This window comes from Erwinia sp. SLM-02, from assembly GCF_037450285.1.
GTDB lineage: Bacteria > Pseudomonadota > Gammaproteobacteria > Enterobacterales > Enterobacteriaceae > Erwinia.
Window position 1 is genome coordinate 1 of the sequence record NZ_JAQISN010000007.1, and the last position, 57,671, is coordinate 57,671.

A 57,671-nucleotide genomic window follows, 5' to 3' on the forward strand; every position below is an offset into this window, starting at 1 on the left:
GGCGAAACACCTGAAATCAGACGTTTTCTGATATCAGTACAGAATCGGTGGAGCGGTAGTTCAGTTGGTTAGAATACCTGCCTGTCACGCAGGGGGTCGCGGGTTCGAGCCCCGTCCGTTCCGCCACCCTTTTAGGGGCGTAGTTCAATTGGTAGAGCACCGGTCTCCAAAACCGGGTGTTGGGAGTTCGAGTCTCTCCGCCCCTGCCAGATAGAGAAAAATCCTTTGCTTCGGCAAAGGATTTTTTTTTGCCTGAAATTCAGAAAATCCCTCCTGTAGTGACAATAAATGCCTGATCGATCCGGGATTTTCGTAAAGATTATCGATTATAAAGAGCCGCAAGCGGCTCTTCTGCTGTTTTTATCCGCTTCATTTGGTCAACTGTTGACCGGGTGTTTGATGAGTTGGCGAATGTGTGATTCCTGATCGCTACTCTGCAACCAGACGGCGTAAAGAGGCCTGATGACGAGAGCCGTATCCTGCACGGGAAGAAGTTCGCCATATTCCGCGTCCCAGAAGTCTGGCAAAAATGCGCACGCTCCGGTCGTATGCAGCAGCTGACGAGTTAAGTGTGCTGAAGTTGTAGTCAGCACCGGTATGTCATCGGCACCGGCCAGATAGTTTTCATGTTGATGAAAATCCGCACCCCATTCCAGCTTAATGTAGTCATATTTCTCCTTTTTCTCTGATTTTCGCGATCGGAAGAGCGTCAGTGAAATATGACCGATTTGATGGCTTGTCAACTCATCCATTTTGGGCGCTTCGGTGGTGATCAGCAGGTCAAGCTGGCGCTCATGCAGCTGCTTAACCAACAGATGGCGTTGAGCAACGCGAGCCTCAAGATGCAGGCTCTCATGTTGTTCATAGAGCGTTTGCAGCCAGGGGGTCAGGTATGCCTCCCAGAGCGAAGCGCTTGCCCCAATCGACAGCTCATGATGTTGTTGGGTGTGCGATACCTCCTTTTTAGCCATCTGCCAGGTGTTCATCAGGCTCTCGGCGTAGGGCAGTAAACGCTCCCCTGCTGAGGTTAGTCTGATATTGTTGCGATGTCGGGTAAACAGGTTCACTCCCAGCTGATTTTCAAGCTGTCGGATGCGAAAACTGACCGCGGACTGTGTCAGATAAAGTGCTTCTGCAGCACGTCCAAAGTGGCGAGTTCTGCTCACTTCAAGAAAGGTTTTTAGTAATTCCGTATCCACAGCGATCTCCTGAAAAACATTTGTCGTTATGATTTAAATGTTTTGTTTTACACTCTGTCAAGCCTATCTAATACTCCGCGCCATAAATAGCTCGGCCTTAAAAGAGTTAGGAGCGTGTAAAATGGCGGAAAGCTTCGCAACAACCAGTCGTTTTTTTGATAACAAACACTATCCCCGCGGGTTTTCCCGGCACGGAGATTTCACCATTAAAGAAGCCCAACTTCTTGAGCGTCATGGTTATGCTTTTAACGAGCTGGATCTGGCAAAGCGTGAGCCGACGACGGAAGAAGAGCGTCTGTTTATTGAGGTGTGCCGCGGCGTGCGCGAACCGCAAACCGAGGCAGAAAGAGTCTGGTCTAAGTACATGACCCGTATTCAACGTCCCAAGCGTTTTCATACCCTTTCAGGCGGTAAACCGCAAATGGAAGGCGTTGAAGACTATTCGGATAGTGACGATTAAGATGAAGGGGCTTCGGCCCCTTTTTCATGCCGGCTACTCCAGGCTTTTCTGCAGATGAATCAGCAAGCGATCCATTCCCCGATAACTCACCGCTTCAAGTAAATGTTCCCGGTTAATTTCGCGTTTCTCCGCCAGATCGGCAATGGTTCGTGCAACCTTCAGAATACGTTGCCAGGCTCTTATCGATAACCCCAGCTGATTGAGTACCTGCTCCAGCCATTCGGCATCTTCACTCTGTAATGCGCAGTAGTCTTTGATCTCGTGATGACTCATCAGAGCGTTGACTTTCCCCACGCGCTTCAGCTGACGAGCCCGAGCGTTGATGACGCGTTGCCGCACCGTGCTACTGGATTCACTGTCGCTCCTCTGCGCGCTTAATGTTCCTGTCGGCAGCAGTGGGACTTCCAGTGAAAGATCAAAACGGTCAAGGAAGGGGCCGGACAAGCGGCTCAGATAGCGCAGCGTCTGCTGCGGAGAGCTGCGATTGTGGGGGCCGTTATAGTATCCCGTCGGGCTGGGGTTCATCGCCGCGACCAGCTGGAATCGGGCCGGATAGGTCACTTTCGCTCTGGCTCGTGATATACCGATCTCGCCGGACTCCAGCGGCTCACGCAGCGCGTCCAGCGCGCGGCGTTCAAACTCCGGCAGCTCATCAAGAAACAGCACGCCGTTATGTGCCAGTGATATCTCACCGGGTTTTGGCAACGCGCCGCCGCCCACCAGGGCAAATAGCGACGCGCTGTGATGGGGAGAGCGGAACGGCCGCTGACGCCAGTGGGAACGCATATCATCGCTCCTGACGAGGCTGGCGATACAGGCACTCTCCAGCGCCTCTCGATCGTTTAACGGCGGCATAAGGCTGTTCAGACGCGTTGCCAGCATGGTCTTACCGGTACCGGGTGGGCCGATAAGCAGCAGGTTGTGCCCGCCGGCAGCAGCGATCTCCAGCGCGCGCTTGGCCTGCTGCTGACCGATAACTTCCTGCAGGTCCCCTTCAGCAGGCGGCAGGTCATCATGCTGTACTGATGCATGCTCCAGCTGAGCTCCGCCGTGTAAAAAGGCGCAGACTTCCAGTAAATCGCGTGCGAGTAAATTGTCACCCTGCTGTATCAAACCCACCTCGGTCAGATTCTCCATTGGGAGGATCAGCTGCCTGCCGGCTTCCTGAGCTGCCAGTGCGGCCGGGATAACCGCCTGTACGCCGCGTAGAGCGCCTGTCAGGGCCAGTTCCCCCAGGAACTCATATTGCGTCAGTTTCTCTGCAGGTATTTGTTCTGAGGCCGCGAGAATGGCGATCGCAATAGGAAGATCGAATCTTCCCCCTTCTTTGGGTAAATCGGCCGGGGCCAGGTTAACGGTAATGCGCTTCGCCGGGAATGAAAATCCACAGTTAATAATGGCGCTGCGCACCCGGTCTCTGGCCTCTTTGACGGCCGTTTCAGGTAAACCCACCATGGAAAGTGCGGGGAGCCCGCTACTCAAATGGACTTCAACACAAACCTGCGGTGCCTGAATGCCAATCGCCGCGCGAGTGTAAGCAACAGATAGCGACATGGAGCCTCCTTTTGGTGCCACTGTGCGCAACAATTGCCAACCTGGCGACCAGCAGAAGGGATTGCTGTGAGGTGAATCGGGAGCTATTTAGTCCGGGTGCAGGGTCTTTCATCCCGCTGCGAGCCGGCGTGTGAATTCCACTATGTGGGATTAAAGCCATCGCGCCGGGTGACTATTGAAAAAAACTCAACATCCTGTTATCCACTGAATAACAAAAGTTTTTTCTTTAATTGCGTACGAGGTCATAAAATAAAATGATGAAAAAAGTTGAACAGGCCGGCGCAACTGTGATAACTGTATAGACATTAATTCGAACAAGTGAATTTAAAGAATCCAAATGAAAGCCCTTCTACGAGTCATTAGCCTAGTCGTCATTAGCGTCGTCGTGATTATTATCACGCCGTGCGGGGCTACGCTCGGAGAAAGAAAGGCTTAAAAATCAAGTCTGAATTCGAAAGAACCCCCGCACCGAAAGGTCCGGGGGTTTTTTTTTGGCAAGACATAACGTGTGAGGAACATAAGATGAACAGTAGCATAAAATGCTGTTGTTCCCAGCAAGAGGCGGGGGAATAACTATGAATGGTGCACAGTGGGTGGTTCAAGCTTTGCGTGCACAGGGAGTCGAGACAGTATTCGGCTATCCTGGTGGAGCAATTATGCCGGTCTATGACGCGCTCTATGACGGCGGTGTCGAACACCTACTGTGCCGCCACGAGCAGGGTGCAGCCATGGCCGCTATCGGCTTTGCCCGTGCAACTGGAAAAGTCGGCGTGTGCATCGCCACTTCTGGCCCCGGCGCGACCAACCTGATTACCGGTCTTGCCGACGCGCTGCTGGATTCGGTCCCCATTGTTGCCATCACCGGTCAGGTCTCTTCTGCGGTCATGGGCACCGACGCCTTCCAGGAGATCGACGTTCTCGGCCTCTCGCTGGCCTGTACCAAGCACAGTTTCCTGGTGGAATCGCTCGATGAGCTGCCGAGCGTGATGGCTGAAGCCTTTGCCATCGCCAAATCGGGCCGTCCTGGTCCCGTTCTGGTTGATATTCCTAAGGACATCCAGCTGGCCAGCGGCGATCTGACTGCCCATCTGCTGCCGGTTGAGCAGGAACAGGATCATCCTCACGCTGAACTTCAGCAGGCCCGTCATTTGCTGGCACAGTCGCAAAAGCCGATTTTATACGTGGGTGGCGGTGTGGGTATGGCCGATGCAGTGCATGCGCTGCGCGCCTTCGCTAATGAAACCGGAATCCCCACCGTTGCGACGTTAAAAGGTCTGGGAACGCCGGATATGGAAGATGAATGCTATCTCGGCATGCTGGGTATGCACGGCACCAAAGCCGCGAACCTCGCCGTTCAGCAGTGCGATCTGCTGATTGCCGTCGGTGCCCGCTTTGACGACCGGGTGACCGGCAAGCTGGACACCTTCGCGCCGCACGCCAGCGTTATTCATATGGATATCGACCCGGCGGAGCTGAATAAGCTGCGCCGTGCGCACGTTGCCCTGCAGGGCGATCTGAACAAGCTGCTGCCGGATCTTTATCAGCCGGTTGAGATCGCCGCCTGGCGCGAAGAGATCAAGGCGCTGAAAGCCGATCACGGCTGGCGTTACGATCACCCGGGCGAAGCTATTTTTGCTCCGCTGTTCCTGAAGCAGCTGTCGGACCGCAAATCGGCGAGCAGCGTAGTCACCACCGATGTCGGCCAGCACCAGATGTGGGCGGCGCAGCATATGAGTTTTACCCGCCCGGAGAATTTCATCACCTCCAGCGGCCTGGGCACGATGGGCTTTGGCCTGCCGGCGGCCGTGGGCGCACAGGTCGCCCGCCCGAATGATACCGTGATCTGCGTATCCGGTGACGGGTCATTCATGATGAATGTACAGGAGCTGGGCACCATCAAGCGCAAACAGCTGCCGGTGAAAATCGTGCTGCTGGATAACCAGCGCCTGGGCATGGTGCGTCAGTGGCAGCAGTTGTTCTTTGAAGAGCGTTATAGCGAAACCAATCTCTCAGATAACCCGGACTTTCTCACACTGGCCAGCGCTTTCAATATTCCCGGCCAGCGCATTACCCGTAAAGATCAGGTCGACGCCGCATTAGACGCTTTGCTGCACAGTGAAGGGCCATACATGCTCCACGTCGCGATTGACGAGCATGAGAACGTCTGGCCTCTGGTACCACCCGGTGCCAGCAACGAAAATATGATGGAGAAAACCTCATGATGCAGCATCAATTGTCTATCGAAGCGCGTTTTCGCCCGGAAATACTGGAGCGCATTTTACGTGTTATCCGCCACCGTGGTTTTCAGGTGTGCACGATGAATATGGCTTCGCTGGCGAATACCGACAATATTAATATTGAATTGACCGTTGCCAGCCAGCGCTCTGTCGATTTACTGTCAACGCAGTTAAGTAAACTGATGGACGTTGCATGCGTTCAGGTTCAACAACAGACAACACAACAAATCCGCGCTTAAGCGGGCAAGGAAATAAGAATGACGAAGAAAGCTGACTTTATCTGGTTTAATGGCGAGATGGTGAAGTGGGAAGAGGCGAAGGTGAGCGTCATGTCCCATGCACTGCATTACGGTACCTCCGTATTTGAAGGCGTCCGTTGCTATGACTCGCACAAAGGACCAGTAGTCTTCCGCCATCGTGAACACATGCAGCGCCTGCGCGATTCTGCCAAAATTTACCGTTTCCCGGTCAGCCAGAGCGTTGACGAGCTGATGGAAGCGTGCCGCGAAACCCTGCGCAAGAATAACCTGAAAAGCGCGTATATTCGTCCGCTGGTCTTTGTAGGCGACGTGGGTCTGGGCGTGAACCCGCCAGATGGCTACAGCACTGATGTGATCATCGCCGCGTTCCCGTGGGGTGCTTACCTGGGTGCTGAAGCACTGGAGCAGGGCATCGATGCCATGGTTTCTTCCTGGAATCGTGTTGCACCAAACACCCTGCCAACCGCCGCGAAAGCCGGTGGTAACTATCTGTCTTCCCTGCTGGTCGGCAGCGAAGCACGCCGCCATGGCTATCAGGAAGGTATCGCACTGGACACTCAGGGCTACATTTCTGAAGGTGCCGGCGAGAACCTGTTTGAAGTGAAAGACGGTATTCTGTTCACCCCTCCGTTCACGTCTTCGGCCCTGCCGGGTATTACCCGTGACGCGATTATCAAACTGGCGCAGGATCTGGGTATTGAAGTTCGTGAGCAGGTACTCTCTCGCGAATCGCTGTACCTGGCGGATGAAGTGTTCATGTCCGGTACTGCGGCAGAAATTACACCGGTTCGTAGCGTCGATGGCATCCAGGTGGGTGCAGGTAAACGCGGTCCGGTCACTGAGCGTATCCAGTCTGCATTCTTCGGTCTGTTCACTGGCGAAACTGAAGATAAATGGGGTTGGCTGGATCCGGTTAACTCATAAGAACTGTGCATTTTCTCGGGCGTCAGTTGACGCCCGCGTACCATCGATTTCTGGAGTAATAGAGCATGCCTAAGTACCGTTCCGCTACCACCACTCATGGGCGCAATATGGCGGGTGCCCGTGCCCTGTGGCGCGCCACAGGAATGACCGATGATGACTTCGGTAAGCCGATTATTGCGGTCGTGAACTCCTTTACGCAGTTCGTGCCGGGCCACGTTCACCTGCGCGATCTGGGTAAACTGGTCGCTGAGCAGATCGAAGCGTCTGGCGGCGTGGCGAAAGAGTTTAATACCATCGCCGTTGATGATGGTATCGCCATGGGCCATGGCGGCATGCTCTATTCTCTGCCGTCACGTGAACTGATCGCCGACTCGGTCGAATACATGGTTAACGCACACTGTGCCGATGCCATGGTCTGTATCTCGAACTGCGACAAAATCACCCCGGGAATGCTGATGGCCTCGCTGCGCCTGAACATTCCGGTGATCTTCGTTTCCGGCGGTCCGATGGAAGCCGGTAAAACCAAGCTGTCAGATAAAATCATCAAGCTGGACCTCGTTGATGCCATGATTCAGGGTGCAAACCCTAATGTCAGCGATGCAGAGAGCGACCAGATTGAACGTTCTGCCTGTCCAACCTGCGGTTCCTGCTCCGGTATGTTTACCGCTAACTCAATGAACTGCCTGACCGAAGCGCTGGGTCTGTCCCAGCCGGGTAACGGCTCGCTGCTGGCGACGCACGCAGACCGTAAAGAGCTTTTCCTGAACGCCGGTCGCCGCATTGTTGCCCTGACCAAACGTTACTACGAGCAGGATGACGAAACGGCATTGCCGCGCAGCATCGCCAGTAGGGCGGCGTTTGAAAACGCCATTACGCTGGATATCGCCATGGGCGGTTCAACCAACACCGTTCTGCACCTGCTGGCTGCCGCACAGGAAGGCGAAATCGATTTCGATATTTCTGACATCGACCGTTTGTCCCGCCTGGTGCCGCATTTGTGTAAGGTAGCGCCAAGCACGCAGAAATATCACATGGAAGACGTCCACCGTGCCGGTGGCGTACTCGGTATTCTGGGCGAGCTGGATCGCGCTGGTCTGTTGGATAACAGCGTGCGTAACATCCTCGGTCTGAGCCTGCGTGAAACGCTGGACCAGTACGACATCATGCTGACCAAAGACGAAGCGGTGAAGAAAATGTTCCGCGCTGGCCCGGCAGGTATCCGTACCACGCAGGCATTCTCGCAGGACTGCCGTTGGGATACGCTGGATGACGATCGTCAGGAAGGCTGTATCCGTTCACGCGAATTCGCCTTCAGTCAGGATGGGGGTCTGGCCGTACTGTACGGCAACCTGGCAGAAAACGGCTGTATCGTTAAAACGGCGGGCGTAGATGAAGGCAGCCTGGTGTTCAGCGGCCCGGCGAAAGTGTATGAAAGCCAGGATGATGCGGTTGCCGCGATCCTCGGTAGCAAAGTGGTTGCCGGCGATGTTGTGGTGATTCGCTACGAAGGGCCAAAAGGCGGCCCGGGCATGCAGGAAATGCTGTATCCGACGACCTATCTGAAATCGATGGGGCTGGGTAAAGCGTGTGCGCTGATCACCGATGGCCGTTTCTCCGGCGGTACTTCCGGTCTGTCGATTGGTCACGCGTCTCCGGAAGCGGCCAGCGGCGGCATGATGGCGCTGGTAAAAGACGGCGATATCATCAATATCGATATTCCGCAGCGCAGCATCGTACTGGCCGTGCCGGATAATGAACTGGCTGCACGTCGCCTGGAAGAAGAAGCCCGCGGTGATGAGGCTTATACGCCACACGGCCGTGAGCGTCAGGTTTCCTTTGCTCTGCGCGCCTACGCCACTCTGGCAACCAGCGCCGACAAAGGTGCCGTCCGCGATAAGAGCAAGCTGGGAGGCTAAAGATATGGCTGAGTCTCAACCGCTACCCGCACAGCCCTGTGGTGCGGAGTATCTGCGCGCGGTGCTTCGCGCGCCGGTGTATGAAGTCGCACAGGTAACGCCGCTGCAGAAAATGGAGAAAATCTCCTCGCGCCTCGGCAATACTATTCTGGTTAAGCGTGAAGATCGCCAGCCGGTTCACAGCTTTAAGCTTCGCGGTGCCTACGCAATGATTGCCGGGCTAACCGAAGAGCAAAAGGCGCGGGGCGTTGTCACTGCGTCTGCGGGAAATCATGCTCAGGGCGTGGCGCTATCCGCGACCAAACTGGGTATTAAATCCCTGATTGTTATGCCGGTTGCCACGGCGGACATCAAGGTAGACGCGGTGCGGGCATTTGGCGGTGAGGCTTACCTGTACGGTGCTAACTTTGATGAAGCGAAAGCCAAGGCGATAGAGCTGTCGGAACAGCAGGGCTATACCTTTGTTCCGCCATTCGATCACCCGATGGTGATCGCCGGGCAGGGTACGCTGGCGATGGAGCTGCTGCAGCAGGATGCGCATCTCGATCGCGTCTTTGTACCGGTGGGCGGTGGCGGTCTGGCCGCCGGCGTCGCGGTGCTGATTAAGCAGCTGATGCCGCAGATTAAGGTTATCGCTGTGGAATCGACCGACTCGGCCTGCCTCAAAGCGGCGCTGGATGCCGGACAGCCGGTCGATCTGCCTCGCGTTGGGCTGTTTGCTGAAGGCGTGGCGGTGAAGCGGATTGGCAGTGAAACCTTCCGTCTGTGTCAGGAATACATCGACGACATCGTGACCGTAGACAGCGATGCTATCTGCGCGGCGATGAAGGATCTGTTTGACGATGTGCGTGCGGTGGCCGAACCTTCCGGTGCACTGGCGCTGGCCGGGATGAAAAAATACATCCAGCAGCACCAGATCAAAGGTGAACGCCTGGCGCATGTGCTTTCAGGGGCGAACGTAAACTTTCACGGTTTGCGATACGTCTCAGAGCGCTGCGAGTTGGGCGAGCAGCGTGAGGCGCTGCTGGCCGTTACCATTCCGGAACAGCAGGGTAGCTTCCTGCGTTTCTGCCAGCTGCTTGGCGGCCGTTCCGTCACGGAGTTTAACTATCGCTATGCCAACGCCGATGACGCCTGTATTTTTGTCGGCGTCCGGCTGACCCGCGGGCTTGAGGAACGCCAGGAGATTCTGGAGCTTCTTACCGAGGGTGGCTACAAGGTGGTCGATCTGTCCGATGACGAGATGGCGAAACTGCACGTGCGCTATATGGTCGGTGGTCGTCCATCCAAGCCGCTGCGCGAAAGGCTGTTCAGCTTCGAATTCCCGGAAGCGCCGGGGGCGCTGCTGCGCTTCCTGCAAACGCTGGGAACGCACTGGAATATCTCGCTGTTCCACTACCGCAGCCACGGTACCGATTTTGGTCGCGTGCTGGCCGCCTTTGAACTGAGCGACAATGAACCACAGTTCGAAGAGCATCTGGCGGCGCTGGGCTATGATTTCCACGATGAAACCAGCAACCCGGCGTTCCGCTTCTTCCTTGCCGGTTAAAGCAGATTCCAGAACGCATCAATAAGCGGCTCGGTGAGCCGCTTTTTTTGTACGCAAACACCCAGTTCGAACGGCGCAACCATCTCCACGTCTTCCAGTTCCAGAATACGGTTACGAATCGGTTCCGGGCTGTTCTCCAGCACCACATCCGGCAGCAGCGCGATACCACAGCCCAGCGCCACCATCGAAACAATCGCTTCATGCCCGGATACCGTGGCGTATATTTGCGGGTTGGCAATACGGCGATGGCGAAACCACAGGTCGATACGGCGGCGCGATGGCCCCTGCGCGGGCAGAATAAATGGGATCTGCGCCCAGTCCGGCTCTGCCAGGGTTGCCTGGTTACGTACCGGGCAGGGCAGTGCGGGCGCAATCAATACCAGCGGGATCAGCCCCAGCGGCATAAAGCCAATGCTGGCGGGCAGCGTCTCCGGGCGGCCGGCGATGGCGATATCCACTTCGTTTGACTGCACTTTCTCCACCGCATCGGCGGCATCGCCGGTGGTCAGCTTGATTTCGACCAGCGGATGCTCCGCGCGAAAGCGGTCGAGAATGGGCGGCAGGTGGCTGTAAGCGGCGGTCACCGAACAGAACAGCCGCAGCTCACCGCTCAGCGATGGGCCATTCTGCCCGATGGCGTGGCGCATCTGCTGATACTGCAACAGCGTCTGTTGAGCGAACTGGCGCAGGCGCTCACCGGCATCGGTCAGGGTGACGGTGCGGTTATCGCGCAGGAACAGCGCCTGGCCCAGGTCCTCTTCCAGCCGCTGGATCTGCCGGGAGAGCGTGGAGGGGCTGACGTGCATGGCGCGCGCACTGCGTCCGAAATGGCGGCTCTCTGCCAGATGAAGGAATAATTTCAGGTCGCGCAAATCCATGGAATCGGGCCTCGTTTTTACGTTGCAGAACATGCAATGTCACGTTGTTAATATATCAATTTCAGCAATAGATTTCCTGTCATATGATAGGGTCTATTCAGGGCGGAGAAATCGACAGCCCGGACAACAAATAAAACGCGAACACAACCTCAGGAGTGCCCATGTCTAACTATTTCAACACTTTGAACCTGCGCAACCAGTTAGCGCAATTAGGTAAATGCCGCTTCATGGCGCGCGAAGAATTTGCTGATGAAGCAAGCTACCTGAAAGGTAAAAAAGTCGTCATCGTTGGCTGTGGTGCCCAGGGTCTGAACCAGGGTCTGAACATGCGCGATTCTGGCCTGAATATCTCTTATGCTCTGCGTGCAGAAGCGATCGCTGAGAAACGCGCTTCATGGCGTAAAGCGACCGAAAACGGTTTCCAGGTTGGCACTTACGAAGATCTGATCCCACAGGCGGACCTGGTCGTTAACCTGACTCCGGACAAGCAGCACTCTTCAGTTGTTCAGGCCGTTCAGCCGCTGATGAAAGACGGCGCTGCGCTGGGCTACTCTCACGGTTTCAACATCGTTGAAGTGGGTGAGCAGATCCGTAAAGACATCACCGTAGTGATGGTAGCGCCGAAGTGCCCGGGTACGGAAGTGCGTGAAGAATACAAGCGTGGCTTCGGTGTTCCAACGCTGATCGCGGTTCACCCGGAAAACGATCCGAAAGGCGAAGGCATGGCGATTGCTAAAGCCTGGGCAGCAGCAACCGGCGGTCACCGTGCGGGCGTGCTGGAATCCTCTTTCGTCGCGGAAGTGAAATCTGACCTGATGGGCGAGCAGACTATCCTGTGCGGTATGCTGCAGGCCGGTTCTCTGCTGTGCTTCGACAAGCTGGTGGCGGAAGGTACTGATGCGACTTACGCAGAAAAACTGATTCAGTTCGGCTGGGAAACCATCACCGAAGCCCTGAAGCAGGGCGGTATCACGCTGATGATGGATCGCCTGTCTAACCCGGCTAAACTGCGTGCCTATGCGCTGTCCGAGCAGCTGAAAACCATTATGGCTCCGCTGTTCCAGAAGCACATGGATGACATCATCTCCGGTGAATTCTCTTCCGGTATGATGGCTGACTGGGCTAACGACGACAAAAACCTGCTGGGCTGGCGTGAAGAGACCGGTAAAACCGCATTCGAAACCGCAGCACAGTTCGAAGGCAAAATTGCCGAGCAGACCTACTTCGACGAAGGCGTGGTCATGGTAGCTATGGTTAAAGCGGGCGTTGAGCTGGCGTTTGAAACCATGCTGGATGCCGGCATCATCGAAGAGTCAGCCTACTACGAATCACTGCACGAGCTGCCGCTGATTGCGAACACCATCGCACGTAAGCGTCTGTACGAAATGAACGTGGTTATCTCTGATACCGCAGAATACGGTAACTACCTGTTCTCCTACGCGGCAGTACCGCTGCTGAAAGAGTTCATGACCACGCTGCAGGCCGGCGATCTGGGTAAAGCGGCAAGCACGTCTACTACCGTTGATAACGCGCAGCTGCGCGACGTTAACGAAGCGATTCGCCAGCACCCAATCGAATCCGTGGGCCGCACCCTGCGTGGCTACATGACCGATATGAAACGTATCGCAGTAGCAGGCTAATGTTCTCTGCGGATTAATCCTCCGCCAGAGCGAAAAATGGCACCCTCGGGTGCCATTTTTTTATTTGCGGTACAGTACTTTAATGATGTGGTAGCCGAACTGAGTATGCAGCGGGCCCTGCGGCTCGATCAGCGGGCAGGAGAACACCACTTTATCGAATGCCGGTACCATCGCACCCTGTTTAAACTCGCCCAGATGCCCGCCTTTTTTCCCTGAAGGGCAGGTAGAGTGTTTCTTCGCCAGCTTTTCAAAATCACCACCCTGTTTCAGCTGTTCCAGCAGATCCAGTGCCAGTTTCTCTTCTTTAACCAGAATGTGCAGTGCTGCTGCCATCTTCGCCATGTTGCTCTCCATAATCATCAGTTGTCAGCCCAGTGGGCCGGATGGCGCTTACTATACCTGCTCGCTCTTCCCGGCGCGACAGGGGTATTTAATGCCATATCGGCCAGGTGGTTGAATGATGATCTCGTCATCGTGTTCAGTGCGTGTTTTCTGACTGCTCTACAGGCAGGCTTTCTTTGGGTATACTTCCTGCCTGTTTTACTAGTGGAATAATCAAGCTATGCGTCTGAATCCTGGTCAGCAACACGCCGTCGAATTTGTTACCGGACCCTGTCTGGTACTGGCTGGAGCCGGGTCGGGTAAGACGCGTGTTATCACCAATAAAATTGCACATCTGATCCGCGAATGTGGCTATCAGGCACGGCACATAGCCGCCGTGACCTTTACCAATAAAGCCTCGCGCGAGATGAAAGAGCGCGTGGCGCAGACGCTGGGGCGCAAAGAAGCGCGCGGTCTGATGATCTCAACCTTCCACACCCTCGGCCTGGAAATCATCAAGCGTGAATATGCCGCGCTGGGGATGAAATCTAATTTCTCGCTGTTTGACGATCAGGACCAGCTGGCGCTGTTGAAGGATTTGACCGAGGAGTGGCTGGAAAATGATAAAAACCTGCTCCAGCTGCTGACTTCGACGATCTCAAACTGGAAAAACGATCTGCTGGATCCGCCTCGCGCCGCCGCAGGTGCGCAGTCCGAGCGCGACAAGCTCTTTGCCCACTGCTACGCGCTGTATGACAAGCATCTGAAGTCCTGCAACGTGCTGGATTTCGACGATCTGATCCTGCTGCCCACGCTGCTGTTCCAGCGTAACCTGGAAGTGCGCGAACGCTGGCAGCAGCGCATCCGTTATCTGCTGGTGGATGAATATCAGGACACCAATACCAGCCAGTACGAGCTGGTTAAGCTGCTGGTAGGCAGCCGTGCGCGCTTTACCGTGGTAGGGGATGATGACCAGTCTATCTACTCCTGGCGCGGGGCGCGGCCACAGAATCTGGTGCTGCTGAAAGAGGATTTCCCGGCGTTGCAGGTGATCAAGCTCGAACAGAATTACCGTTCGTCTGAACGCATCCTGAAAGCGGCGAATATCCTGATTGCCAACAATCCGCACGTCTTCGAAAAGCGTCTTTTCTCCGAGCTGGGCTATGGAGCGGAGCTCAAGGTGGTGATGGCCAACCATGAAGAGCACGAGGCCGAGCGGGTGGCGGGCGAGCTGATTGCACACCACTTTATCAATAAGACCCAGTACAAAGATTACGCCATTCTTTATCGCGGCAATCACCAGTCGCGGGTGTTTGAAAAAATGCTGATGCAGAACCGCATTCCGTATCGGATATCCGGCGGTACCTCGTTCTTCTCGCGCCCGGAGATCAAAGACCTGCTGGCCTATCTGCGGGTGTTGACCAATGCCGATGACGACAGCGCCTTTATGCGCATCGTGAATACGCCCCGGCGCGAAATCGGATCGGCCACGCTGCAAAAGCTGGGTGAATGGGCGATGCAGCGCAACAAAAGCCTGTTTACCGCCAGCTTTGACATGGGGCTGAGCCAGACGCTGACCGGCCGCGGGCTTGAGTCACTGCAGCGTTTCACCCACTGGCTGCAGGAGATCGCCCGACTGGCGGAGCGGGAGCCGGTCGCGGCCGTGCGCGACCTGATCCACGGCATCGACTATGAAAGCTGGCTGTTTGAAACCTCAGCCAGTCCGAAAGCGGCCGAAATGCGCATGAAAAACGTCAATACGCTGTTTCAGTGGATGACGGAAATGCTGGAAGGCAGCGATATTGATGAACCGATGACGCTGACTCAGGTGGTCACCCGCTTTACCCTGCGCGATATGATGGAGCGCGGCGAAAGCGAAGAAGAAGCCGATCAGGTCCAGCTGATGACGCTGCATGCGTCCAAAGGCCTTGAGTTCCCCTATGTCTTCCTCGTGGGTATGGAAGAGGGGCTGTTGCCCCATCAGAGCAGCATTGATGAAAACAACGTCGAGGAAGAGCGCCGCCTGGCCTATGTTGGCATCACTCGCGCGCAGAAAGAACTGACCTTCACCCTGTGTCGTGAGCGGCGTCAGTACGGCGAGCTGATTCGCCCGGAACCCAGCCGTTTTCTGCTGGAGCTGCCGCAGGATGATTTGCAATGGGAGCGAGAGCGCAAGGTGGTTACCGCGGAAGAGCGGATGCAAACCGGCCAAAGTCGGGTAGCCGGTCTGCGGGCGATGCTGGATAAAGCAAAAAAATAATACGCGATATCAGACGACGGTCAGATTCCAGTGAACGTAGCTTTGCCAGTGAACTTCCTGCTCCAGCAGCTCGGCGCGCAGCGGGTGCGCGCGTAGCCAGCCGGCGGGCAGCGTCAGATTCAGCGTATCATCATCGGCCTGTAAACGGACCGCAGGCAGCGTATTATCGCGACGACGACTGGAGAAGATAATCGCCAGGCGAAGCAGGCGGCACAAGCGCTCAGCAACGCGCGGCGGTACGGCATTTTGCTGGCTTAACAGCGCCAGATCGATGCCGTTGACCTGGTTCTGCAGCAGAGTGGCCAGCAGTTTTTTCTGCGCGGGCGTAAAGCCGGGCAGATCGAGATGGCGCACCAGATAGGCCGAATGCTGTGGAGCCTGGCGGAAGTCGACGCTCAGGCCAATTTCATGGATTAAACAGGCACTTTCCAGCAGGTCGCGGCTCAGGTCGTCCAGCTTCCAGCCGTGGCTGACCTGGCGGGTGAAACTTTCTGCCAGCTGGCGCACCCGTTCCGCCTGCTCCACATCGATAGCGAAGCGGCGCTGAATATTGTGCAGGGTACGCTTGCGGATATCGCGATCGACCGGCAGATGCAGCATGCCGTACACCAGGCCTTCGCGCAGTGCGCCGCCGGCCAGCGTCATGCTGCTGATATTCAGCTCGGTGAAAATGGCAATCAGGATAGACAGCCCGCTCGGGAATACCAGAGCACGCTCCAGCGTCAGGCCTTCGATTTCCAGCTCTTCCAGCTTTCCGCACTGAATGGCACGCTGTTTAAGCTGCTGCAGCTTGTTCAGGGTGATGCGTTCATCCATTCCCTGCGCCATCATGATTTCCTGCAGCGCCTGCACGGTGCCGGAAGCGCCCACGCACACCTGCCAGCCGTGTTCACGCAGAACGCCCGCTATCGGGCGGATCATTTCACGGGCAGCTTCTTCGGCCTGAGCGAAATTCTCTTTTCCCAGATGGCGATCGGTAAAATAACGCTCCAGCCAGGTGACGCAGCCCATCGACAGGCTGAACAGCGAGGTCGTCTGCGAACCTTTGCCGGTGACCAGTTCCGTACTGCCGCCGCCAATATCAACGACCAGGCGTTTATCGGAACCGCCAGTCGTATGGGCGACGCCCTGATAAATCAGCCGGGCTTCCTCCTCACCGCTGATCACATTGATCGGGCAGTTGAGGATTTTCCTGGCCTTAACCAGAAAGCTGTCGGCGTTGACGGCGATACGCAGCGTGGCGGTGGCCACGACGCGAATTTGCTCGGGGGGAATATCCTGCAGCTGTTCTGAAAACAGCCGCAGACACTGCCAGCCACGCTCCATGGCTTCTTCCGAGAGATGGCTGCTGCCGTCAAGACCGGCAGCCAGACGCACTTTACGCTTGATGCGGGCAATGGTCTGGATACTGCCAGCCACCTCGCGCACCACCAACATATGAAAACTGTTCGATCCCAGATCGATTGCTGCATAGAGTGATGACGCGCTGAGCATAGAGACGTTAACCTGAGCGTTTGCGGTTAGGGTTTCGCGGTGCGCTACCACGGCGATTGTTATTACCCCCACGGCGCAGATTGTTGCCTGTGCGGTTACGGGTTAAGCGTTTTGGCGGCGGCAGTTCATTCATCAGCGCATCGCTGTTATAGCGGCTGACCGGAATGCTGTGACCAATATACTCTTCAATCGCCGGCAGGTTCAGCGCGTACTCTTCACAGGCCAGGCTGATTGAGTGCCCGTTAGCGCCGGCGCGGCCGGTACGTCCGATGCGGTGAACGTAATCTTCGCGATCGTCAGGCAGATCGTAGTTAAACACGTGCGTGACCGCAGGAATGTGTAAACCACGGGCGGCCACGTCGGTCGCCACCAGGATATCCACATCACCTTTGGTGAAATCGTCCAGAATGCGCAGGCGTTTTTTCTGCGCTACGTCACCAGTCAGCAGACCGACGCGATGACCATCGGCGGCCAGATGGCCCCAGATATCTTCGCAGCGATGCTTGGTATTGGCGAAAATGATTGCCCGGTCAGGCCACTCTTCTTCCAGCAGCGTTTGCAGCAAACGCATTTTTTCTTCATTGGAAGGGTAGAACAGCTCTTCTTTAATACGGTGCCCGGTTTTCTGCTCAGGTTCGACTTCAACGTACTCGGCGTTGTTCATGTTTTCGAAGGCCAGCTCGCGTACGCGGAACGACAGCGTTGCGGAGAACAGCATGTTCAGGCGCTGGTTAGCGGCAGGCATGCGGCGGAACAGCCAGCGGATATCTTTAATAAAGCCGAGGTCGAACATGCGATCGGCTTCGTCGAGAACGACAACCTGAATAGCACCTAAATTAACGTGATTTTGTTTCGCGTAATCGATTAAACGGCCCGTGGTGCCAATCAGAATATCGACACCGTTTTCCAGCACTTTCAGCTGCTTATCATAACCATCGCCACCGTAGGCAAGGCCAAGTTTCAGCCCGGTAACCTGCGCCAGCGGTTCCGCATCCGCGTGGATCTGAACGGCCAGTTCACGCGTCGGAGCCAGAATCAGCGCGCGCGGTTGGTTAACCTGGCGGCCTTCCGGAGCAGGGTGAGAAAGAAGATGATGAAACGTTGACGTTAAAAACGCCATCGTTTTGCCCGTACCGGTTTGCGCCTGACCTGCTACATCACGCCCGGAGAGCGTAAAAGGTAATGCCAGCGCCTGAATAGGCGTGCAATTATGAAACCCTTTATTATCAAGAGCTTCAATGACCTGAGGATGCAGGGCGAAGTCGGAAAACTTCTTTTCGGTTAAGTGTGTTTTGCTCATAGTGTGGTAGAATATCAGCTAAGTATTGCTTTACGAAAGCATATCCGTTGAAATAAAAGCAGTGAAATTGTTAACCCGATGCTGCTTAACGCTACATCATCAAGATTAAGATAATCCCCCTGGAGTAAACATGAGCGCTCAAATTGTTCACCTGTCCGATGATAGCTTCGAAACTGATGTCCTGAAAGCTGATGGTTTAACGCTGGTAGACTTCTGGGCAGAATGGTGTGGCCCTTGCAAGATGATTGCCCCGATCCTGAACGAAGTTGCCGAAGAGTATGAAGGCAAACTGACTATTGCCAAGCTCAACATTGATGAGCACCCGGCTACCGCGCCCAAATACGGCATCCGCGGTATCCCAACGCTGCTGCTGTTTAAAGGCGGCGAAGTCATTGCGACCAAAGTCGGCGCACTGTCTAAAGGTCAGCTCAAAGAGTTCCTGAACGCGAACCTGGGCTAATCATGCTTTGCCGGCGGCTTGCGGTTTGGAATTTTTCTCAGACCGCTAGACGACCGGCATTAAGCGTGCTAAGTTAAATCCACTGCACGACGAACTTACCTTGTAGTTTGCACCTTATAGAATGACTCCTTGTTGAACACTGTATTCATCAGAATCTTACAGCCATTCAGCAATCTGACGGTTAGTATCTATTGATTTTCCGGTTTCTTGTCCTCACCGTCCCTTCGTTTCAGATCTGCGTTTTCCTGCACGTGATCATCGAGCGGACTTCGGAATCAAGAGCCAATTAAACAGGCATGGATCTTTCGCCATACCATTTACGACAAACAATTCAAGTTTTACCCCGAGTTTAAGAACCCACCATTATGAATCTTACCGAATTAAAAAATACGCCGGTTTCAGACCTGATTACCCTCGGCGAAAATATGGGGCTGGAAAACCTGGCGCGCTTGCGCAAACAGGACATCATTTTCGCCATCCTCAAGCAGCATGCTAAAAGTGGCGAAGACATCTTCGGCGATGGCGTACTCGAGATACTCCAGGACGGATTTGGTTTCCTCCGCTCCGGAGACAGTTCCTACCTCGCAGGCCCCGATGATATCTACGTTTCCCCCAGCCAAATCCGCCGCTTCAACCTCCGCACTGGTGACTCCATCTCTGGCAAGATCCGTCCGCCAAAAGAGGGTGAGCGTTACTTTGCGCTGCTGAAAGTTAACGAAGTTAACTACGACAAACCGGAAAATGCGCGTAGCAAAATCCTGTTTGAAAACTTAACCCCGCTGCATGCGAATTCTCGTCTGCGTATGGAGCGTGGTAACGGGTCGACTGAAGACCTTACCGCACGCGTGCTGGATCTGGCATCACCGATTGGCCGTGGCCAGCGTGGCCTGATCGTGGCACCGCCGAAAGCCGGTAAAACCATGCTGCTGCAGAATATCGCGCAGAGCATCGCCTACAACCATCCTGACTGCGTGCTGATGGTGCTGCTGATTGACGAACGTCCGGAAGAAGTGACCGAGATGCAGCGTCTGGTTAAAGGTGAAGTGATTGCTTCTACCTTTGACGAACCGGCATCACGCCACGTTCAGGTTGCTGAGATGGTGATCGAGAAGGCCAAGCGCCTGGTTGAGCATAAAAAGGATGTGATCATCCTGCTGGACTCGATCACTCGTCTGGCGCGTGCCTACAACACCGTTGTTCCTGCCTCTGGTAAGGTACTGACCGGTGGTGTTGATGCTAACGCCCTGCATCGTCCAAAGCGTTTCTTCGGTGCTGCACGTAACGTTGAAGAGGGCGGAAGCCTGACCATCATCGCTACCGCGCTGGTCGATACCGGTTCTAAAATGGATGAAGTTATCTACGAAGAATTCAAAGGTACCGGCAACATGGAGCTGCATCTCGCGCGTAAAATCGCCGAGAAGCGCGTCTTCCCTGCGATCGACTATAATCGTTCAGGTACGCGTAAAGAAGAGCTGCTTACCACATCCGAAGAGCTGCAGAAAATGTGGATCCTGCGCAAAATCATTCACCCAATGGGCGAAATCGACGCAATGGAATTCCTCATTAACAAACTGGCGATGACCAAAACCAACGACGAATTCTTCGACATGATGAAACGTTCGTAATGGTTTGATGATGCTTTGAAAGCGGCGCGTCACTAAAGCGTTGCCGTTTTCGCTGTCTTCGCCAAAAAACAAACTCGGGTAACGCCACGCTTAGTCGTGGCGTTTTTTGTTTTTGACCTATACGCTAGCCGGTTAAAGGAGAACTAAACCTGGTGTATGGTGCAGGACTGCAATGAGACGTCGTTAATCTTGCTCGTCCTGATCGATAAAATCAGAATTACACGGATGATTATGGCACTATTTTTGCTTATAACATTACGCAATTCTTCGCAGAGAGCTGATTAATGTGAATTTACTCAATATGAGTACTGAGCTTGCACTAACTTTTTTATTTTCGCTGGCATTTCTATTTGTTGCCCGTAAGGCAGCCAAAAAAATCGGTCTGGTTGACAGGCCCAACTACCGTAAGCGCCATCAGGGTGTGATCCCGCTGGTGGGCGGCATATCCGTCTTTGCCGGCAGCTGCTTCGCTTTTGCCATTTCTGATTACTATATTCCCCATTTCCTGCTTTATCTGGGGTGCGCAGGCAGCCTGGTGCTGGTTGGCGCCCTGGATGACCGCTTTGATATCAGCGTGAAGCTTCGCGCCGTGGTTCAGGCTGGCGTCGCCGTGGTGATGATGGTGAAGGCCAAACTGTATCTGTTCAGCCTGGGCCATATTTTTGGCCCCTGGGAGCTGGTCGTTGGCCCGTTTGGCTACGTGCTCACGCTGTTTGCCGTCTGGGCCGCGATTAACGCCTTTAATATGGTTGACGGTATTGATGGTCTGCTGGGCGGCCTTTCCTGCGTTTCTTTTATGGCGATGGGCATCATTCTGCTGTTCGACGGCCAGACCAGCCTGGCGATGTGGTGTTTCACGATGATCGCCGCCATTGTTCCCTATATCCTGCTTAATCTCGGTATGTGCGGTGGTCGTTACAAAGTCTTTATGGGCGATGCGGGCAGCACCCTGATCGGCTTCACGATTATCTGGATCCTGCTGGCGGCAACTCAGGGGGATAGCCATCCAATTACGCCGGTTACCGCGCTGTGGTTAATCGCTATTCCTTTGATGGATATGGTCGCTATTATGTATCGCCGTCTCAGCAAAGGGATGAGTCCTTTTTCGGCAGATCGTCAGCATATTCATCATCTTATCATGCGTGCCGGCTTTACCTCGCGGCAGGCTTTTATGCTGATAACGCTGGCGGCCGCGCTGCTGGCGGCGATCGGTGTTTTAGGGGAATATCTGAGCTTTACCCCGGAATGGGTCATGCTGATCCTGTTTTTGCTGGCTTTTATGCTTTACGGCTACTGTATAAAGCGCGCCTGGCGCGTAGCGAGGATGATCAAACGTTTGAAGCGTCGCCTGCGTAATAACAATAACGACAGCTAAACTTTTTAACTGATTGAATAGATGCCCTGACAATAAGGAAATGATGTATGACCCATCCTGTTGCTGCCGATAACGAGCTGGATATCCGCGGTCTTTGCTGCGCGCTATGGCGCGGTAAATTCTGGATTATTGGCGGAGGTGTGCTGTTTGCTCTGCTGGCCTGGATTTACACGCTGCTGGTCACGCCGAAATGGAGCACCACGGCGATCACCGATCGACCCACGGTTAACATGCTGTCCGGTTTCTACTCCCAGCAGCAGTTCCTGAATAACCTGGATCAGCGTGCTGGTAATCTCAGCCTGAACGCGCCACAGCCCACGGTGATGGATGAAGCCTACCAGGAATTTATCATGCAGCTTTCCGCCTGGGATACCCGGCGCGACTTCTGGCTGCAGTCCGATTACTACAAGCAGCGCCAAACCGGCAGCGCGCGGGAAAATGCGGCGCTGCTGGATGAATTGATTGCCAACATCCAGTTCCAGCCTGCAGACGCGGCGAAGAACATCAATGACACCGTTAAGCTGATAGCCGAAACCTCCGGGGATGCGAATACACTTCTCCGCCAGTACGTGGCTTTTGCCAATGCGCGTGCTACGACCCATCTTAATGAAGAGGTGACCGGAGCCTGGGCAGCACGCAGTATCCAGCTGAAAGCGCAGATCAAGCGGCAGGAAGCCGTTGCCACCGCCATTTATGACCGTGAGATCCACAGCGTCGAGCAGGCGCTGAAGATTGCCCAGCAGCAGGGCTTTGAACAGACTAAAACCGATACGCCTTCCGAACAGCTCCCGGATTCCGAGCTGTTCCTGCTGGGGCGGCCAATGCTGCAGGCGCGGCTGGAAAATCTTCGCGCCAGCGGCCCTTCTTACGATGTTGAGTACGATCAGAACCGTGCCATGCTGGCCACGCTTAACGTCGGTCCCACGCTGGTGAAATCATTCCAGACCTGGCGCTATCTGCGCACGCCGGAAGAGCCGGTCACCCGCGACAGCCCGCGTCGTCTGTTATTGATGATTATGTGGGGGGCGGTAGGTGCCCTGACCGGCGCCGGGACCGCGCTGATACGCCGGCCTCGCAAGGGTCATGTTGTTAATCAACGGACCAATTGAGAGCGTGACGGTGAAAGTATTAACGGTTTTTGGCACGCGCCCTGAGGCGATAAAAATGGCCCCGCTGGTCCATGCGCTGGCGCAGGACGGTGAAATCGAGTCACGCCTGTGCGTCACCGCCCAGCATCGGGAGATGCTGGATCAGGTGCTGCATCTGTTCTCACTGGTGCCGGATTACGATCTGAATATCATGCGTCCGGGGCAGGGGCTGACCGAAATCACCAGCCGCATCCTCGAAGGGCTGAAAACGGTGTTTGCCGACTTTACTCCCGACGTGGTGCTGGTTCATGGCGATACCACCACCACGCTGGCCGCCAGCCTGGCGGCGTTTTATCACCGTATCCCCGTCGGGCATATTGAAGCCGGCCTACGTACCGGGGATCTTTACTCCCCCTGGCCTGAAGAAGCCAACCGCACGCTGACCGGGCACCTCGCCAGCTACCACTTTGCGCCAACGGAACGTTCCCGGCAGAACCTGATGCGTGAAAACCTGCCTGACTCGCGGATTTTTGTTACCGGCAATACGGTAATTGATGCGCTGTTTTGGGTACGGGACCGCGTGCTGAGTGATGACAGCCTGCGCACCAGTCTGGCGGCCCGCTATCCGTTCCTGGATGCCGATAAGAAGCTGCTGCTGGTGACTGGGCACCGGCGGGAAAGCTTTGGCGGCGGTTTTGAGCGCATTTGTAACGCACTGGCGGAAATCGCCCGCCTGCATCCGCAGCTGCAGATTGTCTACCCGGTCCACCTCAATCCGAACGTCAGTGAGCCGGTGAATCGCATCCTGAGAGGTATCGACAACATCATTCTGATCGAGCCGCAGGAGTACCTGCCGTTTGTCTGGCTGATGGACAGAGCATGGCTGATCCTGACCGATTCCGGTGGCATTCAGGAAGAGGCGCCGTCGCTGGGTAAACCGGTGCTGGTGATGCGTGATGCTACCGAACGTCCTGAAGCGATTGAAGCGGGTACGGTGAGGCTGGTGGGGACCGACGGTGCCAGAATAGTCAGTGAAGTGACCCGCCTGCTGACCGATGAGGCCGCCTGGCAAACGATGAGTCACGCACATAATCCTTACGGCGACGGACTCGCCTGCCAGCGCATTGTGCAGGCACTAAAAAATAACCGGATGACATTATGAATTTCAACACCATTTCAGTTATCGGCCTGGGATATATTGGCCTGCCGACCGCCGCAGCTTTTGCCTCACGCCAGAAGCAGGTTATTGGCATCGACGTGAATGCCCACGCGGTGGACACCATCAATCGCGGTGAGATCCATATCGTTGAACCCGATCTCGATCGGGTGGTAAAAGCCGCCGTTGAGGGCGGATTTTTACGTGCCGCCACCCGGCCCGAACCCGCTGATGCCTTTCTGATCGCCGTTCCTACGCCGTTTGAAGGGGACCATCAGCCCGATATGTCCTATGTGCGCGCCGCTGCGGTCTCGGTTGCGCCGGTATTGAAGAAAGGCGACCTGGTGATCCTGGAGTCCACATCGCCGGTGGGTGCCACGGAGCAGATGGCCGAGTGGCTGGCCAGTGAACGCCCCGATCTGACCTTCCCGCAGCAGGCGGGCGACGCGTCGGATATCCACGTTGCCTACTGTCCGGAACGCGTGCTGCCGGGACAGGTCATGGTTGAGCTGTTTAAAAACGATCGGGCGATCGGCGGCATGACCGCCACCAGTTCGCAGCGGGCCTGCGACCTCTACAACCTGTTTCTTGAAGGCGAGTGCGTGGTCACCAACGCCCGCACCGCTGAAATGTGTAAATTAACCGAGAACAGCTTCCGCGACGTTAACATTGCCTTTGCCAACGAGCTCTCGCTGATCTGCGCCGAGCAGAAGATTAATGTCTGGGAGTTAATCCGCCTGGCTAACCGCCATCCGCGGGTGAATATCCTGCAGCCCGGGCCGGGCGTTGGCGGCCACTGTATCGCCGTCGACCCGTGGTTTATCGTCGCGCAAAACCCGCAGCAGTCGCGTTTAATCCGCACCGCTCGCGAAGTGAACGACGCCAAACCCCACTGGGTGCTGGAGCAGGTGAAGCAGCAGGTGGCGGAGTGCCTGATGGTGAGTAATAAGCGCGCCAGCGAACTCAAGGTTGCCTGCTTTGGCCTGGCGTTCAAACCGGACATCGACGATCTGCGGGAAAGTCCGGCCATGCAGGTCACCCGGCTGATTGCCGACTGGCATCAGGGCAGCACGCTGGTGGTGGAGCCGCACGTACAGCAGCTACCGGAAAAGCTGCGGGACAAAGTCACACTGCTGGCGCTGGACGATGCGCTCCTTCAGGCGGATGTCCTGGTGATGCTGGTCGATCACCGCCAGTTCAAAGCCATTCAACCGGAAGCCGTGCAGCAGCGTTTTATCGTGGATACCAAAGGCGTGTGGCGATGATTAATGCGCCCGCTTTTCCTGCCCGTGGAGCTACGCATGTTTGCCACGCTTAAGCCCCTGGTCTGGGAAAATGAATTTTTCGGCCAGCGGACCGCCCTGCTGGAACTGCAGGGCGACACGCCGCTGGATATCGCCGCGCTGGATGACTGGCCGCTGGTGCAGGTGAAAGTGCTGGCACAGCAAAGTACCGAGCTGGATGCGCTCAGCGCGCTGGGCTTCAGCATGGTGGAAGGCGAGGCAGACTGCGTGCTGGGGATCACCTCTGCCGAGCGCCCGGCCGGTATTCGCATCGCCCGTACCGGGCATATACCCGCCCTGCGCGCGGCGGCGAGTGAAGCCTTTATCTGGAGCCGGTTTCGCGCGCCCTGGTTTGCTGCCGGCGACAGCGGGCGTTTCTACGCGCAGTGGATTGAGAATGCCGTGTGCGGCACCTTCGACCACCAGTGCCTGCTGGCGGTGGATGAACAGGGTGAAATGCAGGGCTTTGTCTCCCTGCGGGAGCTGGAAGACGGTACGGCACGCATCGGGCTGCTGGCCGTGCTGCCCGCTTCCCAGGGGCTGGGTATTGGCCAGCGGCTGATGGATGCGGCAAACGACTGGTGCCGTGCCCGACGCCTGACCCGACTTCATGTTGCAACGCAGCTGGGCAACCTTGCTGCGCTGCGCCTCTATCTTCGCTGCGGTGGCGTGATTGAACGTACCGCCTACTGGTTATACAGGAAAACGCTATGATCCCGTTTAATGCGCCACCGGTGGTGGGAACTGAACTCGAATATATGCAGTCGGCCATGGGCAGCGGCAAGCTGTGCGGCGACGGCGGCTTTACCCGCCGCTGCCAGCAGTGGATGGAGCAGCGGTTTGGCAGCCGTAAGGTGCTGCTGACGCCGTCCTGCACCGCCTCGCTGGAGATGGCCGCGATCCTGATCGACATCCAGCCCGGCGATGAGGTGATCATGCCGAGCTACACCTTTGTCTCTACCGCGAATGCCTTCGTCCTGCGCGGCGCCACCATCGTCTTTATCGACGTGCGCCCGGATACGATGAACCTTGACGAGACGCTGATTGAAGCGGCGATTACCGAGCGCACTAAAGCGATTGTGCCGGTCCACTATGCGGGCGTGGCCTGCGAAATGGACACCATTATGGCGCTGGCGAAGAAGCACAAACTCTGGGTTATCGAAGATGCCGCGCAGGGCGTGATGTCGACGTATAAAGGGCGCGCCCTGGGCACGATTGGTCATATTGGCTGCTTCAGCTTCCACGAAACGAAAAACTACACCGCCGGGGGCGAGGGTGGGGCGACGCTCATCAATGATGCGACGCTGGTTGAGCGTGCGGAAATCATTCGTGAAAAAGGCACCAATCGCAGCCAGTTCTTCCGGGGGCAGGTGGACAAATATACCTGGCGCGACATCGGCTCCAGCTACCTGATGGCCGATCTGCAGGCCGCCTATCTCTGGGCACAGCTGGAAGCGGCAGAGCGCATTAACCAGCAGCGTTTACACCTCTGGCAAAACTACCACACCGCGCTGCAGCCGTTTGCCGAGCGCGGGCGGATCGATCTCCCGACCCTCCCTTCAGACTGCGAACACAATGCGCATATGTTCTACCTGAAGCTGCAGGATAATGACGATCGCACGGCGTTGATAACCTGGCTGAAAGAGGCCGAAATCATGGCGGTGTTCCACTATATCCCGCTGCACAGCTCGCCTGCCGGGCAGCGCTTTGGCCGTTTCCACGGCACCGATCGCTACACCCAGCAGGACAGCGATCGCCTGCTAAGGCTGCCGCTGTTCTATAACCTTTCTGATAATAATCAGAAAACGGTGATTGGCTCCTTACGCAGCTATCTTTCCTGATATGTCGCTGGCTAGAGCTTCCGTGTGGACCGCCGCGTCCACGCTGATAAAGATTGCCGCCGGGTTGCTGGTGGTGAAGATGTTGGCGGTGTCGTATGGCCCGTCGGGCGTGGGACAGGCGGGTAACTTCCGCCAGTTGATTACCGTGCTGGGCGTGATGGCAGGAGCGGGGATATTCAACGGCGTAACTAAGCTGGTGGCGCAGCATCAGCAGCAGCCCACCGAGCTACGCGCGGTGACCGGCACGGCATCGGCCATGGTGCTGGGTTTCTCGCTGCTGCTGGCGGTCGGTTTTCTGCTGTTTGCTGCACCCATCAGCCAGGCGCTGTTTGATGATGTGAAATATCAGCAGGTGATTCGCATCGTCGCGTTTTTACAGCTGGGGATTGCCTGGGCTAACCTGGCGCTGGCGATTGTCAAAGGTTTCCGCGATGCCGCCGGGAATGCGCTGGCGCTGATTGTCGGCAGCGTTATTGGCGTGGCAGCATGGTTTGTCTGCTACTGGCTGGGCGGCTACAGCGGCGCACTGGTTGGACTGGCGATGGTGCCCGCGCTGGTGGCGATCCCCGCGCTGGCGGTGCTGGCGCGGAGCGATCGTCTACCGATGCGCTATCTGCTGCCGGTGTGGCAGCCGCAGTATGCCCGTCAGCTCGGTAAGTTTACCGTGATGGCGCTGATTACCGCCGTAACGCTGCCGGTGGCGTGGGTGATGATGCGTAATCTGCTGCAGGCGCATGCGGGCTGGGAGCAGGTTGGGCTGTGGCAGGGGGTGACCAGCATCTCCGATGCCTATCTGCAGTTTATTACCGCCTCGTTTAGCGTCTGGCTGCTGCCGACGCTGGCGCGACTGGACAATAAAGCGGATATTTCTCGGGAGATTATGCGCGCATTGCGCTTTGTTCTTCCTGCGGTGATGGTTGCCAGTTTCTGCGTCTGGCTGCTGCGCGACTTTGCCATCTGGCTGCTGTTTTCCAGCCAGTTTACCGGCATGCGCGATCTGTTTGTCTGGCAGCTGACGGGCGATGTGCTTAAAGTCGGCTGCTATGTCTTTGGCTATCTGGTGATCGCTAAAGCGTCACTGCGTTTTTACATTCTTACAGAAGTGAGCCAGTTTATTTTGCTGACTGGTTTTTCCCGCTGGCTAATCCCGCTGCACGGTGCGGCAGGGGCAGCTCAGGCATATATGGCGACCTATATCGCTTATTTCGCGCTCTGTGCAGGCGTATTTACTCTCTACCGTAGACGATAATGACCACAGTAATCCATCTTTTAGGCTCGGATATACCGCATCATAATCAGACGGTTCTGGGCTTTTTTAACCAGGTGATTTATGACGAGGTGCCCACGGCGGCTCCGCGTCAGTTCTGGCTGGTTTCGAACCAGCCCTCTGTTGCTGAGCAGTATCCCCGGCTGCAGATCCGCGTCTTCACCGATAAAAGCGCGCTGGCTGAAGCGGTTATCGCACTGGCCCGCCGGCAGCGTGAGATGCGCTTCTTTTGCCACGGGCAGTTTAATCCTAAGCTCTGGCTGGCGCTGCTGGCAGGTGAGATTTCACGTTCACAGCTTTACTGGCACATCTGGGGTGCAGACCTGTACGAGGATGCGACCAGCCTGAAGTTCCGCCTGTTCTATCTGCTGCGCCGGCAGGCGCAGAAGCGGGTGGCGCGGGTGTTTGCCACCCGGGGCGACATTAACCATTTTCACCAGCGCCATCCGGGCGTACCGGCATCGCTGCTCTATTTTCCGACCCGTCTGGCACAGGACGTCCCGATCGGGCAGCCGAGGCAGGGGCCAGTCACTATCCTGCTCGGCAACTCGGGGGATGTTAGTAACCGCCATATTCAGGCGCTGGAGGAGATCCATCAGCAGTTTGGCAATGAGGTGAAGGTGGTTGTGCCGCTCGGTTATCCGGCAAACAACGAAGCGTACATCGCCCGTATCCGTGCCGCAGCCGATGCGTTGTTCACTTCCGGCCAGGTTGAGCTGCTGACGGAAAAGCTGGCGTTCAGTGACTATCTGCAGCTGATCTCTCGCTGCGATCTCGGCTGGTTTATCTTCGAGCGCCAGCAGGGGATTGGCACGCTGTGTCTGCTGATTCAGGCCAATATTCCTTTCGTTCTGAATCGTAAGAACCCGTTCTGGCAGGATCTGGTGGAGCAGCAGGTGCCGGTTCTGTTTACCGGTGACGCGCTGGATGCCGCGACGGTCGGCGAGGCGCAGCGGCAGCTGAGCCTGATGGATAAGCAGCAGATCGCCTTTTTTGAACCGGGCTATCTGGCAGGCTGGCAGCAGGCGCTGCGGCTGGTGGAAGGAGAAAGCGCATGACCCTGTTAGAATTCTCGGGACTGCTGATCGTCTGGCTGCTGGGCGCAGGGTTTATTCTGACGCTGACCTGGCGTGAGTTTCGCCGGGTGCGGTTTAATTTTAATGTCTTCTTCTCGCTGCTGTTTCTGCTGACCTTTTTCTTCGGCTTTCCGTTTACCAGCGTGCTGGTATTTGGTTTTGACGTCACCGTTGTGCCGTCGGAATATCTGCTGCAGGCGATGCTGGCGGCAGGCTGCTTCTATGCCATTTATTACGTCAGCTATAAAACCCGGCTGCGGGCGCGTACGACAAAGCCGGCGCGTCAGGTCTTCACTATCAATCGCGTCGAGGCCAATCTGAGCTGGATGCTGCTGGCGCTGGTGGCGTTGGGCACGGTCAGCGTGTTTTTCATGCATAACGGCTTCCTGCTGTTCAAACTGCACAGCTACAGTCAGATTTTTTCCGCGGATGTCTCGGGCGTTGCCTTAAAGCGTTTCTTTTACTTCTTTATCCCGGCAATGCTGGTGGTCTACTTCCTGAAGCAGGATTTTCGCGGCTGGCTGCTGTTTTTAATTAGCACCGTCGTTTTTGGGCTGCTGACCTATGCGATCGTTGGCGGTACGCGCGCCAATATTATTATCGCCTTCGCCCTGTTCCTGTTTATCGGCATCATCCGCGGCTGGATCACCCTGTGGATGCTGGTGCTGGCGGGCGTCGGCGGTATTGTCGGCATGTTCTGGCTGGCGCTGAAACGCTATAACCTGGATGTGAGCGGCTCGGAGGCGTTTTATACCTTCCTCTACCTCACCCGCGATACGTTTTCGCCGTGGGAGAATCTGGGGTTACTGCTGCAAAACTACGACAAAATCAGCTTCCAGGGGCTGGCACCAATCGTGCGGGATTTCTACGTGTTTATCCCCAGCTGGCTGTGGCACGGCCGCCCGTCGCTGGTGCTCAACAGTGCGAACTACTTCACCTGGGAAGTGCTGGATAACCATTCCGGGCTGGCGATATCACCCACGCTGATTGGGTCCTTGCTGGTGATGGGCGGGGCGCTGTTTATCCCTCTGGGCGCCGTTGCTGTCGGATTAATTATTAAGTGGTTTGACTGGCTGTATGAGAAAGGCCAGCAGGAACAGAACCGCTATAAGGCTGCCATTCTGCAAAGCTTCTGCTTTGGTGCGGTGTTTAACATGATTGTACTGGCACGAGAAGGCCTGGATGCGTTTGCCTCCCGGGTCGTGTTCTTCTGTGTCATTTTTGTGGTCTGTGTGGTGGTGGCGAAGCTGCTTTACTGGTTACTGGATAGCGCCGGACTAATCCGCGACCGTACCGGAATCCACCCGCTGGCCGCGCAGCCCGATGCGGGTTCCGGGCCGTTTTGATTTCAGACTTAGGGTAAATAACATGCATGCCTCTGTAACCGTGCCGCAGTATCAAATTCGTGGCCTGACGCTGGCCGGATTTCGCGATATGGCGGAGTTTGTTGATTACCTCAATCAGGATGGGAAGCTGAAAAGCGGAACGCTGGTGGCGATCAATGCTGAGAAGGTGCTGACGGCGGAGAATGATGCCGAAATCTTCCAGCTTATTGCCGCTGCCGAGTACCGTTATGCCGACGGCATCAGCATTGTCCGTTCGATTCGTAAGAAGTACCCACAGGCTCAGGTGTCCCGGATTGCCGGGGCAGACCTGTGGGAAGCCCTGATGGAGCGTGCAGGGCGTGAGGGCACGCCGGTGTTTTTGATTGGCGGTCGTCCTGACGTCCTTGAGCAAACCCAGGATAAGCTGCGCCGCCAGTGGAATGTGAACATCGTTGGGGCGCAGGATGGTTACTTCACGCCCGACCAGCGCGATGCGCTGCTGGCGCGCATTGCTGGCAGTGGGGCAAAGCTGGTGACGGTGGCGATGGGGTCGCCTCGTCAGGAGATCCTGATGCGTGACTGTAAGGCCTTTTATCCGGATGCGCTGTATATGGGCGTGGGAGGCACGTATGACGTATTTACCGGCCACGTTAAACGTGCCCCCAGAATTTGGCAAAAAATGGGGCTGGAGTGGCTCTATCGCTTACTTTCGCAGCCATCACGACTGAAACGCCAGCTCAGATTGCTGAAATATCTCAACTATCACTGGAAAGGCGATCTTTAATTCTGGATAAACGATGACGGTAATGCATTGCTGTTGCGGTTTTTCTGTACGAAAAGGCGGAAAAATGCTGCGAGTTTAGACGGAATGCACAAAGCGTAATCAAACGCGTTTTTTTGTGAAAAAAGCACTGGACAGGTAAGGCTCCTGTCCGTAGTATGCACATCCGCAACGGCGCTACGCGCCCGTAGCTCAGCTGGATAGAGCGCTGCCCTCCGGAGGCAGAGGTCTCAGGTTCGAATCCTGTCGGGCGCGCCATTAAGTTTGTGCGCAAGAGCTGCGGTGGTATCATTACCGCGTTATAAGAAGTACGTAGTTGGAAGTAGTTGTGGTGGCTATAGCTCAGTTGGTAGAGCCCTGGATTGTGATTCCAGTTGTCGTGGGTTCGAGTCCCATTAGCCACCCCAGATTTTGTTGAATGCGAAGGTGGCGGAATTGGTAGACGCGCTAGCTTCAGGTGTTAGTGTTCTTACGGACGTGAGGGTTCAAGTCCCTCTCTTCGCACCACAAAATCTTTAAGTGAAAAGAAGTTATGTTCGGCGAGTAGCGCAGCTTGGTAGCGCAACTGGTTTGGGACCAGTGGGTCGGAGGTTCGAATCCTCTCTCGCCGACCAATTTTAAAATCCTGCAGTCGCGGGGTTTTTGCTTAAAGCCTGAGGGTTTTGAGCGATGCAGTAAGGTAGTACAGTTCGGCGAGTAGCGCAGCTTGGTAGCGCAACTGGTTTGGGACCAGTGGGTCGGAGGTTCGAATCCTCTCTCGCCGACCAATTAAGAAACCTGCTTGAAAAAGCAGGTTTTTTTTCGTTTCTAATTTAACCCTGCTCTGTTCAGCGGATCCTCGCGTCCATCCGTAAAGCCTCTTTTCCCATCATGGCTCACCAGCACACCGTGTCATGAATCTCCCGTCAACGCTTGTACATCGCCCGTTCCGGACAGATCCGATCGTTCTGCACACTCTTTTCTTCATCACCCTGACCATCCTCCCGGCCGTTTTCAGTTCATCAGAACATAAGTGTTTGTCGCTATTTTGAGACGCATAACATACTGTTTTTAAATAGATTTACCTAACCATGCAATGCTTGTCTCCATTTAGAGACGCTTTTGCCGTGCAGATGTCTACTTCAGGCGACGTTGGTACAGGGCGATGTGATACTAAAAATGATGTTAAATACGATTAAAATCAAATGAATAGAATATTAGGAATTATGGAAGTGCCATTCTGGCACAGGCTGTGCAACACTATATCTGTAGATGCTCATTCCACCTCTTATGTTTGCTGATGCTTCATAAACCTGGGAATGACGCAGAGCCACTTTACGGTACCCGTTGTCCAGCCAGCCAATATCGCCAACGCCTTATTGGAATATCGGGCACAACGTTGAGTCGGGTACCAATCGGTTGTCTTAACCGACCTGATCGTTACACCTGTCCTCGGGCAGGTGTTTTTTTTTGCCTGAAGCGAAAAAAAACCGCTACCTCAGAAAGGTAGCGGTTTGATCAACCTTCAAACGCAGCGCCAGAGTGAATAACCGGTGGCGCTGGTCGTTCAGGGATTATTTTTCAGCGTCAGTAGCAAACCATCACGGCGCATCGCAGCCGCCTCTTCGGGTTTATGCTGGCGATCCAGCGTGTCTGCCAACCAGGCATAGTCAAACGCATCCGGGCGCTGCTTCAGCGCGGCGCGGAAGGCTTCGCTGGCCTGCTCCCACTCACCGTGCTGCATCAGCAACTGTCCCAGCGTGCTGTAGAGCAGCGGCGTGGCGCCGTGCTGTTTGATCTGCTGGCGAAGGGCTTTCTCAAGCTGTTCGGGATTACCTGATTTGAGGCGCGGCATTAACAGCACCAGGCGCTCATCATACTGACGCTTGAGGCCGTCCAGCACGATTTGCTGCGCGGTTTCATGGTCATCACAGACGATAAGATGATCCGCCATTGCCACCTGAAGTGCGGTTTCATGGCGCGTTTTGCGGCTCTGATTCTGCCACCAGCGCTTCAGACCATCGCTGCCCTGATCGGCCATGGCCTGATTCATCAGACCCAGCCAGGCCTGCTGCTGCAGAGCAAGGCGGTGATTGTCATCGCCCAGCTTCACTTTCTCCATCGCGGGCAGAATATCCAGCAGGGCGCTCCAGGCACCGGTACGAATATAAGCCTGTTCTGCCAGACGCAGCACTTCCGGATGACGCGGGGCGATTTCCAACAGACGATCGATTCCGTGACGAGCGGCATGATCCTCATTGCGCGCCAGCTGGATACGAACGCGGGTAATCTCCACCGGGAGCGGGTCACCCTCGTTTAGCTCAGTGGCGCGTTCAAGGTGCTGGTTGGCACGGGCTTCATCACCGCGCTGCTGTGCCGCTTCGGCCGCCAGCAGGTAGTTGATCATCGGCTGATCGGCATGATCCGCATTGCGCGAAAGCAGCTTTTCAACCTGCTGATGATCGCCTTCTGCCAGCTTCACCAGCGCGGCCTGAGTCTGTCGACGCGCGCTGCGGCGTTTCCTGCCGGTAAACCAGCCACGCGTGCGGGCTCCGGTACGGAATATGCGTCGCAGCAGCCACTCAATACCCAGGATAACCAGCAGGGACAGGATGAGAATAATCACCAGACCGGTCACGCTGGTTTCAATATTCCAGCTGTCGGTCTGAATCAGAACGTAGCCCTGATGACCCGCGATCATGGGACCCAGAACGACACCGGCAATCAGCAGAAGAAATAACAGAAGAACTTTCAGCATCGTTATTCTCCCTGCTGCTGAGCGGCTGGCGACGCAGCGGGCTGTGCCAGCAGATTACGCACGCGCGTCTGCATCAGCTTATCCAGCAACGGCTGGCTTTCCAGCGAATCCGGTACGTCCATGGAGATGCTCTGCTGGCTCAGTTCGTCCAGCTGATCGAGGAAGGCTTTGGTGCTGGCATCGTTCGTATCATACCAGGCACGTACCCAACCGGAGACGGTATCAATCGACTGCTTGTAGATTTCATCCTGGTGACGCGGCACGGCCTGGGCGGCAATCAGCAGACGCGAGCGGATATTTTCACGCAGATACACATCCTGATTTGGGGCCAGCAGGGGTTCAGCGGTGGCATCGCGGCGGCGGATGGTAATAAAGTCATCCATGAAGTTATGCCAGCTTTTTACCAGGTTCTGCCGCCATTCGCGTAAGGATGACGACAGTTCGCCACTGTTTTCATCCATTGGCGCATCGTCGTTATCATTGTCGGCAAGGCGCAGGTTATCAATGCCGTTAGACAGCTGGTTAAGCTTGAGGATGATACCGTCGTAGTCCACCTGGCTGAGCGCGGAGAGGGTACTGATGTCGTGAGTCAGTGCGCGTCGTGCGTCAAGCAGGCTCGGGTCATTCATATCGGCCAGGCTGGCATCGGCACTTTTCAGCAGCGCGGCGGCCGTTGTCACATCCTGGTCGCTCCACAGTTTGCGGCCGGCCATTTTGACCAGGTAATCCGCCTGTGACAGCATCCAGGTGTGGATGTCGTTGCCGGAGATGGTTGCCACTTTTTGCTTCAGCTCATCCAGCTGCTGGCTCAGGGCGGCCTGCTGCTGACGGGCGGTATCCAGCGCCTGAGTCTGCGTGGTTAGCTGCTCGACCAGCGACTGTTTATCGCGGGTCGACTGCTGTTGTAAGTCCGCAATCTGGGCCGCCAGCGCCTGGCGCGCTTCTTCCTGCTGTGCAGCCTGATGTTTACCGTTCAGCCACAGGCCGACGCCCAGCGCTAAGGCGATGGCAATGGCCACCGCGCCCAAAACGACGCCGTGATTTTTTGATTTATCCGAAGGTGGCTGCCCGGAGGTTGAGTCTTTAACCGCAGGGGCAACGTCTTCAACCATGGCGGAGGAATCTTTTTGTTCCGTCATAATGGCTCATCCCATATTTTAAGTGTGATATACCTTAATCTTTCCGCTCGCGAAATATTAAGCGTATAAGTTCAGTGCGCGCAGCAGCGCGTCATTATCCGCACCCCCGGCGACACAGACGTTCGCCCAGCCCAAATCCCTGGCCAGAGTGGCTAAACGTTCACTGACGACCACCAGCCGACAGTGCAATAACCATGCATCCCGATCGATTGCGGGAAACAGGGCGTAAAGCTGTTGCAGCATCTCGCCACTGGTGACCACCAGCGTATCAATACCCCGGTCTCGCCACCGACGGCCTTCTTCAGCCCCGTGGTAATGCTTTGCACAACGTTGATAGCACTCAATAAACTCTACCTTAGCGCCACGAGTATGCAAAGTTTCCGCCAGCAATTCGCGGCCACCGTTGCCGCGCAGGATCAGAACCTGTTTACCGGCGACCTGCTGAAGTTCAGGTAACCGGATCAGGACTTCACTGATTTCCTGCTCGTGGGGCCAGACGACCGAATGCCCGCTGACCGCGTGCATCGCCAAAGCGGTACTCCGACCTATTGCATAATAGTTCAGACTGGCGGGCCAGGTTTTTCCAGACCGCGTTATCGCCGGATTGGCGTAGTGAACGGCATGCTGTGACAGGAGAAAGACCAGATCGCCAGGCCCGAGCGCTTCAAGACGTGAGGGAAGGATATCGAGCTGACTCCCCGGCGTGAATTCAATCAGCGGGAATGCCCAGGCAACCTGCCCGCAGCTACGCAGCCGGCTGACCAGATGGTCAGCCGCCGGTGACGGGCGGGTTACCAGGATATTCATGCTGGTGGGTTTCCCTGGTAAACCTCAGCCAGAATTTCCCTGGCACCCTTGTCCAGCAGCTCCTCTGCTAAAGAGATCCCCATTTGCTCCGCCTCATCGCGCGGGCCACGGCGTTCGCCGCAAATCATCCGGCTGCCGTCCGGGGCGCCAACGAGGCCGCGTAGCCAGAGGCCGTCCTCTTCCAGCACGGCATAGCTGCCGATTGGCACCTGGCAGCCGCCCTCCAGACGGGTATTCATCGCCCGCTCTGCACGCACCCGACAGGCGGTATCTTCATCATTAAGCGCGGCCAATAGCGCGATGGTGTCGCCATCGTCCAGGCGGCATTCAATCCCCACCGCGCCCTGGCCGACGGCGGGCAGTGACTCTTCGGCAGGCATAATCTGGCGAATACGATCGCTCAGACCCAGCCGTTTCAGGCCGGCTACCGCCAGGATAATGGCATCATATTCACCGCCATCCAGTTTGCCCAGGCGGGTGCCTACGTTGCCACGCAGTGAGCGGATCACCAGATCCGGGCGGCGCGCGCTGATCTGGCACTGACGGCGCAGGCTGGAGGTGCCAACAATCGCACCGGGCGGAAGTGCATCGACGGAGGCATAATGGTGAGAGACGAAAGCATCGTGTGGATCTTCGCGTTCACAGATAGTGACCAGGCCCAGGCCTGCCGGGAACTCCACCGGCACGTCTTTCATCGAATGAACGGCGATATCGGCGCGCCCGGAGAGCATGGCCTGCTCAAGCTCTTTGACGAAAAGCCCTTTCCCACCCACTTTAGCCAGTGGGGTATCAAGGATCACATCGCCACGCGTGACCATGGGTACCAGCTCAACGCGTAGCCCCGGATGGCAGGCGATCAGGCGCTGCTGTACGAATTCTGCCTGCCATAAAGCCAGAGGGCTTTGTCTGGTTGCAATTCTTAAAATTTTGTCTGACATGCTCAATACCGTTTTGATCGTTCATTGATTATCCTATCATTTAACCGCGAAGGCTGTCAGTGAATAGCACCTAAACGGTCGTCTGCGGAAGCATAGCGATGGATTGGCGTAAAATTGTGCTAAACTGTTAACTAGCGCAACTTTCTTTACGGTCAATCTGTCTGATGTTAGATTGATCACGTTTCCAGCAATAATCTGTACGACTATTTTTAAAGCAAATGGCAGATTTTGGAAAAAAGAGTTCTTGTATACCCTTCTCTCCAAGGGTGTAAGCACTGGGATAATCAGGCGAGACGTCTTGTACCTCTACATTGAGACACTGAAACAGAGACTGGATGCCATTAACCAGCTGCGCGTCGATCGCGCACTGGCTGCGATGGGACCTGCGTTCCAACAGGTTTACAGTCTGCTGCCGACCTTACTACATTATCATCATCCGCTGATGCCGGGTTACCTTGAAGGTAACGTTCCACATGGCATCAGCTTCTACACGCCTGACGAAAACCAGCTTGTCTATCTTGATGATTTACAAGTGAAATCAGACAGCTCCGTCACTGCACCTCCGCGCGGCGAAATGCCGATCACCGGGGTGTATTCCATGGGGAGCACCTCTTCCGTCGGGCAAAACGCCACATCCGATCTGGATATCTGGGTCTGCCACCAGTCGTGGCTGGACAACCAGGAGCGCCTGGCCCTGCAGAAAAAATGCACGCAGTTACAAAACTGGTGTGCGGCCATGGGCGTTGAGGTCAGCTTCTTCCTGATTGATGAAAACCGCTTCCGCCACAATGAAAGTGGCAGCCTTGGCGGCGAGGACTGCGGTTCTACCCAGCATATCCTGCTGCTGGATGAGTTTTATCGCACGGCGGTGCGGATGGCGGGGAAACGTATTCTGTGGAATATGGTGCCGCGCGAGGAAGAAGAGCATTACGACGACTATGTGATGTCGCTGTATCAGCAGGGCGTGCTGACGCCGAATGAGTGGCTGGATCTCGGTGGTCTGGGCACGCTGTCCGCGGAAGAATACTTTGGTGCCAGTCTGTGGCAGCTGTATAAGAGCATCGATTCGCCGTATAAGGCCGTGCTGAAAACGCTGCTGCTGGAAGCCTATTCGTGGGAATACCCGGACACCCGCCTGCTGGCAATGGATATTAAACAGCGCCTGCACGATGGCGAGATCGTTTCCTACGGTCTCGATCCCTATTGCATGATGCTGGAGCGGGTGACACGCTATCTCATTAGTATTGACGATCATGCGCGCCTCGATCTGGTACGTCGCTGTTTCTATCTCAAAGTCTGTGAGAAGCTGTCGCAGGAAACCGAACACTCCGGCTGGCGTCGGGAAATTCTCAGCCAGCTGGTGACCGAATGGGGCTGGGATACGCAGCGGCTTGAGGTACTGGACAGCCGGGCCGACTGGAAAATCGGCCGGGTTCGCGAAGCCCACAATGAATTACTGGATGCGATGATGCAAAGCTATCGCAACCTGATCCGCTTCGCCCGCCGTAATAATCTCAGCGTTAGCGCCAGCCCACAGGACATCGGCGTGCTGACGCGTAAGCTTTATGCCGCGTTCGAGGCGCTGCCTGGTAAGGTAACGCTGGTGAACCCGCAGATCTCCCCCGATCTGTCCGAGCAGCATCTGACCTTTATTCATGTCCCTAACGGTCGCGCCAACCGCGCGGGCTGGTATCTGTACAATCAGTCGCCGGATATGAGTTCAATCATCAGCCATCAGCCGCTGGAATATAACCGCTATCTGAACAAGCTGGTGGCCTGGGCGTGGTTTAACGGCCTGCTGACCAGTAAAACGCGGCTGCATATGAAGGGCAATGAGGTCTGTGACCTGGCTCGCCTGCAGGAACTGGTTGCCGATGTCTCGCACCACTTCCCGCTGCGTCTGCCCGCACCCACGCCAAAAGCGCTGTACAGCCCCTGCGAGATCCGTCATCTGGCGATCATCGTTAACCTGGAATACGACCCGACCTCCGCCTTCCGTAATCAGGTTGTACACTTCGATTTCCGTAAGCTGGATGTGTTCAGCTTTGGTGCGGAGCAGCAGTGCCTGGTTGGCAGCGTCGATCTGCTGTATCGCAACTCGTGGAATGAAGTGCGTACCCTGCATTTCAACGGCGAGCAGGCGATGATTGAAGCGCTAAAAACCATTCTGGGCAAAATGCATCAGGATGCCGCGCCGCCGGACGCCGTAGAGGTATTTTGCTACAGCCAGCACCTGCGCGGGCTGATCCGTACCCGCGTTCAGCAGCTGGTTTCTGAGTGTATCGAGCTGCGCCTTTCCAGCACGCGGCAGGAGCCTGGCCGCTTTAAAGCGCTGCGCGTCGCCGGACAAACCTGGGGACTGTTCTTTGAGCGCCTCAGCGTGTCGGTGCAGAAGCTGGAAAATGCCGTTGAGTTTTACGGCGCGATCTCCAACAACAAGTTGCACGGCCTGTCGCTGAAGGTTGAAACGAATCAGGTCCGCCTGCCTGCGGTGGTCAATGGCTATGCCAGCGAAGGGATCATTCAGTTCTTCTTTGAAGACACGCACGACGACCACGGTTTTAATATTTATATCCTGGATGAAACCAACCGGGTAGAGGTCTATCACCACTGTGAAGGCAGTAAAGAGGAGCTGGTGCGTGACGTCAGCCGTTTCTACTCATCATCACACGATCGCTTCACCTACGGTTCCAGCTTTATTAACTTCAATCTTCCGCAGTTTTATCAGATTGTGCAGATTGAAGAGCGCTTTCAGGTCATTCCATTTCGTAGCCAGGCGCTGACTCAGCTCTGTGCCGCGGTCCCAAACAGTGAAGCCAGCGGCGATTACCCGCAGCGCTATCAGATGCATTAGGCCAGCCGGAATACTCTTCCGGTTGGATTCTGCTTTTCCTGTTGCTTTTCAGTCTTCACCTGCGATGATAGACAGTAACTGGTATCTTTCACGAGCAGAATGACAATGAAAAAAACACTTTGCCAGCTGGCAATGTTACTTGCCGTTGCCAGCCTGGTGGGATGTGGCCTGAAAGGACCACTCTATTTCCCCAAGGATGAAACAGGCAAGCCGCAGACCACCCAGACCGCCTCTCCGACGCAATCCGGCAGCAATGCGACAACCTCTGCCACGTCCACCGGGCAGGAACTCAAACCGGTCCAGTAAACTATGACGCACTCGGCGGAGCAGAAAATGCAGTTCTCGAAAATGCACGGTCTCGGCAATGACTTTATGGTGGTTGATGCCGTCACGCAAAACGTTTATTTCTCACCTGAGCTGATCCGTCGCCTGGCGGACCGCAACCTGGGGATCGGCTTCGATCAGTTGCTGATCGTAGAGCCACCTTACGATCCCGATCTGGATTTCCATTACCGCATTTTCAACGCCGACGGCAGCGAAGTGGCCCAGTGTGGCAACGGTGCCCGCTGTTTCGCCCGCTTTGTACGCTTAAAAGGTCTGACCAATAAAAGCGATATTCGCGTCAGCACGCAAACGGGCCGCATGGTACTGAGCGTCAACCAGGATGAACTGGTTTGCGTGAATATGGGTGAGCCCAACTTCGAGCCGCAGCAGGTGCCGTTCCGCGCCAATAAGGCCGAAAATATCTATTTGATGAGGGCCGCAGAACAGACCGTGATGTGTGGCGTTGTGTCGATGGGTAACCCACACTGCGTACTGCAGGTTGAGAGCGTAAAAACCGCCGCTGTCGAAACGCTGGGGCCGGTGCTGGAAAGCCACGAACGCTTTCCTGAACGCGTCAACGTCGGGTTTATGGAAATCGTCAACGGTGAACATATCCGACTGCGTGTTTACGAGCGCGGTGCAGGCGAAACTCAGGCCTGCGGTAGCGGAGCCTGCGCGGCCGTCGCGGTGGGTATTCAGCAGGGGCTACTGTCAGAGAAAGTGCGGGTTGACCTGCCGGGCGGCACGTTAAACATCGCCTGGAAAGGGCCGGGGCAGCCGCTGTATATGACCGGGCCGGCCACTCATGTCTATGACGGATTTATTCATCTATGAAAACTGTCGGGGAGCCACAACAGGACAGCAGCGCAGTGCTGCTTGACGATCGCGCAGTCAGCGATTACCTGCTGCAAAATCCAGACTTCTTTATTCGTAACGCCCGCCAGGTTGAACAGATGATGGTGCCGCATCCGATCCGCGGTACCGTATCGCTGGTGGAATGGCAGCTGGCACGTCAGCGCAATCATATTCATCAACTGGAAGAAGAAATTACCCTGTTGATGGAGCAGGCCAGCGCCAACCAGCAGCTGTTCGACCGCCTGTTCAGCCTGCAGGGGCGTCTGGCTTCAGCATCGAGCCTGCAGGATATGCTGAATCGCCTGCATCTGTGGGCGCGGGAACTGGGGCTGGCAGGGGCAAATGTCCGTCTGTTTAGTGAACACTGGCGCCTCGGAGCCCCGTCTGATTTCACCCAGCTGGCGCTGCCAAGGCAGGCGTTTGAATCGGTACGCATTCAGCGGCTGGGTAAAGAGAACCACTATCTCGGCAATCTGAACGGGCCTGAACTGCTGCTGCTGCTGCCGCAGGCAAAGGCGATTGGTTCGGTCGCCATGTCGCTACTCGGTGAACGCGGTGACCTTGGCGTGCTGATTTTCAGCAGCCGCGACAAGCAGCACTATCAGTCCGGCATGGGAACGGTGCTGCTACAGCACCTGTCTCTGATGCTTCCCGAGCTGTTGTCGCGCTGGATTGAGCGCGCGTGAGCAGTGAATCAGCCCTGCTTCCTGCCGTAGAGGGCTTTCTGCGTTACCTGAAGGTTGAACGCCAGCTCAGCCCCTTGACCCTGATTAACTATCGCCGCCAGCTGACGGTGGTTATTGAACTGCTGGATGCGTTAAAGGTCACCGACTGGCGGCGTCTGGACGCCGCGCTGGTTCGGACGCTGGCTGCCCGCAGCAGCCGCAGCGGGCTGAAGCCCGCCAGTCTTGCCCTGCGCCTTTCCGCACTGCGTAGTTTCCTCGACTGGCTGATTAGCCAGGGAACGATTAAAGCCAACCCGGCGAAAGGCGTTGCCACGCCGCGTGCGCCACGGCATCTGCCAAAAAATATCGATGTTGATGAAATTAACCAGCTGCTGGAAATCGACCTGAACGATCCGCTGGCGGTGCGCGATCGCGCCATGCTGGAAGTGATGTACGGCGCAGGATTGCGCTTATCTGAGCTGACCGGTATCGATTTAAACCACCTCGATCTGGCATCCGGTGAAGTCTGGGTCATCGGTAAAGGCAGCAAAGAGCGCCGTCTGCCAATGGGAAAAACGGCGGTACTATGGCTTGAGCACTGGCTGGCGCTGCGTGAGCTGTTCTCACCGCAGGACAATGCACTTTTCCTTTCTAAGCAGGGTAAACGCATCTCTGCGCGTAACGTGCAGAAGCGCTTTGCCGAGTGGGGGATTAAACAGGGGCTGTCCAGCCACGTTCATCCCCATAAACTGCGCCACTCATTTGCCACGCATATGCTGGAGTCCAGCGGCGATCTGCGTGCGGTGCAGGAGCTGCTCGGCCATGCCAATCTGGCAACGACCCAGATTTACACCCATCTTGATTTCCAACACCTGGCGTCCGTCTACGACGCTGCACATCCCCGTGCGAAACGAGGAAAGACCTGATGCACTTTTATCGACCACCGCGTCCCATCGCGGCGATGACCTTCGATCTCGACGATACGCTTTATGATAATTATCCGGTGATCGCGCGAACCACAAAAGAATCTCATGCCGCATTACAGGCCCATCATCCGGCGCTAAAAGACTATAGCGTTGAACAGTATCAGCAGGTGCGTCAGCGTCTGCTGCTGGCGGAGCCGGAGATCTATCATGATGTCAGCGAGTGGCGTCGTCGTGCCGTTGAGCAGTCCATGCTCGATGTGGGACTGGCCCCCGCGCAGGCCGCTGAAGGCTCGCGCGAAGTGATGACGGTGTTCGCCGAGTGGCGCAGCAAAATCACCATATCGGATGAAAACCATGCCACGCTGGCGGCGCTGGCCGAGCGTATTCCACTGGTGGCGATCACCAACGGTAACGCCGAGCCGCATCTGTTTGGGCTGGATAAGTACTTCCAGTTTATTCTGCGGGCCGGTCCCGACGGCCGCGCCAAGCCGTATCAGGATATGTATCACTGCGCCGCAGAACGCCTGAATCTGGCCCCGGAACGCATCCTGCACGTGGGAGACGATCTCACCACCGATGTTGCCGGTGCGGTGCGCTGCGGTATGCAGGCCTGTTGGATTAATTTGCGCGGTGGCAATCTGATGCACATTGACGATGCGCGTCTTCTTCCAACGCTGGAGATTTCTCAGTTGGCATCGCTGACTGCGTTGTTATAATGAACTGGTTAAATAACCAGTAGGGCGGCGTGCCGCTCTCTACCCCGATGGTGCTTATGGACGTTTCCGATCTGCTCGACAGCCTGAATGACAAACAACGCGAAGCCGTCGCCGCGCCGCGCAGCAATCTGCTGGTGCTGGCGGGGGCTGGCAGTGGTAAAACCCGCGTGCTGGTTCACCGTATTGCCTGGCTGATGGCGGTTGAAAACTGTTCCCCATACTCCATCATGGCGGTGACCTTTACCAACAAAGCGGCCGCTGAGATGCGTCACCGCATTGAACAGCTTATTGGAACCAGCCAGGGGGGAATGTGGATTGGCACCTTCCACGGTCTGGCCCACCGCCTGCTGCGCGCCCACCATCTTGACGCTAACCTGCCACAGGATTTTCAGATCCTCGACAGTGAAGACCAGCTGCGGTTGCTAAAACGCCTGATCAAGGCCATGAATCTGGATGAGAAGCAGTGGCCCGCCCGTCAGGGGATGTGGTACATCAATGGCAAAAAAGATGAAGGGCTGCGTCCGAAAAATATTGAGAGCTACGGCAACCCGATTGAACAGACCTGGCTGCGCATCTATCAGGCCTATCAGGAAGCCTGCGATCGCGCCGGCCTGGTCGACTTTGCCGAGCTGCTGCTGCGTGCCCACGAGCTGTGGCTGAACAAACCGCATATCCTTAATCACTACCGCGAGCGTTTTACCAATATTCTGGTGGATGAGTTCCAGGATACCAACAATATCCAGTACGCGTGGATCCGCATGCTGGCCGGCGACAGCGGCAAGGTGATCATCGTCGGAGATGACGATCAGTCTATCTACGGCTGGCGCGGCGCGCAGGTTGAGAACATCCAGCGATTCCTGAACGATTTCCCGGGCGCGGAAACCATTCGCCTTGAACAGAACTACCGCTCAACCAATAACATTCTGAAAGCCGCCAATGCCCTGATCGCCAACAATAATGGTCGTCTGGGCAAAGAGCTGTGGACCGACGGCAGCGACGGCGAACCCATCTCTCTTTACTGTGCGTTTAATGAACTGGATGAAGCGCGCTTTGTCGTCAACCGCATTAAGGTCTGGATGGAAAACGGCGGGGCGCTGAACGACTGCGCGATCCTCTATCGCAGCAACGCCCAGTCGCGCGTGCTGGAAGAGGCGCTGCTGCAAACCAGCATGCCTTACCGTATCTATGGCGGCATGCGCTTCTTCGAGCGTCAGGAAATTAAAGATGCGCTGGCCTATCTGCGCCTGATTGCCAACCGCAATGACGATGCCGCCTTCGAGCGGGTGATCAACACGCCAACGCGTGGCATTGGCGATCGCACCCTTGACGTGGTTCGTCAGACCGCGCGCGATCGCCAGTTGACCATGTGGCAGAGCTCACGCGCTCTGCTGCATGAAAAAGCGCTGGCCGGCCGCGCGGCTTCGGCGCTGCAGCGTTTTATTGAGCTGGTGGACTCGCTGGCGCAGGAAACGACAGAGTTGCCTTTACATGTGCAAACTGACCGGGTAATCAAAGATTCCGGTCTGTGGCTGATGTACGAGCAGGAGAAAGGTGAAAAGGGCCAGGCCCGCGTCGAGAACCTTGAGGAACTGGTCAACGCCACCCGACAGTACAGCTACCAGGACGAGGATGAAGACCTGATGCCGCTTCAGGCCTTCCTGTCCCATGCTGCGCTTGAGGCAGGCGAAGGGCAGGCGGATAAATGGCAGGATGCGGTACAGCTGATGACGATGCATGCGGCCAAAGGGCTGGAGTTTATGCAGGTGTTTATCGTCGGGATGGAAGAGGGCATGTTCCCCAGTCAGATGTCGCTGGATGAAGGCGGAAGGCTGGAAGAAGAGCGCCGTCTGGCCTACGTTGGCGTCACCCGTGCGATGCAGAAGCTGACTCTGACCTATGCGGAAACACGTCGCCTGTATGGCAAGGAAGTCTATCATCGTCCTTCACGCTTTGTCGGTGAGCTGCCGGAAGAGTGCGTGGAGGAAGTCCGCCTGCGTGCCAGCGTCAGTCGCCCGGTAAGTCATCAGCGAATGGGCACCCCGGTGGCGAAAAATGACAGCGGTTTTACTCTTGGGCAGCGCGTGCGCCACGCCAAATTTGGTGAGGGGACGATTGTTAATCTGGAGGGCAGCGGTGAACACAGCCGCCTGCAGGTGGCTTTCCAGGGGCAGGGAATCAAATGGCTGGTCGCCGCGTACGCCAGGCTGGAAGCGCTGTGATGAGTGGTGGGCCCGCTTGACGCCTTTTTCGTCTCAGCGTAACATGCGCCCACCATTACCCTGAGAGGACATTCGCCTTGGACACACCCAGTAGATACTGGCTCACTGACCTGCACACCAGGTACAACTCCTAAGGCTATCCTCTTTTGCCGATAGCCTTCGTGGTTGTTGGCGACCGCATTTCCCGTCGCTCTGAGTCAGTACTGTTCACTGACTGAAACGCATGTTTCCCGTGTTCAAGCGCTCTGTCCCACTAGTCACTGCGAATTGGGAGTATTGCTATGCTGAGCGCATTTAAACTGGACCAGAGCCGTCTGACCCGTCTTGAGCTGGATGATGCCAGCGAAGAGCTGACCGGCTCCGTCTGGGTTGATCTGATCGAGCCGGAAGAAGCCGAGCGAGATCGCGTCCAGACCGAGCTGGGCCAGAGCCTGGCCACCCGTCCTGAACTGGAAGACATCGAGGCATCTGCCCGTTTCTTTGAAGATGAAGATGGCCTGCACATCCACTCCTTCTTTTTCTTTGAAGATGCTGAGGATCACGCCGGTAACTCAACGGTGGCGTTTACCATCCGCGAAGGGCGTTTATACACCCTGCGCGAGCGCGAGCTGCCTGCTTTCCGCCTCTACCGTATGCGCGCGCGCAACCAGGTACTGACGGACGGTAACGCCTACGAGCTACTGCTGGATCTGTTTGAAACTAAAATCGAACAGCTGGCCGATGAGATCGAAAATATCTACAGCGATCTGGAAAAGCTCAGCCGCGTGATTATGGAAGGACAGCAGGGCGATGAGTTTGACGCCGCGCTGTCTACGCTGGCAGAGCTGGAGGATATCGGCTGGAAGGTGCGTCTGTGCCTGATGGATACCCAGCGCGCCCTGAACTTCCTGGTGCGTAAAGCGCGCCTGCCGGGTAACCAGCTGGAACAGGCACGTGAAATCCTGCGGGATATCGAATCCCTGCTGCCGCACAACGAATCACTGTTTCAGAAGGTTAACTTCCTGATGCAGGCGGCAATGGGTTTTATCAATATCGAGCAGAACCGCATTATCAAAATCTTCTCGGTGGTATCGGTGGTCTTCCTGCCGCCAACGCTGGTGGCGTCCAGCTACGGGATGAACTTTGAGTTTATGCCTGAACTGCGCTGGAGCTTCGGTTATCCGGGCGCTATCACCCTGATGATCCTCGCCGGCCTGGCTCCTTACGCCTACTTCAAACGTAAAAACTGGCTCTGACAGCCCTCTACCCGGCCTCATGCCCGAGGCCGGGTGGGACTTAACCCTCTCAAAATGTTTCTCGATCTGGCACTACGCCCGTGCGGCGGGTAATCTGTCAGCTCTTATTTCAGCTGAGATCTCTTCACGTTATGGAACGGTTATCCCTGCGATGCCAGTGGGCGCTGCTGCTCGGTATATCGCTGCTGTTGGGGTCTGTCCTGCAGGTTTTTCATGTGCCGGCTGCGCTGCTGCTGGGTCCGATGATTGTCGGCGTGGTGATGGGGCTGAGTGGTGCGCAGATCCGCATCAGTAAACGGCTCTTCGTGCTGTGCCAGGCCGTACTGGGTTGCATGATAGCCCAGAGCCTCTCGCCCTCTATTCTTCACCCGCTGCTGGCCGACTGGCCTGTCGTACTGGCCGTACTGCTGCTGACGCTGGCGGCGAGCGGTTTGTCCGGCTATTTACTGGTTCGCTTCAGCGATCTGCCCGGCCCGACCGGTGCGTGGGGATCTTCCCCCGGGGGCGCATCTGCCATGGTGGCGATGGCCGGCGATTTCGGTGCGGATACCCGGCTGGTGGCCTTTATGCAGTATCTGCGGGTGCTGTTTGTTGCTGCTGCCGCTGCGATTGTGGCGCGTATCAGCCTGGGTGACAGCCCACAGTCCGCCGGGCTGGAGTGGTTTCCGCCGCTGAGCACGGGCTTTGTCGCCACGCTGGTGGTTATCGTGTTCGGGGCCGTACTCGGTCAGAAATTCCGTATTCCCTCCGGTGCGTTGCTGCTGCCCGCACTGATCGGGGCCACCCTGCATTCCAGCGGTACGATAACGCTACAGGTGCCGGAATGGCTGCTGGCGCTGGCCTATGCGCTGATTGGCTGGACGGTAGGCCTGCGCTTCACCCGGCCGGTCTTTTTGCTGGCGTTGCGTACCCTACCGCAAATGGTGGCGTCGATTATTGGACTGATGCTGCTGTGCGGCGCGATGGCGTGGATGCTGACCCGGGTTTTGCATGTTGACATGCTGACGGCGTATCTGGCGACCAGCCCGGGTGGGCTGGACACCGTCGCGATTATTGCTGCCGGTAGCCGGGTCGACCTGGCCTTTGTCATGGCCATGCAGACACTACGCCTGTTCTCGATCCTGCTTACCGGCCCGGCAATAGCCAGATTTCTTTCACGCTATGCGCGACGCTGAACGGCGCAGCGTCCAGAGTGCGTCTGCGATAAATAAGGCGAGCGCCGCCCAGATAAAGCCAAAGGTAACGGCTTTATCGGCCGTCATCTGTTCACCGTAGAACAGTACGGCCAGCAGGAACATCAGCGTCGGGCCAAGATACTGGAAGAATCCCACGGTGGAGAGACGCAGACGTGTGCAGGCGGCGGTAAACAGCATCAGCGGGATCGTCGTGATAATCCCGGCGGCGGCCAGCAGCACATTCAGGCTCGCTGCATTGTTGCCGAGGTGGCTGGTGGGGCTGTCGACAATGCCGAATAAATAGACGGCAGCGGGCACCAGCAGCCAGCTGGTTTCAACCAGCATCCCGGTTTGCGCATCGACAGCAATTTTCTTACGCAGCAGCCCATACAGTGAGAACGTTGTCGCCAGTCCGAGGGCGATAACCGGCACTGAACCAAACTTCCACAGCTGTACCAGCACGCCGCAGGCAGCCAGCGCAACGGCCAGCCACTGTAAGCGGCGAAAGCGCTCGCCGAGAAACAGCATGCCGACCAGCACGTTCAGCAGCGGGTTAATGAAATACCCCAGGCTTGCCTCCAGCATATGGTGATTATTCACCGCCCAGATATACAGCAGCCAGTTGCTGCAGATAACCACGGCGGAAACGGCCAGCAGCAGCACCTTTTTCGGCTGGGCGGTAATGGCCCGGATATTGCGCCAGCTGCGGCTGACGCTGATTAATATCAGCATAAAGAAGAAGGACCAGATGACCCGGTGAGTCATGATCTCCCCGGCTGGCACCTGCTGGATCAGTTTGAAATAGACCGGAGCCACGCCCCAGATAAAGTACGCCCCCAGGGCAAAAAGCACGCCCTGACGTGTTTGTTGTGGATTCATTTCTTAACCAATCATATAGGTAGCGGTAGCGCTGGCAATGTGTACACCGGCATCATTATGGAGTTCAACGCGGGCAACGGACACCTTATTGCCGCCGCGCAGCAGGCTGCTACTGGCGACAAAACGCTCGCCGCGCCCCGGACGCAGGTAGTCGACGCGCAGGTCGATTGTGCCCATGCGGGACAGGCGCTGGCGGAGCTCCTCTTCGGTAATGCTTTGCTGACGGGTTAGCGCGCTGCTGACGCAGACCAGACCCGCCGCCACGTCCAGCACCGAGGCTATGACCCCACCGTGCAGAATTTTCTGCGCATAGTTACCGACCAGCATGGTTTGATTCTTCAGGCTCAGCTGAGCGAAGTCCGGTTCAAGGCGATCCAGCTCCAGGCCGAGCGAGCGGTTGAAGGGCATATCGTAAACAAAAATTTCGCCAATCAGCCGACGTGCCGCCGCCTGATCCAAAGGTAACGCTGACATTATTGTGATCCTGTGAAGCCGGGAAAAAGTAAATCAAAGGTTAACGAGGTGAGTATCTTATGCTTCGTTGGCAGTGCTTTCCACTTTCAGAAAACAGCACTAAAGCGGGCAGCACTTTATGTGTAGAATGGCGTGCTTTTATCTTCATATCCGCCGCCTACCGGGAGTAAATTATGGCTCTGCTGAAAGGACTGCTGACGACAGCACTCCTGGTTCCGACAATTGTACTGGCACAGGAAGCGACGCTCAGGGAAGTTCATGACCGCCCTGCCGTTCCCGGTAGCATTATTGCTAACCTGCTGGAAAAACACGATAACCCTTTTGTTCTCTATCCTTACGAGAGCAACTATCTGCTTTATACCTACACCAGTAATATTAACCGGGAAGCGATTGAGTCCTACAACTGGGGTAATGAAGCCAAGCACGATGAGGTGAAGTTTCAGCTGAGCCTGGCCTTCCCGCTGTGGCGCGGTATTCTGGGTGATAATTCCGTGCTGGCCGCGTCCTACACTCAGCGCTCCTGGTGGCAGCTTTCTAACCGCGGGGCGGGGGCGTCATCACCGTTCCGTGAAACCAACTATGAGCCGCAGATTTTCCTCGGCTGGGCAACCGACTACAGCCTGGGCGGCTGGACGCTGAGGGATGTTGAGACCGGTCTGAACCATCAGTCAAACGGGCGTTCCGATCCGACCTCACGCAGCTGGAACCGGGTTTATGCCAGACTGATGGCGCAAAATGGCAACTGGCTGGTGGAAGTGAAGCCCTGGTACCGACTGCCGGAAAGCGAAAGCAACGACGATAACCCGGATATCACCAAGTACATGGGCTACTACCGTTTGACGCTGGGTTACCAGATGGGCGACAGCATTTTCAGTGTGAAAAGCAACTACAACTGGAACAGCGGCTATGGCGGTGCGGAGCTGGGCTGGAGCTATCCGATGACTGAACACGTGCGCTTTTATACCCAGGTATTTAGCGGCTACGGTGAATCACTGATCGATTATAACCATCGGCAGACTCGCGTTGGCGTAGGCGTTACCCTCAACGATCTGTTCTGATTCACTCTTCGCCGGGTAAACCCACCCGGCGATTGCCACCCGCTAAACGGTGGCTTAAACCTCATCAACCGACCGGCGGCATCCAACGATGTTCCGTATTGCAGCGCGTTTCGCAGAGGCCGTAGCCGTTCAACATTCGTGCAGCAAAACGGCGCGAACCGCTTAGCAAATCAGCAAAATGCTCGTGATAATCCAGATCTTGCTCCGGACATGGGGTATTATCCCTCGCTGTAGTTGAGTCATGCTCAACCGTCGGTTCCGGCATCACCATCGGGCAGGCAGTGCCCGGTAGCGCTTCACACCACTTCAGATTGGGGACAATGTGTCTACGGCAGCAGTAATCAATAATGAGACGCTGGCAGAGCAGGTACTTCGCGATACCTTCGGCTATCAGCAGTTTCGTCCGGGACAGCAGACGATTATTCAGGCATCGCTCGACGGACGTGACTGTCTGGTTGTCATGCCGACTGGCGGCGGTAAATCGCTTTGTTATCAAATTCCTGCGCTGGTACGCGACGGGTTAACGCTGGTTGTTTCACCGCTGATTTCACTGATGAAAGATCAGGTCGATCAACTGTTGGCAAACGGCGTATCTGCGGCCTGCCTGAATTCCACGCAGAGCCGCGAGCAGCAGCAGGAAGTGATAGCGGGCTGTCGTACCGGTAAAGTACGCATGCTGTATATCGCCCCTGAGCGGCTGATGATGGATAATTTCCTCGATCAGCTGACGCACTGGAATCCGGCGATGCTGGCGGTGGACGAAGCACACTGTATTTCACAATGGGGGCATGATTTCCGTCCCGAATACGGTGCGCTCGGGCAGCTCAGACAGCGGCTCCCGAATGTGCCGGTCATGGCCCTGACCGCCACCGCGGATGAAACCACGCGTAACGATATCGTTCGGCTGCTGCAGCTCAACGATCCGCTGATCCAGATCAGCAGCTTTGACCGCCCGAATATTCGCTACACGCTGGTGGAAAAATTTAAACCTACCGAGCAGCTGCTGCGCTACGTGCAGGACCAGCGCGGAACGTGCGGCATTATTTACTGCAACAGCCGCGCGAAGGTGGAAGATACCGCTGCCCGTTTGCAAAGCCGTGGACTCAGCGTGGGGGCTTATCATGCCGGGATGGACAATGCCCACCGCGCGCATGTGCAGGAAGCTTTCCAGCGTGATGATTTGCAGATCGTGGTGGCCACCGTGGCGTTCGGCATGGGGATCAACAAGCCCAACGTGCGTTTCGTGGTGCATTTCGATATCCCTCGCAATATTGAATCCTACTATCAGGAAACCGGTCGTGCCGGTCGTGACGGCCTGCCGGCGGAAGCGCTGCTGCTTTACGACCCGGCGGATATGGCCTGGTTGCGGCGCTGCCTGGAAGAAAAAGCGCCGGGGCAGCTACAGGATATTGAGCGCCACAAGCTCAACGCCATGGGCGCATTTGCCGAAGCGCAAACCTGCCGTCGTCTGGTACTGCTGAACTACTTTGGAGAAGGGCGGCAGCAGGCCTGCGGAAACTGTGATATTTGCCTCGATCCGCCGCGCCGCTATGATGGCCTGGTAGAGGCGCAGAAGGCGCTTTCCTGTATTTACCGCGTCGGTCAGCGTTTCGGCATGGGATATATTGTCGAGATCCTGCGCGGGGCGAATAATCAGCGCATTCGCGATATGCAGCATGACAAGCTGCCGGTATACGGCATTGGTCGCGAACAGACCAACGAACACTGGACCAGCGTACTGCGTCAGCTGATCCACCTTGGGCTGGTTACTCAGAACATCGCGATGTATTCGGCGCTCCAGCTGACGGAAGCGGCTCGGCCGATTCTGCGCGGTGAATCGCCGCTGATGCTGGCAGTTCCGCGCCTGGTGACGGCGAAACCGCGCAGCAGCAGCCAGAAATCATGGGGCGGAAATTACGATCGTAAGCTGTTTGGCAAACTGCGGAAGCTGCGCAAAGCGATTGCCGATGAGGACAACATTCCCCCTTACGTGGTGTTCAGCGATGCGTCGCTGATTGAAATGTCCGAGCAGATGCCATTGACGGCCTCAGAGATGCTGAGCATCAACGGTGTTGGTCATAAGAAGCTGGAACGCTTTGGCAGGCCTTTCCTGTTGATGATTAAGGATCACGTCGACGGCGTGGATGACGATTAATCATCGCGTTAAACGGGCCGGGAAACCGGCCCTTGCTCGTTCAATCAGGCGATACGCCGCGCCGATGCCAGCAGTGCACCCACAGCCATAAACAGCCCACCAAAAATTCGGTTCAGCAGCTTCATCTGCTGCGGGCCTTTAATCCAGACGGCAATACGTGTGGCCAGCGTGGCGTAACCAATCATCACAATGATATCGACCACCACCGTCGTGACACCCAGTACCAGGTACTGCATCGCCTGAGGCTGATGCGGGATGATGAACTGCGGGAACAGCGCCGCAAGAAATACGATGCTTTTTGGGTTAGTCAGGTTAACCAGAACGGCGCGCTGGAACAGTTTACGCCGCGGCATTGCCTTCGCGACGGCATTCAGATCGATTGCCCCAGCCGAGCGCCACTGCTGGATGCCCAGCCAGACCAGGTAGGCAGCACCCGCCCACTTGAGGACTTCAAATGCCAGTAGCGACTGTGAAAACAGTGCGCCCAGCCCAATACCGACCAGAATAATATGCAGTGACAGCCCGACCTGAAGCCCGGTGATGGACGCTGCGGCCCCGCGGTAGCCGTGGCTGATACCGGTGCTCATGGTGTTGATTGCACCCGAGCCCGGCGAAAGGCTCAAAATGCAGGTTGTCAAAAGGTAAGTCAGCCACCATTCGATGGTCATGGGTAAAGCTCCCGAAAAACGCTCAATTGTGACACAATACGTGATTGTTGAACGTTGTGCTATGGGTAACAATGGCCTCGCCGAATGGTAAAACACCTTCATGGAAAAAGTCTGATGGAGCATCGTAAAGCAAGCTGGTTGACGCGTGAGCAATCCTTTGCGGCCTTTGCTACCGGTCCGCTGATGAGGTTCTGGCAGCAGCGTGAAGAGGATGAATTCGCCGGTGTCGGCAACGTGCCCATTCGCTATGCCCGCTTCATCTCCCCGCAACATGACAAAGTTATTTTGCTCTGTCCCGGCCGCATTGAAAGCTATGTGAAATATCCGGAGCTGGCCTACGATTTGTTTCACTGCGGCTACGATGTGATCGTTGTCGATCATCGCGGGCAGGGACGATCGGGCCGCCTGTTACAGGATTCGCATCGTGGGCACGTGGCGGCCTTTGAGGATTACGTCGACGATCTGGAAACGCTGTATTTAAAAGAGATCGCTGCACGTCATTATCGCCACCGTTACGCCCTGGCTCACTCTATGGGCGGTGCCATTCTCACGCTGATGCTGGCGCGCCAGCCTGAGGCATTTGATGCGGCAGCATTAACCGCACCGATGTTCGGTATTACGCTGCCGATGCCGCAGTGGATGGCCCACCGTATCCTGGACTGGACGGAAAAGCGCCCGACGGTAAGTGAAGGCTATGCTATCGGCACCGGGAAATGGCGTCCGCGTCCGTTTGCTCTCAACCATCTGACCCATAGCCGCGAGCGATATCGTCGTAATCTGCGCTTTTATGCTGACGATCCCGGGCTTCGCGTGGGTGGGCCAACCTACCATTGGGTGAGAGAGGGGGTGTTGGCGGGTCGGATGATCCTGCAGCAGGCGCCTCGTATCTCCACGCCGCTGCTGCTGCTTCAGGCGGCAGAAGACAAGGTGGTGGATAACCAGGCGCAGGACAATTTTTGCCGGGCAATGGTCGCAGCCGGGCAACCCTGTGAAGGGAGAGCGCCTCAGGTTATTGCAGGCGCCCGCCACGAAATTTTGTTTGAGAAAGACAGTATGCGGGCTGAGGCGCTGGAGACGATTATGGCATTTTTCTCGCGCTATTCCTGATGGCCCGCTGCGCGAGGTTTACATTACCTGATGGGCTCTGCCCGCCAAATGATATTAACCAGAGGTTTTATGTATCGTATTGTTGCTTCAGATCTGGATGGCACGCTGTTATCTCCCGATCATACGCTTTCCCCTTATGCCCGCGAAACACTGCAGTTACTGGTTCGTAAGGGGATCCATTTTATCTTTGCCACCGGCCGCCACTACATTGACGTCGCGCAGATGCGTGACAGCCTTGGCATTGATGCCTTTATGATTACCTCTAATGGCGCACGTGTGCATAACACCGCGGGTGAACTGGTTTTCAGCCATAACCTTGATGAAGACATCGCCAGAGAACTGTTTGCTTTGCAGCACAGTAACCCCGACATCTATACCAACATTTATCGTGATGAAGAGTGGTTTTTGAACCGCCATCGTCCCGATGAGATGGATTTTTTCCGCGAGTCAGATTTCAACTATCAGATTTACCAGCCCGGCGAACTGCCGACGGACGGCATCAGCAAAGTGTTCTTCACCTGTAGCGATCCTGACCTCCTGGTTCCTCTGGAGCTGGCGCTGATTGCGCGGTGGGGAGACAGGGTTAACGTCAGCTTCTCGCTGCCGACCTGCCTGGAGGTAATGGCCGGGGGGGTCTCTAAAGGCCATGCGCTGGATGCCGTATCACAGTCCCTCGGGTCATCTTTAAAGGAGTGCATCGCATTCGGTGACGGGATGAATGATAAGGAAATGCTGAGTATGGCCGGAAAAGGCTGCATCATGGATAACGCTCATCAGCGTCTGAAAGATTTGCTGCCGGAGCTGGAAGTCATTGGATCTAATGCCGATCAGGCCGTACCGAAAACATTGCGTATGCTGTTTGGTGTGTAATTTTTCAGTGTAGTAAAACGTACTCGACCGACTGTAAATTGATATCCTCAACAGGAGATAGTTTCTATTTCCTGTTTTTTTTCGTCGATTTTTTATGCTAATGATTGATCGACGAAGCAGGATACCTTTAGCAAGATTTACCGAAGAGATTATTCAATTTATACAATGATTAATTAATCACTCAGCCTGGTCTACGCATTAAAATGATGCTGTGGGGTGAAATTGTATCATTATGTTTTGAATGAAAGGTTTTGTTTTATTTAACCTTCGAGTAGATATAAAAATTGAAAACCAATTAATAAAGTAATGACAATGTGGTTTTTCGATGGGAGATAATTCTGTTTTAGGGTGATTTTTGGTTTATGGTTTTAAAGTTATTACTTAGTAGAGGAGTGAGTGGTGTTTTAATGTGAATTTTTTAAGCTGTGTCTTTTAATCTTTTCAACCACTACCCCTTACTGTAATAATTACCGTACTAAAACCACCATGGGTAATCTAATGACAGAAAAGCTATGGTGAGTTCATCACGATTGTCATTCGAAGTTTCATGGTGACTGTATGAGTACATTTTATTAATAAGCCAACAACTTTATTTGATCAAGTCAAATTTGAATGTCTGCAGTGGGTAGGTGTTTATTTTCTAAGTGATGGCCGTTAGTCGCGCGATCTGAATTCAAAAAAAACTTGTTAAAGCACAGGCCGTATCTGTGAATTGTCATAATTAAGTCGTTTGGGAATCCTTGTTTAGCAAGGAGTGCACGGGTTTGGAAAACAAGCTGGTTGTAATTTTTTTCTTTTGATGTCGTGCTATTTCTTCCCCAGATGTTCTGGATGATTTTTTCTTTTTCAATAATTTCATTCATCAGGCAAAGAATGAGTATTCTTTGGTTTTTGCTAACCTTTGCCATGATGTTGCTGCCCTTTATAGACAGATACTTTTCTTTTAAAAGGAGTTTTTCATTTTCATATTTTACTGATTTAGGTTCTATCGTATTCATTTTTATACACTCTCCGTTATTTCAAATATTTGAATGTGGTGCACAGGTTATGTTTGGGGAAATAAAATCAAGACAGCCGTGCTTTTAGCGATAATTGTATTGTTTGAAATAACTTAATGGCAATATATATTGTATTAACGTCCGGTTATAGATTTTTATTCTGTTATGTGTTTGTTTGTTAGTTTTAAATCTCGACTATAAGGAGACTGGCGTATTGAACATCCAGAAGAAAGGTAGGGTGCTTTTCCATTGGGATATCTTAGTCAGCTTATTATTCATTAACTAAATCTGGCGGTGAACGTCTGCGCCAAAAATTCACCAGGGTGGTAGGTAGTTAAAAAGTCAGGTAGCTTCGTGAATTACTTAATAAATGGTATTTTAAAATATAACACCTGTGATGGGACGTTATATTTAACCGACGGCAGTATTGATATGCTTTCACTAAGCAGGATTTCTAATGAGTTATTGTGCCTGCTGGTGGAAAATAATGGGCGTCCATTAAGTAGAGACGATGTTTTGAATGAGTTATGGGGGCGGAGAGGATTGTCCTCATCCAGTAATAATCTTAATAATTATGTTTCAATGCTTCGGAAAACGCTGGCGAGCCTGGGGGTCGTCGATATAATCACAACGATTCCACGATATGGTTTTATATTCAGTGCGGAAGTGAGTGAGGTTGCTGATGGAGGTGAAAGCGACGCGGTTAGTGAAGTCGTTAGCGGTTACAGTTTAAAAAAACCGAAAAAATACAATCAGCTACATGGCTCTGCCACGTCGAAAATGTTTTTCTTTATCAATTACAAATTAAATTTAACCTCAATAATTACTTTGATGTGTTTTGTTTTTTTTGTTTTCTTTATTTGGAGGCAGAGCGAAAGGTGGCATCATTACAGTTTTGAGGTAAGTCAGTGTAGGATTCATTTGTTGGCGCGCGCGGGGGGTGAAAAAAATTCGGGAGAAATGCATGGGTCGATCAGAAATTACGTGACTCAATATAAATTTAATTGTGGTCGTAAAGCAGATGTTTTTTATTGGCCCGAGCAGGAGGGGGGGCCAGATGTGACGGGGAGCAGTGAGGTTTTAGCGTATTGCGGAGAGAGCACTGGCGCAGTATGTATTAATTACGGCCTGTTCAAACGTGAGAAATGAACTAATGTCTTTTATCAGACAGCGTTACCCGGTCTGGACGGTAGTGATTTTTCTCTCGCTGTGTATTCTGTGGTTCGATCATACCGATCAACGGCGAGGCTTCACCTGCCGCGCGCAGCTTGGCATCAACCCACCTTTCAGCCAGTGTGGAACCCGAAATCTTCTCGACTTCTTTATGGCGATGAACGGCAACGGTGAGGGATACCTGTTACTGTCTGGAAGGCTGGGATGCGGGGAAGAGGCGGAGGTCGTTAATGACATCCTTGATTTTCAATACGAGAAAAAAGGGGGGAATTATGCGCTACACCTTCGAAAACAAAACGCCGTGATTAACAGGTTGCTTCCGCAGTTCAGGGAGAAAGACTTAATCATTGAGATTAAACAACTGGATCAGCGCAGATATCTTCTTTCTTCTAATAATCGTGCGTTGCTGGTGTGTCAGCCGCAATGAAGG

General features: G+C 55.3%; 51 protein-coding genes and 7 tRNA genes. 44 read left to right on the forward strand and 14 right to left on the reverse strand.

Annotated features, from left to right (window positions below):
- Positions 1-49: 49 nt before the first annotated feature.
- Positions 50-126: transfer RNA gene (locus PGH32_RS23690), tRNA-Asp, on the forward strand.
- Between the two features lie 7 nt (positions 127-133).
- Positions 134-209 (forward strand) — tRNA-Trp (locus PGH32_RS23695).
- Positions 210-377: 168 nt separating this feature from the next.
- On the opposite strand, the gene hdfR is transcribed toward PGH32_RS23695, so the two are convergent.
- Positions 378-1,199: an HTH-type transcriptional regulator HdfR gene (gene hdfR, locus PGH32_RS23700; RefSeq protein ID WP_314426786.1), complete on the reverse strand. Its 822-nt coding sequence runs from the start codon at positions 1,197-1,199 to the stop codon at positions 378-380.
- 121 nt (positions 1,200-1,320) lie between these two features.
- Between hdfR and PGH32_RS23705 the strand changes: the two genes are divergently transcribed.
- Positions 1,321-1,659 (forward strand): DUF413 domain-containing protein, encoded by a 339-nt coding sequence (locus PGH32_RS23705; protein WP_123337767.1) that lies wholly within the window; start codon positions 1,321-1,323, stop codon positions 1,657-1,659.
- 33 nt (positions 1,660-1,692) lie between these two features.
- Here the strand turns inward: PGH32_RS23705 and PGH32_RS23710 are convergent, their stop codons facing one another.
- The gene (locus PGH32_RS23710; RefSeq protein WP_314426784.1) at positions 1,693-3,213 is read right to left on the reverse strand and encodes a YifB family Mg chelatase-like AAA ATPase; all 1,521 of its coding nucleotides are present in this window, start codon (positions 3,211-3,213) and stop codon (positions 1,693-1,695) included.
- Positions 3,214-3,550: 337 nt separating this feature from the next.
- Between PGH32_RS23710 and ilvL the strand changes: the two genes are divergently transcribed.
- From ilvL to ilvA, 6 genes are all read left to right on the forward strand, one after another.
- Positions 3,551-3,649 (forward strand): ilv operon leader peptide, encoded by a 99-nt coding sequence (gene ilvL / locus PGH32_RS23715; RefSeq protein WP_105595116.1) that lies wholly within the window; start codon positions 3,551-3,553, stop codon positions 3,647-3,649.
- 139 nt (positions 3,650-3,788) lie between these two features.
- Positions 3,789-5,435 (forward strand): acetolactate synthase 2 catalytic subunit, encoded by a 1,647-nt coding sequence (gene ilvG, locus PGH32_RS23720; RefSeq protein WP_337895359.1) that lies wholly within the window; start codon positions 3,789-3,791, stop codon positions 5,433-5,435.
- Positions 5,432-5,689, forward strand: coding sequence for an acetolactate synthase 2 small subunit (gene ilvM, locus PGH32_RS23725; RefSeq protein WP_123337773.1), 258 nt, complete (start codon positions 5,432-5,434; stop codon positions 5,687-5,689). Before ilvG ends, ilvM begins: the two co-directional genes overlap by 4 nt.
- 18 nt (positions 5,690-5,707) lie before the next feature.
- Entirely contained in the window at positions 5,708-6,634 is a 927-nt protein-coding gene (locus tag PGH32_RS23730) for a branched-chain amino acid transaminase (protein WP_314426779.1), read from the forward strand.
- Between the two features lie 65 nt (positions 6,635-6,699).
- Positions 6,700-8,550 carry a dihydroxy-acid dehydratase gene (ilvD, locus tag PGH32_RS23735; RefSeq protein ID WP_314426776.1) on the forward strand — a complete coding sequence of 617 codons (1,851 nt, stop codon included), beginning with the start codon at positions 6,700-6,702 and terminating at the stop codon, positions 8,548-8,550.
- 4 nt (positions 8,551-8,554) lie between these two features.
- The gene (gene ilvA / locus PGH32_RS23740) at positions 8,555-10,099 is read left to right on the forward strand and encodes a threonine ammonia-lyase, biosynthetic (protein ID WP_337895360.1); all 1,545 of its coding nucleotides are present in this window, start codon (positions 8,555-8,557) and stop codon (positions 10,097-10,099) included.
- Here the strand turns inward: ilvA and ilvY are convergent.
- The gene (gene ilvY, locus PGH32_RS23745; RefSeq protein ID WP_337895361.1) at positions 10,096-10,977 is read right to left on the reverse strand and encodes an HTH-type transcriptional activator IlvY; all 882 of its coding nucleotides are present in this window, start codon (positions 10,975-10,977) and stop codon (positions 10,096-10,098) included. The two genes, ilvA and ilvY, sit on opposite strands and share 4 nt — an antisense overlap.
- 161 nt (positions 10,978-11,138) lie before the next feature.
- On the opposite strand from ilvY, the gene ilvC reads away from it, so the two are divergent.
- Positions 11,139-12,617, forward strand: a complete 1,479-nt coding sequence (ilvC, locus tag PGH32_RS23750) for a ketol-acid reductoisomerase (RefSeq protein WP_314426770.1) — start codon at positions 11,139-11,141, stop codon at positions 12,615-12,617.
- A gap of 60 nt (positions 12,618-12,677) precedes the next feature.
- Here ilvC and ppiC read toward each other — a convergent pair whose 3' ends face one another.
- Positions 12,678-12,959 (reverse strand): peptidylprolyl isomerase PpiC, encoded by a 282-nt coding sequence (gene ppiC / locus PGH32_RS23755; RefSeq protein WP_105595124.1) that lies wholly within the window; start codon positions 12,957-12,959, stop codon positions 12,678-12,680.
- A gap of 220 nt (positions 12,960-13,179) precedes the next feature.
- Between ppiC and rep the strand changes: the two genes are divergently transcribed.
- Positions 13,180-15,198, forward strand: coding sequence for a DNA helicase Rep (rep, locus tag PGH32_RS23760; RefSeq protein WP_314426766.1), 2,019 nt, complete (start codon positions 13,180-13,182; stop codon positions 15,196-15,198).
- 9 nt (positions 15,199-15,207) lie between these two features.
- Here rep and gppA read toward each other — a convergent pair whose 3' ends face one another.
- Both gppA and rhlB read right to left on the reverse strand, forming a co-directional pair.
- Positions 15,208-16,692, reverse strand: coding sequence for a guanosine-5'-triphosphate,3'-diphosphate diphosphatase (gene gppA, locus PGH32_RS23765; RefSeq protein WP_314426763.1), 1,485 nt, complete (start codon positions 16,690-16,692; stop codon positions 15,208-15,210).
- Positions 16,693-16,699: 7 nt separating this feature from the next.
- A complete protein-coding gene (gene rhlB / locus PGH32_RS23770; protein ID WP_314426757.1) occupies positions 16,700-17,992 on the reverse strand; it encodes an ATP-dependent RNA helicase RhlB in 1,293 nt (430 codons plus the stop codon).
- A 130-nt stretch (positions 17,993-18,122) separates the two neighbouring features.
- On the opposite strand from rhlB, the gene trxA reads away from it, so the two are divergent.
- From trxA to PGH32_RS23855, 17 genes are all read left to right on the forward strand, one after another.
- Entirely contained in the window at positions 18,123-18,452 is a 330-nt protein-coding gene (trxA, locus tag PGH32_RS23775; protein ID WP_123337791.1) for a thioredoxin TrxA, read from the forward strand.
- A 365-nt stretch (positions 18,453-18,817) separates the two neighbouring features.
- Positions 18,818-20,077 carry a transcription termination factor Rho gene (gene rho / locus PGH32_RS23780; RefSeq protein WP_314426754.1) on the forward strand — a complete coding sequence of 420 codons (1,260 nt, stop codon included), beginning with the start codon at positions 18,818-18,820 and terminating at the stop codon, positions 20,075-20,077.
- Positions 20,078-20,363: 286 nt separating this feature from the next.
- Positions 20,364-21,452: a UDP-N-acetylglucosamine--undecaprenyl-phosphate N-acetylglucosaminephosphotransferase gene (wecA, locus tag PGH32_RS23785; protein WP_314426751.1), complete on the forward strand. Its 1,089-nt coding sequence runs from the start codon at positions 20,364-20,366 to the stop codon at positions 21,450-21,452.
- A gap of 47 nt (positions 21,453-21,499) precedes the next feature.
- Positions 21,500-22,561: an ECA polysaccharide chain length modulation protein gene (gene wzzE / locus PGH32_RS23790; protein WP_123337795.1), complete on the forward strand. Its 1,062-nt coding sequence runs from the start codon at positions 21,500-21,502 to the stop codon at positions 22,559-22,561.
- A gap of 10 nt (positions 22,562-22,571) precedes the next feature.
- Positions 22,572-23,702: a non-hydrolyzing UDP-N-acetylglucosamine 2-epimerase gene (gene wecB / locus PGH32_RS23795; protein ID WP_314426746.1), complete on the forward strand. Its 1,131-nt coding sequence runs from the start codon at positions 22,572-22,574 to the stop codon at positions 23,700-23,702.
- Entirely contained in the window at positions 23,699-24,961 is a 1,263-nt protein-coding gene (gene wecC / locus PGH32_RS23800) for a UDP-N-acetyl-D-mannosamine dehydrogenase (RefSeq protein ID WP_337895362.1), read from the forward strand. Before wecB ends, wecC begins: the two co-directional genes overlap by 4 nt.
- A 36-nt stretch (positions 24,962-24,997) precedes the next feature.
- Positions 24,998-25,693 (forward strand): dTDP-4-amino-4,6-dideoxy-D-galactose acyltransferase, encoded by a 696-nt coding sequence (gene rffC, locus PGH32_RS23805; RefSeq protein ID WP_337895363.1) that lies wholly within the window; start codon positions 24,998-25,000, stop codon positions 25,691-25,693.
- Positions 25,690-26,820 carry a dTDP-4-amino-4,6-dideoxygalactose transaminase gene (rffA, locus tag PGH32_RS23810; RefSeq protein ID WP_314426738.1) on the forward strand — a complete coding sequence of 377 codons (1,131 nt, stop codon included), beginning with the start codon at positions 25,690-25,692 and terminating at the stop codon, positions 26,818-26,820. The genes rffC and rffA overlap by 4 nt, the downstream gene beginning before the upstream one ends.
- Position 26,821: 1 nt before the next feature.
- Positions 26,822-28,069, forward strand: coding sequence for a lipid III flippase WzxE (gene wzxE / locus PGH32_RS23815; RefSeq protein ID WP_337895383.1), 1,248 nt, complete (start codon positions 26,822-26,824; stop codon positions 28,067-28,069).
- Entirely contained in the window at positions 28,069-29,145 is a 1,077-nt protein-coding gene (locus PGH32_RS23820; protein ID WP_337895364.1) for a TDP-N-acetylfucosamine:lipid II N-acetylfucosaminyltransferase, read from the forward strand. Before wzxE ends, PGH32_RS23820 begins: the two co-directional genes overlap by 1 nt.
- Positions 29,142-30,509 carry an ECA oligosaccharide polymerase gene (gene wzyE, locus PGH32_RS23825; protein WP_314426735.1) on the forward strand — a complete coding sequence of 456 codons (1,368 nt, stop codon included), beginning with the start codon at positions 29,142-29,144 and terminating at the stop codon, positions 30,507-30,509. Before PGH32_RS23820 ends, wzyE begins: the two co-directional genes overlap by 4 nt.
- A gap of 22 nt (positions 30,510-30,531) precedes the next feature.
- The gene (wecG, locus tag PGH32_RS23830) at positions 30,532-31,272 is read left to right on the forward strand and encodes a lipopolysaccharide N-acetylmannosaminouronosyltransferase (protein WP_314426733.1); all 741 of its coding nucleotides are present in this window, start codon (positions 30,532-30,534) and stop codon (positions 31,270-31,272) included.
- Between the two features lie 178 nt (positions 31,273-31,450).
- Positions 31,451-31,527, forward strand: a tRNA-Arg gene (locus tag PGH32_RS23835).
- A gap of 73 nt (positions 31,528-31,600) precedes the next feature.
- Positions 31,601-31,676 (forward strand) — tRNA-His (locus PGH32_RS23840).
- A gap of 13 nt (positions 31,677-31,689) precedes the next feature.
- Positions 31,690-31,776, forward strand: a tRNA-Leu gene (locus PGH32_RS23845).
- 30 nt (positions 31,777-31,806) lie between these two features.
- Positions 31,807-31,883 (forward strand) — tRNA-Pro (locus PGH32_RS23850).
- Positions 31,884-31,959: 76 nt separating this feature from the next.
- Positions 31,960-32,036: transfer RNA gene (locus PGH32_RS23855), tRNA-Pro, on the forward strand.
- A 779-nt stretch (positions 32,037-32,815) separates the two neighbouring features.
- Here PGH32_RS23855 and hemY read toward each other — a convergent pair.
- Genes hemY through hemC form a run of 4 tightly spaced genes read right to left on the reverse strand, consistent with a single transcriptional unit; the run spans position 32,816 to position 36,890 of the window.
- Positions 32,816-34,006 (reverse strand): protoheme IX biogenesis protein HemY, encoded by a 1,191-nt coding sequence (hemY, locus tag PGH32_RS23860; protein WP_314426728.1) that lies wholly within the window; start codon positions 34,004-34,006, stop codon positions 32,816-32,818.
- 2 nt (positions 34,007-34,008) lie between these two features.
- Entirely contained in the window at positions 34,009-35,145 is a 1,137-nt protein-coding gene (hemX, locus tag PGH32_RS23865; RefSeq protein ID WP_314426726.1) for a uroporphyrinogen-III C-methyltransferase, read from the reverse strand.
- Positions 35,146-35,202: 57 nt separating this feature from the next.
- The gene (gene hemD, locus PGH32_RS23870; protein ID WP_337895365.1) at positions 35,203-35,952 is read right to left on the reverse strand and encodes a uroporphyrinogen-III synthase; all 750 of its coding nucleotides are present in this window, start codon (positions 35,950-35,952) and stop codon (positions 35,203-35,205) included.
- Complete coding sequence (gene hemC / locus PGH32_RS23875; RefSeq protein WP_314426722.1) at positions 35,949-36,890, reverse strand: hydroxymethylbilane synthase; 942 nt, start codon at positions 36,888-36,890, stop codon at positions 35,949-35,951. The genes hemD and hemC overlap by 4 nt, the downstream gene beginning before the upstream one ends.
- Positions 36,891-37,188: 298 nt before the next feature.
- Here hemC and PGH32_RS23880 point away from each other — a divergent pair, with 298 nt between their 5' ends.
- The 10 genes from PGH32_RS23880 (at position 37,189) to PGH32_RS23920 (ending at position 47,859) form a co-directional block, all read left to right on the forward strand.
- Positions 37,189-39,744 carry a class I adenylate cyclase gene (locus PGH32_RS23880; RefSeq protein ID WP_337895366.1) on the forward strand — a complete coding sequence of 852 codons (2,556 nt, stop codon included), beginning with the start codon at positions 37,189-37,191 and terminating at the stop codon, positions 39,742-39,744.
- A gap of 105 nt (positions 39,745-39,849) precedes the next feature.
- Positions 39,850-40,050, forward strand: a complete 201-nt coding sequence (gene lptM, locus PGH32_RS23885; protein ID WP_314426718.1) for an LPS translocon maturation chaperone LptM — start codon at positions 39,850-39,852, stop codon at positions 40,048-40,050.
- 27 nt (positions 40,051-40,077) lie between these two features.
- Positions 40,078-40,902, forward strand: coding sequence for a diaminopimelate epimerase (dapF, locus tag PGH32_RS23890; RefSeq protein ID WP_314426713.1), 825 nt, complete (start codon positions 40,078-40,080; stop codon positions 40,900-40,902).
- Positions 40,899-41,609, forward strand: a complete 711-nt coding sequence (locus PGH32_RS23895) for a DUF484 domain-containing protein (protein ID WP_314426709.1) — start codon at positions 40,899-40,901, stop codon at positions 41,607-41,609. Before dapF ends, PGH32_RS23895 begins: the two co-directional genes overlap by 4 nt.
- Positions 41,606-42,514 (forward strand): tyrosine recombinase XerC, encoded by a 909-nt coding sequence (gene xerC / locus PGH32_RS23900; protein WP_337895367.1) that lies wholly within the window; start codon positions 41,606-41,608, stop codon positions 42,512-42,514. Before PGH32_RS23895 ends, xerC begins: the two co-directional genes overlap by 4 nt.
- Entirely contained in the window at positions 42,514-43,230 is a 717-nt protein-coding gene (yigB, locus tag PGH32_RS23905) for a 5-amino-6-(5-phospho-D-ribitylamino)uracil phosphatase YigB (protein ID WP_314426703.1), read from the forward strand. The genes xerC and yigB overlap by 1 nt, the downstream gene beginning before the upstream one ends.
- 56 nt (positions 43,231-43,286) lie before the next feature.
- Positions 43,287-45,449: a DNA helicase II gene (gene uvrD / locus PGH32_RS23910; RefSeq protein WP_337895384.1), complete on the forward strand. Its 2,163-nt coding sequence runs from the start codon at positions 43,287-43,289 to the stop codon at positions 45,447-45,449.
- Between the two features lie 77 nt (positions 45,450-45,526).
- Entirely contained in the window at positions 45,527-45,583 is a 57-nt protein-coding gene (gene ysgD / locus PGH32_RS24760; protein ID WP_370348498.1) for a YsgD/CorL family protein, read from the forward strand.
- 147 nt (positions 45,584-45,730) lie between these two features.
- The gene (gene corA, locus PGH32_RS23915) at positions 45,731-46,684 is read left to right on the forward strand and encodes a magnesium/cobalt transporter CorA (protein ID WP_314426697.1); all 954 of its coding nucleotides are present in this window, start codon (positions 45,731-45,733) and stop codon (positions 46,682-46,684) included.
- Positions 46,685-46,815: 131 nt separating this feature from the next.
- The gene (locus tag PGH32_RS23920) at positions 46,816-47,859 is read left to right on the forward strand and encodes an AbrB family transcriptional regulator (RefSeq protein WP_314426694.1); all 1,044 of its coding nucleotides are present in this window, start codon (positions 46,816-46,818) and stop codon (positions 47,857-47,859) included.
- Here the strand turns inward: PGH32_RS23920 and rarD are convergent.
- A complete protein-coding gene (gene rarD / locus PGH32_RS23925; protein ID WP_314426691.1) occupies positions 47,839-48,738 on the reverse strand; it encodes an EamA family transporter RarD in 900 nt (299 codons plus the stop codon). The two genes, PGH32_RS23920 and rarD, sit on opposite strands and share 21 nt — an antisense overlap.
- A 3-nt stretch (positions 48,739-48,741) precedes the next feature.
- Positions 48,742-49,212 (reverse strand): thioesterase family protein, encoded by a 471-nt coding sequence (locus PGH32_RS23930; RefSeq protein WP_314426688.1) that lies wholly within the window; start codon positions 49,210-49,212, stop codon positions 48,742-48,744.
- Between the two features lie 173 nt (positions 49,213-49,385).
- Between PGH32_RS23930 and pldA the strand changes: the two genes are divergently transcribed.
- Positions 49,386-50,270 (forward strand): phospholipase A, encoded by an 885-nt coding sequence (gene pldA, locus PGH32_RS23935; protein ID WP_337895368.1) that lies wholly within the window; start codon positions 49,386-49,388, stop codon positions 50,268-50,270.
- Between the two features lie 322 nt (positions 50,271-50,592).
- Positions 50,593-52,425, forward strand: a complete 1,833-nt coding sequence (recQ, locus tag PGH32_RS23940; protein WP_337895369.1) for an ATP-dependent DNA helicase RecQ — start codon at positions 50,593-50,595, stop codon at positions 52,423-52,425.
- Positions 52,426-52,469: 44 nt separating this feature from the next.
- On the opposite strand, the gene rhtB is transcribed toward recQ, so the two are convergent.
- Complete coding sequence (rhtB, locus tag PGH32_RS23945) at positions 52,470-53,093, reverse strand: homoserine/homoserine lactone efflux protein (protein WP_314426678.1); 624 nt, start codon at positions 53,091-53,093, stop codon at positions 52,470-52,472.
- Between the two features lie 114 nt (positions 53,094-53,207).
- Between rhtB and pldB the strand changes: the two genes are divergently transcribed.
- A complete protein-coding gene (gene pldB, locus PGH32_RS23950) occupies positions 53,208-54,200 on the forward strand; it encodes a lysophospholipase L2 (protein ID WP_337895370.1) in 993 nt (330 codons plus the stop codon).
- A gap of 69 nt (positions 54,201-54,269) precedes the next feature.
- A complete protein-coding gene (gene yigL, locus PGH32_RS23955) occupies positions 54,270-55,070 on the forward strand; it encodes a sugar/pyridoxal phosphate phosphatase YigL (protein ID WP_314426673.1) in 801 nt (266 codons plus the stop codon).
- 602 nt (positions 55,071-55,672) lie between these two features.
- On the opposite strand, the gene PGH32_RS23960 is transcribed toward yigL, so the two are convergent.
- A complete protein-coding gene (locus PGH32_RS23960; RefSeq protein WP_314426670.1) occupies positions 55,673-56,068 on the reverse strand; it encodes a winged helix-turn-helix domain-containing protein in 396 nt (131 codons plus the stop codon).
- 354 nt (positions 56,069-56,422) lie between these two features.
- On the opposite strand from PGH32_RS23960, the gene PGH32_RS23965 reads away from it, so the two are divergent.
- Positions 56,423-57,217 carry a winged helix-turn-helix domain-containing protein gene (locus tag PGH32_RS23965; protein WP_337895371.1) on the forward strand — a complete coding sequence of 265 codons (795 nt, stop codon included), beginning with the start codon at positions 56,423-56,425 and terminating at the stop codon, positions 57,215-57,217.
- 4 nt (positions 57,218-57,221) lie between these two features.
- Complete coding sequence (locus PGH32_RS23970; RefSeq protein ID WP_314426666.1) at positions 57,222-57,668, forward strand: hypothetical protein; 447 nt, start codon at positions 57,222-57,224, stop codon at positions 57,666-57,668.
- The last annotated feature ends 3 nt before the right edge of the window (positions 57,669-57,671 follow it).

Coding starts and splice junctions, on each gene's coding strand:
- PGH32_RS23730 (WP_314426779.1), top strand. CDS start 5,708: ATGACGAAGAAAGCTGACTTTATCTGGTTTAATGGCGAGATGGTGAAG.
- ilvA (WP_337895360.1), top strand. CDS start 8,555: ATGGCTGAGTCTCAACCGCTACCCGCACAGCCCTGTGGTGCGGAGTAT.
- ilvC (WP_314426770.1), top strand. CDS start 11,139: ATGTCTAACTATTTCAACACTTTGAACCTGCGCAACCAGTTAGCGCAA.
- rarD (WP_314426691.1), bottom strand. CDS start 48,738: ATGAATCCACAACAAACACGTCAGGGCGTGCTTTTTGCCCTGGGGGCG.
- ppiC (WP_105595124.1), bottom strand. CDS start 12,959: ATGGCGAAGATGGCAGCAGCACTGCACATTCTGGTTAAAGAAGAGAAA.
- PGH32_RS23705 (WP_123337767.1), top strand. CDS start 1,321: ATGGCGGAAAGCTTCGCAACAACCAGTCGTTTTTTTGATAACAAACAC.
- PGH32_RS23970 (WP_314426666.1), top strand. CDS start 57,222: ATGTCTTTTATCAGACAGCGTTACCCGGTCTGGACGGTAGTGATTTTT.
- rhtB (WP_314426678.1), bottom strand. CDS start 53,093: ATGACCATCGAATGGTGGCTGACTTACCTTTTGACAACCTGCATTTTG.
- gppA (WP_314426763.1), bottom strand. CDS start 16,692: ATGCTCAGCGCGTCATCACTCTATGCAGCAATCGATCTGGGATCGAAC.
- ilvD (WP_314426776.1), top strand. CDS start 6,700: ATGCCTAAGTACCGTTCCGCTACCACCACTCATGGGCGCAATATGGCG.
- wzzE (WP_123337795.1), top strand. CDS start 21,500: ATGACCCATCCTGTTGCTGCCGATAACGAGCTGGATATCCGCGGTCTT.
- yigB (WP_314426703.1), top strand. CDS start 42,514: ATGCACTTTTATCGACCACCGCGTCCCATCGCGGCGATGACCTTCGAT.
- PGH32_RS23820 (WP_337895364.1), top strand. CDS start 28,069: ATGACCACAGTAATCCATCTTTTAGGCTCGGATATACCGCATCATAAT.
- ilvY (WP_337895361.1), bottom strand. CDS start 10,977: ATGGATTTGCGCGACCTGAAATTATTCCTTCATCTGGCAGAGAGCCGC.
- lptM (WP_314426718.1), top strand. CDS start 39,850: ATGAAAAAAACACTTTGCCAGCTGGCAATGTTACTTGCCGTTGCCAGC.
- PGH32_RS23960 (WP_314426670.1), bottom strand. CDS start 56,068: ATGAATACGATAGAACCTAAATCAGTAAAATATGAAAATGAAAAACTC.
- hemD (WP_337895365.1), bottom strand. CDS start 35,952: ATGAATATCCTGGTAACCCGCCCGTCACCGGCGGCTGACCATCTGGTC.
- pldB (WP_337895370.1), top strand. CDS start 53,208: ATGGAGCATCGTAAAGCAAGCTGGTTGACGCGTGAGCAATCCTTTGCG.
- trxA (WP_123337791.1), top strand. CDS start 18,123: ATGAGCGCTCAAATTGTTCACCTGTCCGATGATAGCTTCGAAACTGAT.
- hemY (WP_314426728.1), bottom strand. CDS start 34,006: ATGCTGAAAGTTCTTCTGTTATTTCTTCTGCTGATTGCCGGTGTCGTT.
- rep (WP_314426766.1), top strand. CDS start 13,180: ATGCGTCTGAATCCTGGTCAGCAACACGCCGTCGAATTTGTTACCGGA.
- ilvL (WP_105595116.1), top strand. CDS start 3,551: ATGAAAGCCCTTCTACGAGTCATTAGCCTAGTCGTCATTAGCGTCGTC.
- uvrD (WP_337895384.1), top strand. CDS start 43,287: ATGGACGTTTCCGATCTGCTCGACAGCCTGAATGACAAACAACGCGAA.
- rhlB (WP_314426757.1), bottom strand. CDS start 17,992: ATGAGCAAAACACACTTAACCGAAAAGAAGTTTTCCGACTTCGCCCTG.
- wecG (WP_314426733.1), top strand. CDS start 30,532: ATGCATGCCTCTGTAACCGTGCCGCAGTATCAAATTCGTGGCCTGACG.
- ilvM (WP_123337773.1), top strand. CDS start 5,432: ATGATGCAGCATCAATTGTCTATCGAAGCGCGTTTTCGCCCGGAAATA.
- PGH32_RS23895 (WP_314426709.1), top strand. CDS start 40,899: ATGAAAACTGTCGGGGAGCCACAACAGGACAGCAGCGCAGTGCTGCTT.
- PGH32_RS23920 (WP_314426694.1), top strand. CDS start 46,816: ATGGAACGGTTATCCCTGCGATGCCAGTGGGCGCTGCTGCTCGGTATA.
- wecC (WP_337895362.1), top strand. CDS start 23,699: ATGAATTTCAACACCATTTCAGTTATCGGCCTGGGATATATTGGCCTG.
- wzxE (WP_337895383.1), top strand. CDS start 26,822: ATGTCGCTGGCTAGAGCTTCCGTGTGGACCGCCGCGTCCACGCTGATA.
- hemC (WP_314426722.1), bottom strand. CDS start 36,890: ATGTCAGACAAAATTTTAAGAATTGCAACCAGACAAAGCCCTCTGGCT.
- PGH32_RS23710 (WP_314426784.1), bottom strand. CDS start 3,213: ATGTCGCTATCTGTTGCTTACACTCGCGCGGCGATTGGCATTCAGGCA.
- wzyE (WP_314426735.1), top strand. CDS start 29,142: ATGACCCTGTTAGAATTCTCGGGACTGCTGATCGTCTGGCTGCTGGGC.
- rho (WP_314426754.1), top strand. CDS start 18,818: ATGAATCTTACCGAATTAAAAAATACGCCGGTTTCAGACCTGATTACC.
- ilvG (WP_337895359.1), top strand. CDS start 3,789: ATGAATGGTGCACAGTGGGTGGTTCAAGCTTTGCGTGCACAGGGAGTC.
- corA (WP_314426697.1), top strand. CDS start 45,731: ATGCTGAGCGCATTTAAACTGGACCAGAGCCGTCTGACCCGTCTTGAG.
- pldA (WP_337895368.1), top strand. CDS start 49,386: ATGGCTCTGCTGAAAGGACTGCTGACGACAGCACTCCTGGTTCCGACA.
- hemX (WP_314426726.1), bottom strand. CDS start 35,145: ATGACGGAACAAAAAGATTCCTCCGCCATGGTTGAAGACGTTGCCCCT.
- PGH32_RS23930 (WP_314426688.1), bottom strand. CDS start 49,212: ATGTCAGCGTTACCTTTGGATCAGGCGGCGGCACGTCGGCTGATTGGC.
- rffA (WP_314426738.1), top strand. CDS start 25,690: ATGATCCCGTTTAATGCGCCACCGGTGGTGGGAACTGAACTCGAATAT.
- rffC (WP_337895363.1), top strand. CDS start 24,998: ATGTTTGCCACGCTTAAGCCCCTGGTCTGGGAAAATGAATTTTTCGGC.
- yigL (WP_314426673.1), top strand. CDS start 54,270: ATGTATCGTATTGTTGCTTCAGATCTGGATGGCACGCTGTTATCTCCC.
- dapF (WP_314426713.1), top strand. CDS start 40,078: ATGCAGTTCTCGAAAATGCACGGTCTCGGCAATGACTTTATGGTGGTT.